Source organism: Rugamonas brunnea, assembly GCF_014042345.1.
In the GTDB taxonomy this organism is placed as follows: domain Bacteria; phylum Pseudomonadota; class Gammaproteobacteria; order Burkholderiales; family Burkholderiaceae_D; genus Rugamonas; species Rugamonas brunnea.
Map to the genome: position 1 here is coordinate 1 of NZ_JACEZT010000004.1, position 56,216 is coordinate 56,216.

A 56,216-nucleotide genomic window follows, 5' to 3' on the forward strand; every position below is an offset into this window, starting at 1 on the left:
TGAAGCAGCTCCACTTGGAACTTAAGGAGCTGGGCTATGAGGGGTCATACGACCGTGTGGCAGCGTTTGCCAGGCAGTGGAAGGTGGGTCAATCGGAGTGGGTCAATTCTGCGAGCAAACGAACATTGCGATGGCTGTCATGCAAGCGATTGCATATTTTAGGCTGTGCATGCTACATCTTCCGATGATGACCCAATCGTAGTCATTCTAGAGTGAATCTTTCAGCTAAAGATCGATGGTATCTTGTCAGAGCTCGAATCTGGACCTGGTCATTTGAATGGCAGCGGTTCTTTGAAGGGCGCTCATCGCGACACCGTTCCCTTATCCTGCTGGTTAATTGAGACGCAGCGCTTGAAAGCGATCATAGAATTGACTGGTCAGCGCGCTTTGGTCTTCCACAAAGGACTTGGTAGTGGTGTTCGTGCCGTACTTCGCCAAGTATTCTGCCGCGTCGCGCGGAGCATGAAATTTCGCTGGGTGGCATCTTACGTTCAATATGGCGGATTGCCTACACGGACCTTGGTGTGTCGAAGCGTGTGTCGGCCACAACATGTCTCGACGCTATCCGTGTGCACTTTCAGTCCAAAATCTCTCCAATTGTAATTTCCTGTTGGGAATTTCCTCCCAATTCGTGCTAACCTAAATTATTCCTTTGCGGAAATAAAGTTGCAAATTGTTGAATGAAAAATCAACAACGCCACTTGCCAGCCGCCCGGAAACGTTAGCCGACAGGTGTCTCGCCATGACCGTCCCGTGCTGATCCAGGACGCATAGCGCAAGTTCAACCATTTCGAAGACACCGATGGCATTGAGGCGACCGCCGCCCACCATTGCCTACCAATCTGGAGTCAAAATGAAACTGATAAATTTGAAAATCGGAACCCGCCTGACAGTCTGCTTCACGATACTGGTGGGATTGTTGATCCTGAACGTCATCATCGGCCTGTCCAATTTGTCGGCGACCAACCAGAGCCTGGTCAACATCGTGGACAGCAATAACGTCAAAGTGGCGGCGGCGAATGACATGTCGCTGGCGCAGCGGCGTAGCGGCGGGCGCCTGCGCAATATTCTGATCTACCAGGACCCGACGCAGATGGCGGAGGAACAAAAGAAGATGCAGGCGGCCGACGACGACTATGCGGTGGCGTCGAAGAAATTGCACGAGCTCGTGACGCTCTCTGCGGGCAAGGACATTCTGGCGCGCATCGACAGCGCGCGCGACGCGGCACTGCCGCTCATCGCGAAAGTGGTCAAGCTGGGCCTGGAGAACAAGAACGATGAAGTGCCCAGCGTGCTCGCCAACGAGCTGTCGCCGGCGGTGGACAAATGGCAAGCCGCGCTCAAGGACATGGCCACCTTCCAGGCCAACCTGAGCACGGAGGCGAGGCAGCAGGCGGAGCGCAATTACGACCGCGCGCGCCTGACTTTGTCGCTGATCGCGGTGATCGCAACGGCCGCCGCCATCGCATTGGCCTGGATGGTGACGCGCTCGATCACGCGGCCGCTCAACGCAGCCGTCCGCGTCGCCAGGACGGTGGGCGAGGGCGATCTGACCGGCGAGATCAAGGTCATGTCTACCGATGAGACGGGGCAGTTACTGCTCGCCTTGAAAGCGATGAACGACAAGCTGGTCAGTATCGTCGGGCAAGTGCGCGAAGGCACCGACGCCATTGCCACCGGGACCAGCCAGATCGCATCGGGCAATCTTGATTTGTCCACCCGCACCGAGCAACAGGCCAGCGCGCTGGAGGAGACGGCATCGTCGATGGAGCAAATGACCTCGACCGTCCGGCAGAATGCGGACAACGCCCGCCAGGCCAATGCGCTGGCCGGGTCGGCCTCCGAAATCGCCGTCAAGGGCGGGCAGGTCGTGTCGCAGGTGGTCGAGACGATGGGATCGATCGACGCCTCGGCGCGCAAGATCGTGGAGATCATCAGCGTCATCGACGGTATCGCGTTCCAGACCAACATCCTGGCCCTGAACGCGGCGGTCGAGGCGGCGCGTGCCGGCGAACAAGGCCGGGGCTTCGCGGTGGTCGCCTCCGAGGTGCGCAACCTGGCGCAGCGTTCGGCCGCTGCCGCGAAGGAGATCAAATCGCTGATCGACGATTCCGTGCAAAAAGTCAGCACGGGCAACCAACTGGTCAACCAGGCCGGGGCGACCATGGAGGATGTGGTCGCCAGCGTCAAGCGGGTGACGGACATCATGGCCGAGATCGCATCTGCCAGCCAGGAGCAGGAATCGGGCATCGGGCAAATCAACCAGGCCGTCACGGAGATGGATAACGTCACCCAGCAGAATGCGGCGCTGGTGGAGGAGGCGGCCAGCGCCTCGGCGTCCCTGCAGGAGCAGGCAAATCAGCTGGCCGCCGTGGTGAGCATATTCAAGCTCGACCGGGTACAGCGAACGATTGTCGCGCCGACGGCAATCAGGCAGGCGCCCCAGGCAGCGCAACTGGCCAGCGCGAAGCCGGTCCGCAACAAGGCCGAAGTCGTCAGAATCGCCGCAGATCAAGGCGTGCGCCGCAAGGCTGTTGCGAACGCGGATGCGGATTGGGAGGAATTCTAAGGCGCCAATGGTGGGCGCGAAAAGTCGCTCGACACTAGCGGCATGCAAAGGTTCAAAAATGTCCGATAGTCAGACCTGACACCGAATCGAGCGTTCGTGGTGTAATCTTCATAAACCCCATTTGATCAAGCGGGAGGTGGCTATGAAGCACGCAAATATTCGATTGCAAGTCATGGCAGGTGCGGCGATGGTGGCGTCGGCCGCCGCGCTGGCCGACGACAAGATCACGCTCAGCTTCAACGAACGCCCGCCTTACCTGATCGCCGATGCCAGCGGGGCCGCGACCGGCCTGACCGGCACGCCGGCAGCGGAAGCGTTCAAGAAGGCGGGAATCGATATCGCCTGGAGCAAGGTGCCGCCTAACCATCAGCTGGACGTCATCAAGGCGGGCGGCCCCAACTGCGCCATTGGCTGGTACAAGACGGCCGAGCGCGAGCAGTTTGCCAAATTCACCAAACCGCTCTATCGTGACAAGCCCACCATCCTGCTGGCCAATCTCAACTTCAACGGCAAGGACGGAGAAAAGCTCGGTGATATCCTGGCCAGCAAAGGTGTGCGCGTGCTCATCAAAGAACATTTTTCCTACGGTCCTTTTATCGACAGCGCGCTCGAAAAATACAAGCCGGCCACCACCATATCGAACGGCACCTCCACTCAGATGCTGCAACTGGTCGGCGCCAACTCGGTCGACTTCATGTTCGTCTCGGAAGAGGAAGCCCAATACCTGGTGGAGCAGTCCGGCCTGGGCGCCCAGAAGTTCAAGCTGTTGCACATGAGCGACATGCCCAAGGGCGACTACCGCTACATCATGTGCAGCAAACAGGTACCCGATGACGTGATCGCCAAATTGAACAAGGCCATCGCGGAGAAAAGGATCAAGTAGCGCGGCCACCTGTCCGCACGGTTGCAGCCACAAGGGGACGTTATGCAAGGCATTGCGCACGCACGACGGGCGCTTTGGTTGGGACTGGCCATCGCCGGCCCCGCCGCCGCGACGGCAAACATCACGTTGTTCTACAACGAGCGCCCACCCTACCTGATCGCGGCGCATGATGGTTCGGTGTCGGGCTTGACCGGCACACCGGCCGGGCGCGCATTCGCAACGGCGGGCATTCCCTTCATGTGGGCCAGGACGCCGGCCAATCGCCAACTCGCGGCCATCAAACAGAACAAGGCGATGGACTGCGCGGTGGGCTGGTTCAAGAATCCCGAGCGCGAACAGTTTGCGCAATTCACCAAAGCGATCTATCGCGACAAACCGGCCGTTGCGCTGGCCAACAAAGGATTCCAGGTCAACCAATACGATACGCTGGAGCGCGTGCTTGCCACGAGCGGCATACGCGTGCTGCTCAAGGAGAATTACTCCTACGGCCCCTTCATCGACAACAGCATCGCCAGGTATTCGCCGCACCTCACGCATACGACAGCGGAGAATGCGCTCATGCTCGAGATGATACGGAAGGGCCGCGCCGACTTGATGTTCATGGCCGAGGAGGAGGCGGACTATCTGTTGGCGAATGCGGGCGCAGGCGGCGGGGATTTTTATCTGCTCAAATTCAGCGATATGCCGGCCGGTGAGAAACGCTACATCATGTGCAGCAAGCAGGTGCCGGAAGACATCATCGAGCGTCTGAACAGGGCGATTACATTCGAGTAAGGCCTGTCGCAGGCTTGGCCAACTGGTTACCTCGCGTGCCGTGAGCGGCGATTCAAGTGTGGAACATGAGCAAATACAAACCGAACTGGAAGCGCCCGCTGTTCTACCTGTTGCTGCCCGTCTTGCTGGTGATGGTGTTCGTCGGCTTCCCACTGCCGGTCGCGCCGCCACCGGCGCTCAGGGCGGGGCAGGAGCAGTCCACCACGGTGAAGCGCCGCAAGCGGCGGCTGCCGTGGTGGATGCGTTATGCGCGCACGGACGATGACGAGGTGGCGCGCTGAGACAGGCCGCACCGGCCAGGTGTGGCTTACGGTGCGACCGGTGCCGGCGGCAAAGATGCGAGCGCCGCCGCGACGTAGACCAGCGGCGCGTTCCAGTTGATCGCAATTTCATTGCTCGCATAACTACAGACCTGATCCAGATAGGATTGCGCTGCCAGATGCGAGGGGTAGGCCTGGGCGCATTCCCGCTGGTCCTGTTGCCCTGGTTGCGGGCCGCCGACCAGGAAGCCCGGCACCGGCGCGGCCACGTGGTCCGCTTGCGAGGGCCGGTGGTGCGGGTGCAGCGGCGATCGACTGCCGAAACCGGTGACGAAGGCATAGCCAGTCGCATTGCGACCGAGCACATAGTCGAACGCCGACTGCGCCGCGTTCAGGTAGGCGCGCTGGCCACCGAGGCGATAGGCCTGCAGCAGCATGATGGCTTGATTGAGCGCCACCGCGTTGCTGCCCCAGACAAAATCGGCTGGCTGCATCGCGACCGCGTAGGCCGAGTGCTTGCTGGCCGCCAGCAATGCATCGGCCAGCGTCATGATGCGATTGGTGATCAGGGCCCGGTCGGCGATGGGGCTCAGCGCGTCGCGGTGATGCGCCAGCGAGATCCAGGCGAGGCTGCCCACATCGTCCCATGCCGGCACCGTGGCCGGGCCTGCGGCCGGCGGCATGGCGCGGTAGTAGCTGTCGTCGGCGGTGCTGATATAGAGTTCCGCCGCCGCCCACATGAACTCGTCATCAAGTTTGGCATCGCCGTATTCGCCGGTGACGATATCGGCCGGCTGGCGGTAAACCTGGTCCGGATGGGCCTGCGCCCAGGCCCAGGCCGCCTTGGCGGCCGCCAGCATTTTCGCCGGCAAGCCAGGCAGCTTGTCCTGGTAGGGGCGCAGCACGCGGCTGGCGCTGGCCATCACGGCGGCAAAGTCGAGCGTTGCCGCCGTCGTTTTCTGGACCACGTAGCGTGGGCTGGTGGCCTGTTCCGGCATCACCATGGGATCGAAGGTTTTGTTCGTCAGCTTGTGATACACGCCACCGTCGTCCGGATCTTGCATCGACAGCATCCACTCCAGATTCCAGAGGGCTTCGTTCAATATGTCCGGAATGCCGTTGCCCGATTCGGGGAGATTGACGTGCTGCGCCTGGAAGTACGCCGGGAAATGCTCATACGCGGCCAGCAGCGTATAGGTCGCGATGCCGGAGTTGACCATGTATTTGTTGTAGTCGCCGGCGTCATACCAACCTTTGGGGCTGGCGATGACCGTGCCCTCGGGCCGCGCGGCGGAGGCTGCGGAGCGGTGCACCAGTACCTGCGTATCCGGATGGCCGGCCGCGCGCGCGTAGGCGCCGGCGTACTGCGCCGGCAGGGCGGTGCTGGCACGGTTGAAGTAAAAGGCCTTGAGCGCGGCCTCGCTGAGCGCGCGGTAGACATCCGTGCCGATGGTAAAGCGCGTGGAACCGGTCAGCCCGTCGACCTTGATCTGGTAGTCGCCCGGCGCGGTCAGGCCTGAAAAATCCGCCAGGCTGACAATTTCGCCGGACGGTGCCCAGCGTGCGGGCGTTCCCAGCATGCCGTGCCAGGCCACCGCGCCGGTCGCGGTGTTCGTGACCGAGAAAACGGTCGCCGGGCTCGCGGGGACCACGGCCAGTTTGGCCGAAGCCGGCAGGAAGCCCAGTTGATTGAGCTTGATGCTGGCTGCGGCGGTGGCGGTGGGCGCGGCGCACGCCCCGGCAGTGGCGGTCATCGCCGACAACAGGAGCGCGCCGGCGGCCGGGCGCCAGCCGGTTTTCCGCCATGGCGCGTCATTCATGCGCAGCCCCCGCCAGGGGCGTCGGTGCCGGCTGCTGCTGCGCCGGGCCTTCCTCCTGGTAAAAGGGCGCGAACCAACATGCCAGGAACGACGGGATGGTGGCGACCATCACGAAGACGAAGTAGCTGACGTAGCCGAGCCGCTGCTGCAGGTGGCCGCTGATCACGCCGGTGACCAGGCCGCACAGGCCCATCAGGCCGGTGCCGAACGCGTAGTGGGTGGTGGCGTATTTGCCGGGAGCCAGTTGCTGCATCAGGTAGATCATGAAGCCCACCGCGCCGAAGCCGAAGAAGAATTTTTCCACCACCACGCCGATGCTGATCGCCAGCAGACTGCTGGGCTGATAGATGCTCATGATCAGGAAAGTGACGTTCGGAATATTCACCGCGCAGCAGAGCAGGAACAGCGTCGCCCGCAGGCCGCGCCGGGCAACGAACAATCCGCCGAGCAAGGAGCCGAGCAGGACGGCGGCCAGGCCGTAGGTGCCGTAGATTATGCCGAGCAATTCGTTCGACAGCCCGAGTCCGCCGCTGGCGGGCGGGTCGACCATGAAAAATGGCCCTATCTTTTCCAGAAAGCCTATGCTGAGCCGGAACAGAAACGCGAACGCGATCATGCGCCACACACCGCGTTTCTGGAAGAAGGTGGTCAGCGCGTCGCCCAGGATGCCTGCCGCGTCCCCGATACTGGCCGGCGTGTTGGCGGCGCGGGCGCCGTCGGGCATGAAGCGGGCATGCCACACTGCCATCAGGATCGTGATGGCGGCGACGATGAAGAAAACGATGCGCCAGGCGTCCATCCATGCGGGGCCCGGCGTGCCGGGGTCATGATGGAACCATTCCGTATGGAGTTTGCCGCTCAGGTAGACCAGGCCGCCGGAAGCGACGATCGGCCCGATATTCCAGCTCAGGCTCTGGATGCCGCAATACAGGGATTGGCTGCGCTGGTCGAGCGAGGTGACATAGACGCCATCGCAGGCGATATCCTGGGTGGCCCCGACCAGGGACAGCAAGCCGAACATGGGCAGCAGCACGACCATGTAACCGGGCAGCGCCATGGCCAGGGCGATGCCGGCAAAGCCAAGGCCGATGATAGCTTGCGCGCACAGCACAAAGAATTTCTTGGTGCGGTACATTTCCACGAACGGCGCGAACAGTGGCTTGATGGTGTAGGCAAGAATGAGCATGCTCGAATATTGCGCGGCCTGGCCATTGCCCATGCCCAGGTTCTTGAACATGATCGCCGTCACGCTGGTGAGCATCACATAGCACAGCGCCATGGTGAAGTAGCCGCTGGGTACCCATAGCAGCGGAGAAACTGCCCGGTTAGCTGCGCGCATGGTGGTGCTCCGTTTCGTTGGTCATAAGGTGTGATCCTACATTGGTGTCGGCCATCTCGGCCATGTTGGCCAGCAAGGGTGGCCCTCCGGCGCAGAAATCCTGCTGCATAGCGTTCTCCCGATTGCGGTGTTGTGTCGTGAGCCAGGTTCAGGCCGGAACTTGCCGCTGGCCGGCGATGAAGTCGCGGTACCAGATGGCGCTGTCCTTGAGCGTGCGCTGTTGCGTCGCGTAGTCGACATGGACGATGCCGAAACGCTTGGCATACCCGGAATTCCACTCAAAATTGTCCAGCAGGCTCCACAGGAAATAGCCGCGCACATCGACCCCTTGCTCCATCGCTGCGGCCAGCGCGGCGAGGTGCTGGCTGATATAGGCGATGCGGGCACTGTCCGGCACCCGGCCATCGATCAGGCTGTCCGCGTTGGCCATGCCATTTTCGGTGATGTAGATAGGGGGCAAGGCATACTCGCGCTTGAGCGCCAGCAGCAGCTCGGTCAATCCCTGCGGGTAGATTTCCCAGCCCATGTCGGTGTAGCCTTGTCCACCCTGCGGCGTGCGCGGCGGCGTTTCGGCGCTGCAGTAGGCGCGGAAGTAATAATTCACGCCGAGGAAATCGAGCGGCTGGCCGATGATCCCGAAGTCGCCCGCCAGCACTTCCGGTCCATGCTCGCCATGCGCGCGCAAGGCCAGTTCCGGATAGCGCCCTTTGAAGATCGGGTCCATGAACCACTGGACCGAGCGTGCATATTCGAGCTCGGCCATGGCGCGGTCGGCTTCCGACGTGGTGGCGGGGTCGGCGGTCCACTGGTTCAGAACGATGCCCAGTTTGGCCGTGGTGCCCGTTGCGCGCATCGCCTGCATGGCCAGCCCGTGGGACAGCAGCAGGTGATGGGATACCTGGATCGCCGATTTCTTATCGGCGATGCCGGGCGCGAATTGGGCATTGCCATAGCCCAGGTTGGCGCTGCACCACGGTTCGTTATGGGTGGCGATGGCATCGATCCGGTCGCCGAAGCGGCGCGCCACTTCCGCCGCGTAATCAGCGAAACGATAGGCGGTATCGCGATTGAGCCAGCCGCCGTGGTCCTGCAATGCCTGGGGCAAATCCCAATGGTAGAGCGTCAGGTGCGCGCCCAGCCCTTTTTCCTGCAAGGCGTCGAGCAGGCGGTCATAGAAGTCAAAGCCGGCTTCATTCCAGGCGCCTCTGCCCTCGGGCTGCACGCGTGACCACGCCATGGAAAAACGGTAGGCGTCGACGTTGAGCGAGGAGATCAGGTCAACGTCCTCGCGATAGCGGTGATAGTGATCGCACGCCACGTCGCCGGTGCTGCCATCGATGATCTTGCCGCCCTGGTGGCAGAAGGCGTCCCAGATCGACGGCCCTTTGCCGTCTTCCGCCCACGCCCCTTCGATCTGGAAGGCGCTGGTGGCGACGCCCCAGGTGAAATCGGTGCTGAATGGATGTGGTTCTCTCATGGTGTGTATCGGTGTAAGGTGATGTAAATGAGGGCGCGCAGATCCGCTGCACGCGTGCTGGCCGCGCGCAGCGTCCTTCGGCTGCACCGCTGCCGCCACAGGCGGAGCGGTGCCCTGTGGCTTAGAAGTCGAAGCCGGTGTTGATGCCAAACGTGCGTGGCGGCAGGTATTGCGCGAGCCAGACGTTGCCGCCGTTGGAGGCGCTGGTCTTGACGTTGCCGTTGCCCGCATTGCGCACAAAGGCGTCGATCCACCAGTTCTTTTTGCTGTAGCGCAGCCCCAGATCGGTGCGGGTGTACGCTGCTTGCTTATCGCCGTCGCCCAGATTGAAGACGCTGAGCCAGGACGAGGTTTCGTAGTGGGTGCTGATGCGCGGCGTTAACGTGGCCTCGTCGTTCAGATGGACCGTGTGCTGGTACATCAGTTGCAGCGAAAATTTGGGCGAATGCGGCATCGTGTTGCCCGTCACGTCGAGGCAGGTGCTGATGCCCGGGATCGCGCACGCCGGCAAGGAATAGTCGTTCGAGCCGGCGCCGCGCAGCGTACCGAGCACCGCGTGGGTCCAGGCCAGCGACGCCTGCAGCTTGTCGTCTTTGCTGAGTTTGGCGGCAATTTCCGACTCGAAACCATATACCGTCGCGCCTTCGGCATTGCTGGTGGCCAGCGAATGGGAGCCGTCGGGGTTGGTCACCGGCGAGCTGAACTGGAAGTCCTTGAATTTCGAGTAGTACAGCGCGTTGTTGATCTTCAGCGCCCCGCCCATCAGCGTGCTCTTGGAACCGATTTCATAGTTGGTCAGGGTTTCCGCGCCATAGGGGCGGCCGCCGTCCTGCAGCCCGCCCGATTTGTAGCCGGTCGAGAGGCTCGCGTAGACCATGTTATTGCGGTCGATGTCGTAGCCGATGCGGGCCAGGCCGGTCGTCTTGTGGCCGGTGAACTCGCCGTCGTTCGATGGCACGCTCGGGTTGTAGCCCTGGCCCGGTTTGGTCGGGTCGATATTCGGGCTGAGCGGCACCTGCGGCACCGACGCGTCGTAATTCCAGGTGTAGCCGTTGCCGCCGACGTTGGTGCGCTTGTCGGACGTGTAGCGCAGGCCGCCGGTCAGGTGCAGGCTGTCGCTGACGTTCCAGGTCGACTGGCCGAACAGGGCGGTCGAGGCCACGGTTTCCTTGGGCTGGATGAAGGAACCTTGCCAGACCACCGTGCCTTGCTGGGTGCCGTTAAAGATGGGAATGTCGAAGCGCATGCTGTTCTTTTCGGCGCCGTAGTACAGGCCGAGCTGCCAGTCCACTGCCCGCTTGCCCACCGATTGCAGCTCCAGTTCATGGCTGTAGTTGACGTAGTGGGACGACACCGTGTTGTTGGCCTGGTAGGTGGCGCCGGTGGCGAAGCTGGTCGGGACGTTGGCGCCGCCGTCGGCGTCGAACGTGGACGCGCCGCTAAAGCGCGAATAGCCGGCGATGTAGGTCAGCATGGCCGCGTCGTTGAGGCTGTATTCGAGGCGGCTGCGGAAGGAGTTGGTGTCGCGCGTGAGCGATGGGGCGGTGTCGATCAGGGCCGACCACTTGTCCTGGCCGGGGCGCTGGTTTTGCAGCAGGTTCATGCTGAGCGTGCCGCGGTCGGCGAAGTTCTCGTAGGCCAGATTCCATTTCAGTTGCGCCGTCGGCTGCCACAGCAAACTCAGGCGCAAAGCGCTCTGGTTTTGCGCGCCGTACTTGGGGCCGTCCGTGACGAACAGGTTCGGGTTGATCGGCTGGAAACTGGCCAGCGTGCCGCCGCTGGCCAGATAGGCGGCCTGCTGGCTGGCCACGGAGGGGACGGGCAGCTTCTGGAAATCGACATACCCGTCGTGCTGCTCGTGGACGAAGGCGATGCGCATCGCCGCCGTGTCGCTGAGCGGCACGTTCACCGCGCCGCGCGCGCCCAGGCGGCTGTAGCTGCCGGCGCCCATTTCGACGTTGCCGCTGCTGTCGCCCAGGACCGGCTTCGCCGTTTGCATATTGACCGCGCCGACCGACGAGTTGCGGCCCCACAGCGTGCCTTGCGGGCCGCGCAGCACTTCAATGGCGTCGAGGTCGAACAGCAGCGAGGTCGCGCCTTCCGGGCGCGGCGAGTAGATGCCATCGACGAAGGAGGCCACTTCCGGGTCCGCGTATTCGGTTTTGGCACTGTCGTTGCCGATACCGCGCAGGGTCATGGTGATGACGCCATGATCGCCTTCGGAGGTAGCCTGGAAGCCGGGGACGAGATTCACCACATCCTGGATGGTCTGGACATGGTTGTCCGCCAGGGCGTTGGCGTTCAGGGCGGTGATGGCCACCGGGGTGCGCTGCAATGGCGTGGCGCGTTTGGTGGCCGTGACGATGATTTCCTGAATGGCGTTGGCGTCTTTCGCAGCCGGCGCGGGGGCAGGGGCGGCGGCTGGCGCCGGCTCCTGGACCTGTGCCTGTGCCGTCGTCATGCCGGCCAGCAGCGTCAGGATGGCAAATTGAATCGGGGATGCCGCCAGGGGGCGGCGCGGCGGTGCGGAATGGGTCATCTTGTCTCCAGATGGAATTATTGGACTTATTGGTTTTTGGTCTTGCCGTTGGTTTCACCGTGAATGGATCTCGTTGAGCTGAAATCGGTTTCATATTTCGTGAAATCGATTTCATAATACATTTGAAAAAACGCGGATGTCAAACGGAAAAATCGTGGTCCGGATAAATTTGACCGTCAAAGCCAACGCATCACGCCGCGTGGCCGCAGGCGCGCAGGGGCGGGCGGGCGCGCCCGCGGCGCCGCATTTCCCAGGGCGATGCATGCTGTCCGCCATGTGTCGGCCTCGCGCCGGAGGCTTTGACGGACTGATTTCAGAAACCGGTTTCATGTTATGCTGTCGAAGGGCGTGGTCTTGCCGCGCCAGCTTTCGTGCACATAAGGACCCATGAAGACAGATACGAACAATGCGACAACGACGACCGTCTATGAGGTTGCGCGCGTGGCCGGGGTGTCGCCGGCCACGGTTTCCCGGTACTTGAACGGCACGGCCAAGATCTCGGACGAAAAGCGCGCGAGCATCGAAAAGGTGATCGAGCAGCTCAATTACAAGCCGAATGTCCTGGCCCAGAGTCTGAAGATGGGTAGCTCGCGCACCATCGGGGTGCTGACGCAGTCCCTGGTCAGCGGCTACTTCAATGAGGCGATGACCGGGATAGACGAAGCGATGAAGGATGCGGGCTATGTCCCGCTCATCATGTCCGGCCACTGGCATGCCAGTGAAGAAGCCGAGCGCGTTGAATTGTTGATCGCGCGCCGCGTCGACGGACTGGTCATTTTGACTGGCAATTTGAGTGATGCGCAAATTCTGCAATATGCGCGTCGGGTACCCATCGTGGCGTTCGGCCGCAAACTGGAAGGCAAGCAGGCATTCGGATTTTGCCTGGACAATTACCAGGCCGCCTGCGACGCCATGGACTACCTGATCGAGCAGGGGCACCGGCGCATCGCCTTCATCGAGGGGCCGCCAGAGCAGGAGGATGCGCGGGCCCGTCTGGCAGGCTATCGCGATACGCTGGCGCGCCACAACATCAAGGTGCATCCGAAACTGATCGTGCCGGGTGATTTCCAGGAATCGGGGGGGCTGTTGGCGGTCAACCAGTTGCTCGAAACGGGGCAACGCTTCAGCGCCATTTTTGCCGGCAATGACCTGACCGCCTATGGCGCCCGGCTCGCGCTCTACCGGCGTAACATCCGCGTGCCGGAAGACGTTTCGATCATCGGCTTTGACGATCTGCACAGCTCCATGTGCACGACCCCGCCGCTGACGACGGTACGCCAGCCATTGTTTGATGTCGGCATCTGTATCGGCCAGATCATGCTGAAGATGATCAACCATGAAAAATTCACGGTCGATATTCCGGCGCTCAGTCTGGTCGTGCGCGAATCCGTCAGGCGCATAGGCTAGCAGCCAGTCTCAGTCCTGTTTCAGCACCGGCACGCCGGGCGTATCGCTCGCTTCCAGGCGCGCCAGTTCCTCCTGGTCGAAACGTTCGGCGCGCAGTTGCGCCAGTGTCGCCGCGCGCTGTCCGGGCGTGTCGTCGCCGCGCCCGGCCACGCGGGCACGCTCGGCGCGATACGCCTGCACACGCTGCTGCCATGCCGTCTCCGCCAGTTCGCGCTCGGCCAGTTGCGCCGCCAGTTGCGCGTTGACGCGTTGCGCGCGCAAGCGGTACACGGCCTGTTCGTCCGCTCCCTGTTGACGCAGCGTGCGCACCTCCGCTTCCATTTGCGCCAGCGCGGTGGGGGAGGGCGGCGCGTCCACCGCAGCGGGAACGGCGGCATCGCGCCGCGCACCGGCGACAGCGGCCGGCGCGGGTGGCGCGGCTTGTGCGGACGGCGTGGCCTTGACGAAGGCGAAGTAGTTATCGTGACCCACAACGACCGTGCGTTCGGGCGCCGCCGCCGGCCATGCCGCGTACAGCAGCACAGCCAGGACGGCCGCCCCAGCGCAGGCGTGGGGTAAGCCTGGGCCGGGGCGCATGGTTACAGCCCGAAGATGATGCCGGCGATGTTGTCGTAGATCGGATAGACGCCCGATGCCGGTTGCAGCCAGCCGATCACGTCGAAGTGGTCGTAGGTGCTGTAGTAACCCAGGTAGTTCCAGGTGCCGCGCACCGAGCTGCCGTTGTAGTTGCGCACCGGCTGTCCGGCCGGCGCCTTCATGCTCACCGTGTTGACCACGCCATCGTTGGGGAACCAGCTGCTGTCGATCAGCACGCGGCTCGGGTCCGTTTGCGTGTACGAACCCATGCCGCGCTGGAGGATGGACGGCACTACCCATTCGCCGGCCGTATTCTTGGTGAAGAAGATCATGTCATCGCGCGCGTACTGATAGCTGCTGCTCTGGAACGGGGCGATGATGCGGTCGGTGCCATTGCAGCACCAGCTGCCTTGTTCCGTGGCGTCGCTGCCGATCGAGTAGTAGTAGACGTTGGGCGAAGTCTGCACCCAGCTATTGAGTTCGCGCGCGCCATCGGGACCCAGGTCCCACTGGGCCGAATCGTGATTGGCCAGTTGCCAGAACGGTGCGCCCTGGGTGCGCGAGATAAAGTCGCTGATCGACTCGGCCGGCCCCTGCGCCAGGCCAAACTGTTCGAGGCGGAATTTGTAGACCGGATTGGTGCTGCCGCCCAGTCCCGCCACCTGCACGATCTGGCCCGCCAGTTCCGACACCTTGGGCACGTAGTCCACGATCACGTCGCGCAGCGTGGTGCCGTTGTGCGGCGTAGAGATGGTGGTGGCGCTCTTGACCCAGCCCACCTTGCCGCCGGTGTACAGGTCGCCGCTGCCTTCGTTACCGTTGGGCGAGCCGTTCTCCATCAACTGGATCAGCGTGCGCACCGTCTGGCCGCCCTGGCTGTGCGAAATCAGGTGGACAGGGTGGTTGGCGTCCCACGCCGGATACAGGGCCAGCGGATAGTGGTTGGGATTGTTGTTCGGATCAGCGGCCCAGCATTTGCCGGCCGGCGTCTGGATCGCGCCGAATGCGGCGTAGGCGGCCGTGTGTTTGGCGCCGTAGTCGGCGCAGCCGCCCTTGATCTGGTAGTACAGCTCCACCGCGCGGTCCCAGTTGGAGCTGACCGGCCCCACGCCGGCCACGTAGACCTGGTGGTTGGCGCTGCTCAGGTGACCGGCGATGTCGTTGGTGCCGCCCCAGTACAGGAAGCCCGTGCCTTGCAGTTCATCCGTGCCGAAGCCGAGGAAGCCGTGCACCATCACCACGGGGAAGTTGTTGGCTGCCTGTGCCTGCGGCATGGCCAGGCAGGCCGCCGCTATCGTCAGTTGCGCTACATGGCCCGCCGCTTGTACTACGATCCTTCGCATCATGTTGGTCTCCGTATTTTGGTTTGTGTTTCGGGTGAGCTGATTTCAACACGAATGCACCAGACCTCCAGCGCGCACGGCCGTTCGCGGCAAGCCAACCGCATGGCCGCGCAAGCCACGCCGGGGCGCGCACACGAGGCGTGTGGCGCGGGCGTTGTGGACACGTTACAACAAATTCGAACAGACGAGAACAGATGCGAACATGCGCGCCGCATGCTAACCGACCAGCGGTAACAGGCGGTGCGCGAGGGTGTGTCATGCCACGCAGAATGCTGCGGCAGATCAAAGGCAGTGCGTGCGAGCGGCCTAGCATGTCTTCATGGTTGCCGCGACGGCACCCCGTCCGGGGTGGGCGGCACCGGCACTGTTGCGGGAGGGCTGGCCATGACCGTCTTTATCGATACCAGCGGGACACCTGACATCGCGTTCGGCGACCTGTTCACCGCCACCGGCAGCGACAGCGGCCTCGGTGAAGTCAACGTCCCCACCGACAGCACCGTGTTCCAGGTCACCTACATCGAAACGGCTGGCGCGCCGGCCACGGCGGACCGGATCAACCAGCTGGTCAACACGGACTTCGGCGTGCCGATCGTGATCAGCGCGCTCAACGACGGCACCGATCCCATCACCGGCATCGACCTCACGACGGTGGCAGGCGAAACGTACGTCGACAGCAGCAGCGGCACGTCCATCGTGCGCGTGGTGTACGACTCCAGCCAGTGCCTCGGCTCAGGCTTCTTCGCGTTCGACGTGAACGGCAAGCAGATCAGCTTTCCCGGCCCTGTGATCCTGTACCACGAACTGTCGCACGCGTTGCGCGCTGCCACCGGCACCACCCAGACCAACGACGAGATTCCGGCCGAGACGGACGAGAATGTGCTGCGCAGCCAGGAAGGCCTGTGCCTGCGCGACGTGAACAACCACGGCGGCGGTTGCGGCGCCGGCGACACCTGCGGCGGCACCGTCAACGGCTGCTTCATCGTCTCGGCCACCACCGGCTCGGCGGAGTCGGAGGAAGTGCAGCGTTTGCGGGCGCTGCGCGAGATGGTGGCCGGCGCCACGCGGCTGGGCGCCACGCTGATCGACCGCATCTACGACGAGTATTACCAGTTCAGCCCCGCCATCGCGGGCCGCCTGGGGCAGGACGCGCTGGCGCGCCAGGCCGTGCTGCTGGTGGCCGTGCGGCCTTTGCTGGCCTGGTACACGCTGGCCGGCATCCTCGCCTTCGATGGCGAAGGGTATGGCGCTACGCAGGCCATGCGTGACCTGGAGCGGGTCTGTCCGCGCTACCTGGGGCGCACGTCGGTGGCGGGTGTGCTGGCCGGCCTGCGCGCCGGGCAGCCGCTGCCGCCCAGGATGCCGCCGTTGCTGCAATCGTTCGCGGAAGATGTGCGCAAGGCCGCCACGCTGCCGCACGCCGGCTGGGCCATACTCGATCCGCTGGCGCGGGCCTGGGGCGCGGCCGGCGGCCGGCGCGACATCCGGGCCGAGGTGGCCCAATGGCTGGCCGATGCGCCGCTCGACAAGCTGGCCGCGCCCGCCGACGCCATGCTCGACGGCGAGCTGTCCGCGCTGGCCGGCCTGTTCGATTTCCATCCCGAGTCGCGGCGCGTGCTGGGCGCGCGCTTGACCCGGGCCTGGCCGCAAGCCATCAGCGCGCTGGCGCGGCATGGCTTTATCTGAACCGAGGTGCATGATGACGATCCAACCGTTGAACATATTGGGCGCTGAGCTGCGGCGCCGCAGCGCCGAGGCGCTGAGCGCGGCCGCGCCATGCGACCGCGAGCCGCGCCAGCTGCTGGTGGAGGTGGACAATCCCGGCGGCGTGCCGCTGCACGTGTGGACCAGCCGCCGCGCCTACGAGTACGACACCGCCAGCGGCGTGCTCACGCTGTACCTGACCGAGCGCACGCCGGCGCTGCCCGACACCATCAAGATGATTTCCGACCATCCGCGCACGCCCGGCCAGGTCGAGGTGCCCGCGCACAGCCGCGCCACGCTGGAGCTGGGCGTGCCGGCCGTGATACGGCGCCGGGTGCCGGCCAAGGGCCTGGGCCTGGCGTTCGTGGAGGAGCCCATCACGCGGATCGACAAGGTCGAGCTGCACATCCAGTTCGCGGACGCGCCGTTCGACAAGCCGGCCGGCGCCACGCCCGAGGAACACCGCCAGCGCCTGCGCACGCAGGGCGAGCTTGCGCGGGCCACCATCAGTCCCACCGGAACGAAGGAGTAAGCATCATGGCATCGATCGACGACGTATTCCACCAACTCCAGGCGGTCAACACCAACCTTGCCACGCTGCACGCGGACGGCATCGCCGAGACCAACGCCACCAACCAGGTCAAGAGCAGCGTCGACACGGTCGATGCCGACGTCAAGGCCGGCTTCAATGCGACCGTCCACGGCCTGACCACGATTGCCCTGATCGATATCGAGGCCGTCAAGCTGCTGTTCCATCTCACGCAGCAGACCGACACGGTGATCTGCACGCTGGAGAACATCTCGCGCAATACTTGCGCCATGCTGACCCAGATGACCATGCAAACCGAACTGCAAAAGCGCATGGCCGACGACCTGGACGCGATCCGCGCCATGGAGGAAGCGGAGCAGCCGGCGGCGGCGCTGGAGCGCGCGCGACTGGCCGCGCTGCAGGCCGAGATCGAGCGCTGCTGCCCGCCGGAGCAAACGCCGCCGGCCTGCACCTATCAACCGTGCCCGAAAGTGGACCCGGCCCGCATGCCCGACTTGCCCAAGGTGGGCGGCGACGGCAATCGTCCGCCCGGCATCAACTAGATTCGTCGTTCCCGCTCATGCGGGAACCCATGCTGCGCGACCGATCATGCGACGTATGGATTCCCGCCTGCGCGGGAATGACGGTTTTAGGTATCGTAGAGATTGCGACCGCCAGCCTTCGGGAGTCCGCGCATGACCATCTTTCTCGATCTGGCGGGCCAGACGGCCACCGCCTTCAATAATTTCGACGTGGTGTCGGGCCAGAGCGGCGGCGTGGGCCTGCTGGATGTGGTGGGCGACGCCACCATGAAGCAGCTCACCTACGACGACGTCAGCGGCCAGTTGCCCACGGCGGACCGGTTGAGTGCACTGGCCAATACGGACTTCGGCGTGCCCATCATCGTCACGGCGCTCAACGGCGGCAACGACCCGTACAAGGGCAACGACATCACCGGCAACGCGCAGGCCTACACGGACCACAGCCCCGGCCACCTGGTGATCCGCATCGTCTATGACGTGAGCCAGTGCTGCGGCAAGGGCATCGTCGCGCGCAACAACAATGGCGACAACATCACCGTGCCCAATCCCGTGCTGCTGTACCACGAGATGGCGCACGTGTTCCTGGAAGTGAATCACCAGCCCGATGTGGAATCGACGGTGATCGGTGACGAAAACGTGCTGCGCGCGCAGCTGGGCCTGTGCCTGCGCAATGTGAACGATCACGAAGGTGGCTGCGGCGATGGCAGCGATTGCGGCGGCAGCGACGGCGGCGCCGATAGCGGCCCACCGCCCGGTGGCTGCGCGGCCGGCACCACGACCGTGTGCTTTGTCGTATCGGCCGCCACCGGATCGCCGCAGTCCGACGAAGTGCATGTACTGCGCCGGTTGCGCGCGCGCGTGGCGGCCCGCTCCGTGCTGGCGGCCCGGCTGATCGACGCCGTGTATGCGGAATATGCACAGTTCAGTCCCGCCATCGCGCACCGGATCGAAGGCGACGTGCTGGCGCGGCGGGCCGTGCTGCTGGCCGTGGTGCGGCCGCTGCTGGCGTGGTACGCGCTGGCCGGCACGCTGGCCTTCGATGGACGCGGCGAGACGGCCACGCGCGCCGCGCGCGCGCTGGCGGCCGCCTGTCCCCGTTACGTGGGCAGCGCGCTGCTGGTGGACGTGCTGGACAGCCTGAATTCCGGTGGCGCCTTGCCGGCCGCCGCGTCGCCGCTGCTGCGGGGACTGGGGCCGGAATTGCGCGCCGCGTCCGGGCTGCGCTGTGCGCGCTGGGCCGTGTTCGATCCGCTGGTGCGGGCGTGGCGCGCGGCGGCCGGCGTGGCTGTTGGGACGCATGCGGCACATGCAGCACGTATGGCACATGCGGCTAATACGGCGCGTGCAGCCGGTGCTACGGCGACGGTCGATCTGGTGGAGGAAGTGGCGCAGTGGCTGGCGCAGGCGCCGTTCGAGCTGGTGGCTGGCGTGGCGCCGCCGGCCGATGGCGCGTCGTCACCGTGCGGCATTGTGGAGGAGGACTGGCTGGCGCTGGCCAGTCTGTATGGCTTCCAGCCTGCCGCGCTGCGCGTGCTGGGCACGCGGCTGGCGGCGGCCTGGCCGCAGGCGGGCGCCATGCTGGCGCGCTGCGGCTATCTGTGAGGTTTGGGCAGGTCAGGCGTCCACTTCGGCGCTGGCCAGGAAGCCGGCGATCAGGTCATTGACGATGGCCGCATGGGTGATGGGCGCCATGTGGCCGCCCTTGGTCTGTTCGGCTGCGCCGTTGGGCAGGGCGGCGGCCAGTTCTGCCGCCACGCGGCGAGTAGACGCGGGGCTGGCGGCACCGGACAGCACCAGCGCCGGCATCGTCAGCGCCGCCATGTCGGCCAGCGTGGCGGGTTCGCCCAGCAAGGCTTCGAAATCCAGCTTGACCTTGGCGATCTGCGACGCGAAGCGCTGCTGTTGCGCGGCCGGCAGCGTATCGAACACGCCTTCCCGGTTCCAGTAGTCGATGAACACGCGGGTCGCATCATGTGCACTGGCGGCGCGCTCGATGGCGTCCACCACCGCCACAATCTCGCGCCGCGCGGGATCGGCCGGCGGCAGCAGGTGGAAGGCCACCGGCTCGAACACGGTCAGCGACAACACCCGTTGCGGCATCTGGCGCGCCAGGCGCAGGGCCGTGGCGCCGCCATACGAATGGCCCACCAGGTGGAACGGTTCGCCGGGCGCCAGCCGCGATGCAATGGCGGCGTTGATGGCATCCACTTCGTGGCCCAGCGTGTATGGTCCGTCCACGGCCGGGAACGGCGATTTGCCGTAGCCGAGCAGGTCGACTGCGATGCAGCGGAAGTTGGCTTCCTGGCTGGCCATCAGGTCGGCCCACTGGGCGCGGGCACTCATGGAGCTGTGGAGCAGGACGAGGGCGGGCCGCGTGTCCGGCGGCAGGTTGGCGGTGATCATAAAGGGGCGGCTGCGAAAACAAAGCGGGCATTATACGCGCCCGTTCGCCATACCGAAATCGATATCAATTTTGAAATAAATGTCATTAGTACGATATTTACCTTTCTCCTACCATCTCTGAACAGTAACGGCCGATACAGGCCGGGGGGCGTGCCCGACGATCCCGTTGGCGGCGCCCGGAATGGTAATAAAAACCTCAAGGAGACTGGTATGAAAATCGCCCGCACAAGCATCACCCGCAGAACCATCCTGGCCGCAGCCGTCCTCGCCGTCTGCACCGCTTCCCCGTTGACCGCCTTCGCCGCCAAGCCGCTGGTGATCGGTTTTTCGCAAGTGGGTGCGGAGAGCGAATGGCGCACCGCCAATACCGTCTCGATCAAGGACGCGGCCAAGAAGGCCGGCGTGACGCTCAAGTTCGCGGACGCGCAGCAGAAGCAGGAAAACCAGGTCAAGGCGATCCGCTCCTTCATCGCGCAAAAGGTCGATGTGATCGCGTTCTCGCCGGTGGTGGAATCGGGCTGGGACACGGTGCTGCGCGAAGCCAAGGCGGCCAAGATTCCCGTCATCCTGACCGACCGCGCCGTGAGCGTGACGGACGATTCCCTGTACGTCACCTTCATCGGTTCCGACTTCGTGGAGGAAGGCCGGCGCGCCGGCAAGTGGCTGCTGGAGCATGCGAAGAACGCGGCGCCGGACGGCAGCGTCAACATCGTCGAGCTGCAAGGCACGGTCGGTTCCGCGCCGGCCATCGACCGCAAGAAGGGCTTCGAGGAGGTCATCGCCGCCAATCCGAAGTTCAAGATCATCCGCTCGCAGACCGGCGATTTCACCCGCGCCAAAGGCAAGGAAGTGATGGAAGCGTTCCTGAAAGCGGAGGGCAAGAAGATCAACGTGCTGTATGCGCATAACGACGACATGGCCATCGGCGCCATCCAGGCGATCGAGGAAGCGGGCCTGAAGCCGGGCAAGGACATCACCATCGTTTCGATCGACGGCGTCAAGGGTGCGTTCGAGGCCATGATCGCCGGGAAGCTCAACGTCACCGTGGAATGCAGCCCGCTGCTTGGCCCGCAGTTGATGCAGATCGCCGCCGACGTGGTGGCGGCCAAGCCGGTCCCCAAACGCATCACCACCCAGGAGGGCGTGTTCCCGGCTGAAATCGCGGCGCGGGAATTCCCGAACCGTAAATACTGACGCGCCATGAGCATGTCCCTCAGTGGCGCCGGTGCAGCGCCGGTGCTGGAGCTGCGCGGCATCTGCCAGTCCTTCCCCGGTGTGAAGGCCCTGAACAACGTCGCGCTGCGCCTGTACCCGGGCGAAGTGCATACGCTGATGGGCCAGAACGGGGCCGGCAAGTCAACGCTGATCAAGGTGCTGACCGGCGTGTACACGCCCGACCAGGGCCAGATCCTGCTCGACGGCCGGGCGATACGTCCGGCCTCCACGCTGGATGCCCAGCACTTGGGCATCAGCACCGTGTACCAGGAAGTGAACCTGTGCCCCAACCTGTCGGTGGCGGAGAACATCTTCATCGGCCGCTATCCGCGCAAGTGGGGCGCGGTCGACTGGGGGAGCATGCGGCGGCAGGCTGCGGATCTGCTCAAGCGATTGCAGATCGAGGTGGACGTGACGGCGCCGCTGGCGCGCTATCCGCTGGCGATCCAGCAGATGGTGGCGATCTCGCGCGCGATCAGCGTCTCGGCGCGCGTGCTGATCCTGGACGAGCCCACGTCCAGCCTGGACGAATGCGAGGTCGAGCTGTTGTTTGCCGTGCTGCGCAAGTTGCGCGCGCAGGGCATGGCGATCCTGTTCGTCACCCACTTCCTGGACCAGACCTACGCCATCTCGGACCGCATCACCGTCATGCGCAACGGTGAACGGGAAGGGGAGTACACCTGCGCCGAGCTGTCCCGGCTGGCGCTGGTGAACAAAATGATAGGCGCGCCTGCAGATGCCGGCGCCGATACGGCGGCCGTTGCCAATGCGAGGGAAGGGGGGCATGCGAGTGACGGTGCCAATGCAAGCGACGGTGCCAATGCCGCCGATCCTGCCAACGCTGCTAAGGCAGCTAATGCAGCCAATGCTGCCAATGCAGCCAATGCTGCCAATGCGGCCAATGCGGCCACGCCCGCCCAGGCTGGCGGCGGGCCCTTCCTGCGTGCGGTGGGGCTGGGCCGCAAGGGGGCGCTGGCGCCACTCGACATCGCGCTGCACCAGGGCGAGATGCTGGGCCTGTGCGGGCTGCTCGGTTCCGGTCGCACGGAGACGGCGCGGCTGCTGTTTGGCGCCGACCGGGCCGACAGCGGCGCTATCGCCATCGATGGCAAGGCGCGCCCTATCCATTCGCCACGCGACGCCATCGCAGCCGGGGTGGGCTTCTGCTCCGAAGACCGCAAGCATGAAGGCGCGATTCTCGACCTGAGCGTGCGCGAGAACATCGCGCTGGCGTTGCAGGCGCGCGCCGGACTGCTGCGCCCCATCCCGCTGCAACGCCAGCAGGCGTTGGCCAGGGAATACGTGCAGGCGCTGGGCGTGAAGACAGCCAGCATCGAAACGCCGATAGGCTTGCTTTCGGGCGGCAACCAGCAAAAGGTGTTGCTGGCGCGCTGGCTGGCCACGGCGCCGAAGATGCTGATCCTGGACGAGCCCACGCGCGGCATCGATGTGCGCGCCAAGCAGGAGATCATGGACTACGTGGCCGCACTGTGCCGCAAGGGCATGGCCATCCTGTTCATCTCCTCCGAACTGCCGGAAGTGCTGCGCTACAGCGACCGCGTGCTGGTTATGCGCGACCGCAAGGCGTGCGGAGAATACCAGCGCGGCGCGCTGGACGAAACCTCGGTGCTGCAAGTGATCGCGGCGGGAGAGCATTGTGCATGAAACCTTGAATCCGCCAGCGGCCAATGCGCGCCTGCTGGCATCACGTGGTCCGCTCGCGGCCACATCGGCAGGATCAGCAGGATCGCCAGGGGGCGCAACTTCGGCAAAGTCGGCCTGGCTATCGTTGGTGGCGCTGTTTCTTCGCCACCCCTTGGCCCGTCCCGCCGCCGCGCTGGCGCTGCTGTTGCTGTTCGACCTGCTGCTGGTGCCGGACTTCTTCCGGCTCACGCTGCGCGACGGCCACCTGTACGGCAGCGTGATCGACATCATCAACCGCGCCGCGCCGCTGATGCTGGCGGCGCTCGGCATGACGCTGGTGATCGCCACGCGCGGCATCGACATCTCGGTGGGCGCCGTGGTGGCCATCAGCGGCACGGTGGCCGCCATGCTGATTGGCGGCACGTTGACGATAGACCATGGCGTGCCCCGTTACGTGAGCAATATGCCGATGGCGTGGGCGCTGTGCCTGGCCATGGGCGCGGCCTTGCTGTGCGGCGCCTGGAACGGCTTGCTGGTCGCGGGGCTGGGCCTGCAACCGATCGTGGCCACGCTGATCCTGATGGTGGCCGGGCGCGGCCTGGCCCAGTTGCTGACGGACGGGCAGATCGTCACCGTCTATTACCAGCCGTTCTTCTTCATCGGAGGTGGCTACCTGTTTGGCTTGCCGTTCGCGCTGTACCTGGTGGCGGTGGTGTTCATCGTCACGGCCCTGTTGATGCGCAAGACGGCGCTGGGCCTGTTCATCGAGGCCGTCGGTATCAACCCGGTGGCGGCGCGGCTGGCCGGCGTGCGCACGGCCATGCTGGTGTTCTTCGTCTACCTGTTCTGCGCCGCCTGCGCCGGGCTGGCCGGCCTGATGATCTGCTCCAACATCAAGAGCGCGGACGCCAATAACGCCGGCATGCTGCTGGAGCTGGACGCCATCCTGGCCGTTACGCTGGGCGGCACCTCGCTGGCTGGTGGCAAATTCAGCCTGCTGGGCGGGGTGCTCGGTGCGCTCATCATCCAGACCCTGACCTACACCATCTACTCGCTGGGCTGGCCGCCGGAAGTGAACATGGTGCTCAAGTCGGTGGTCGTGTTCCTGGTGTGCCTGTCGCAATCGCCGGAGGCGGGCAATATGTGGCGGCGCGTGTTCCCTCGCGGCGCGAACGGAGGTGCGGCATGAACCAGTTGACCATGCGCGGGCGGGCCTTGCTGGCGTCGCCGTACTTCACTTCCGTGGCTACCTTGCTGTTGCTGGTGCTGTTGCTGGGCGCCGGTGGCGCGGCGTATCCCGGCCTGCTGGCGCCGCAGGTGCTGCTCAACCTGTTGATCGACAACGCCTTCCTGTTGGTGATCGCGGTCGGCATGAGCTTCGTGATCCTGTCCGGCGGGATCGACCTGTCGGTCGGCTCCGTGCTGGCGCTGAGCACCATGGTGGCGGCCACGCTGCTGCACCGCTGGCATGTGCATCCGCTGCTGGTGATCGCGCTGGTGCTGGCGCTGGGGGCGGGTTTGGGCGCGGCCATGGGCGCGTTGATCCACTATTTCCGGCTGCAGCCGTTCATCGTCACGCTGGCGGGCATGTTCCTGGCGCGCGGCCTGTGTTATCTGATCAGCATTAATTCGATCACCATCGACGATCCGCTGTTCGTGCTGATGTCGCGCACCCAGCTTGGCGTGCCTGGCGGCTACCTGTCGCCGGGCGCGGTGGTGGCCTTGCTGGTGCTGGCGCTGGCCATCTGGCTCGCCCATTTCACGGCGTTTGGCCGCACCGTGTACGCGATCGGCGGCAACGAGCAGTCGGCCCGGATGATGGGTTTGCCCGTGGCACGCACCAAGGTGCTGATCTATGCCTGCAGCGGCGCCTGCGCGGCGCTGGCCGGGGTGCTGTTCGCGTTCTACATGCTGTCCGGTTATGGCTTGCACGCGCAGGGCACGGAGCTGGACGCGATCGCGGCCGTCGTCATCGGCGGCGCCTTGCTGAGCGGTGGCTACGGCTATGTGGCGGGCGCGCTGTCGGGCGTGCTGGTGCTGGGCACCATCCAGACCCTGATCGCCTTCGACGGCACCCTCAGTTCCTGGTGGACCCGGATCGTGATCGGCGGGCTGCTGTTCCTGTTTTGCCTGGTGCAGCGGGTGCTGGCCATGGGCGCGGCGGGCCGGGCCGGGCGGCTGTCCTGACCAAATCGACGGCCCCGTGGCCACTTGTCTCGGGCACGCAACGGCGGGCGCGGCCCGCGCCCCGGCCGTCCGCCGGAAAAAACTTGGCGTTTGACAACCTCCGCTGCCTTGTTGATACTCTCAGGATATAACGAGACTGGCGAGGCGAGCGATGGGACGATGGCGGCTGTTGATGGCATGGATGCTGGTCGCCGCGTGCGCCGCTTGCCGTGCCGACAACGGTGTGGAACCGGGCGTGATCCGGATCGGCATGGCCAATGCCCTCAGCGGCCCGGCCGCCGGCCTGGGACTGCAACTGCGGGCCGGCGCCCATGCCTATCTCGACAAGATCAACGCGGCCGGCGGCGTCAATGGCCGCCGCATTAACCTCGTCAGCATGGACGATGCCTACGATCCCCAGCAGACCGTGGCCGCCACCCGCACCCTGCTGGACGTGCACAAGGTGTTCGCCCTGTTCGGCTACGTCGGCACACCCACCTCCACCGCCGCCGTGCCGTTGGCCGTGCAGCGCGGCGTGCCCTATCTGTTCCCGTTCTCCGGCGCCGAGTTCCTGCGTCATCCCGTGCAGCCGGTGGTGTTCAACCTGCGCGCCTCTTATTACGATGAAGCGGAAGCGCTGGTGGCCCAGGCCACGGCCGGCCATGCGGAAGCGCGCATCGCCTTGTTCCTGCAGGATGATGAATTCGGCGAGGCGGGCAAGGCCGGCGTGCTGCGCGCGCTGCAAAAGCGTAATCTCAAACTGGCGCAGGAAGTGCGCTTCCAGCGCAATACCATCGACGTGAGCGCGGGCCTGGACAAGCTGCTGCGCCAGCCGCCGGACACGGTGATCTTCATCGGCACCTACCGTCCGCTGGCCATGCTGCTGCGGCGCGCCCGCTCGGCCGGGCTCAAGTCGCGTTTCATGGCCGTGTCGTTCACCGGCACCAGCGAATTGATCAAGCACGCGGGCGTGGATGGCGAGGGCGTGATCCTGAGCCAGGTGATGCCGTCGCCGTCCGACGCCAGCGACCCGCTGGTGCGCCAGTACCAGGCCGACGTGGTGCCGGCCGCGCGCAACTACGGTTCGCTGGAAGGCTATGCGGATGCGATGCTGCTGGTCGAGGCGCTGCGCCGTTGCGGCAACGCGCCCACGCGCGAACACTTGTTGAAGGCGCTGGAACAGTTGAGGATGACGCTGGGCGAGAACCAGGTCTCCTTCAGCGCGCATGAGCACCAGGGCTGGAACCGGGTCTACCTGACCCAGGTGCAGGACGGCACCGCCGTCCCGCTGCGCCCGCACTAAGCGAACGAAGCGCTCAGGCGGGCGGAGGAGGGGAGCGCGCTCAGTGGCGCGCCGTGTGCAGTTGCTTGTGCAGCTTGCGCAGGAACAGCCAGACCCCGGCCATCACCAGCGGCACCATCAGGCCAGTCAGCAGCTCCGGGTTGACGGGCAGGTTGGCCGCCTTCAGCGCCTTGCCCGCGTAGCCCACCAGTCCCAGCGAATAGTAGGAAATGGCCATCACCGACAAGCCTTCCACGGCTTGCTGCAGGCGCAGTTGCTGGGCCGAGCGGGTGTCCAGCGATTGCAGGATCTGGCGGTTCTGGCGTTCCTGTTCGATGCCGACCCGGGTGCGCAGCAGGTCGTTGCTGCGCGCGATACGGGTGGCCAGCGCTTCCTGCCGGCGCGCCACCGAGGTGCAGGTGTGCATGGCCGGGGCCAGCCGCCGGCCCATGAATTCCTCCAGCGTGGGCATGCCTTCGATGCGCACTTCGCGCAGCTCCTGGATGCGGGCCTGCACCAGGCTGAAATACGCCTGCGCCGCGCCGAAGCGGTAGCTGTTGTTGACTGACAGTTCTTCCACCCGCGCGGCCAGGCTGGTGATGCGGTGCAGCAGCTGCTGCTCCTCCTTGCTGTCGCGCGTCACCGCGGTGGTGGACACGTCATGGTCGCTTTGCACCAGCGTGGCCGTCAGGCCGGCCAGTTCATTTTCCACCGCGTTCAGGGCTGGCTGGGTCGCTTCCGCCTGGGGCAGGGCCAGCAGCGCCATCATGCGGTAGGTTTCGATTTCCAGCAGCTTGCCCACCAGGCGCCCGGCCTGCGATTCGCGCAGCGTCCGGTCGCGCACCACGAAGCGCGAGAAGCCGTCCGGCTGGATCAGGAAGTCGGTCCAGATCTCGCCGCCGTGCTCCACGCTGCTGCCCACCAGGTTGCCCTGGAAAAGTTCGCGCATGGCCGCCACGTCGGCCGGCTGGTCGCCGTCGCCGTTGGTCAGCGCCACGTGGGCCGCCACGATGATCTTGCCGTGCAGGCTGGCCAGCCATTCCTGCGGCACGTGGCGCAGCGGCGGCTGGCGGAACGCATGGCGCCAGTCGGCGCCGGCCTGCGCCTGTTCGACGAAGGTGTAGGTGGCGAACTCCGTGTGGCATTCCCACTTGAGGCGGAAGCGGCCGAAGTCGTGGTAGAAGTAGCGCGCCTGCGGATGCGGCACGGCCACGCCGAAGTGGCGGCACAGCTCCTGCAGGATCACGTGCTGGGCCGCACGGTGGTTGGCGCCGGCCGTGGCCTCCTGCGGCGCATACAGGGCGAAGTGGGTCAGCGTCTCCGGCGCGTCCAGTTTGAGGAATGGACGGGAGTGGATTTCGGCCGCGAGCGGCACCCGCAGGGCGTGGTTAAGTTTGGCGAAGTCGGTGTGGTCGCGGTAAGCGTCGGACATGGGCGCACCAGGGCGGTTGGATGGATGGTTGCGAAGCAGTATATCGGCCCGCCCAAACGGGCACAACCGTGTGATGGCACGACTGTCTATACAACGTTGCGCGGCACGTTGCCGGGTAGCGCGGGACGGTCGCGGCCAGCTGTTGCGAGGCGTCCCGGACGCCGTTTTTTGTGTCGGGACGGAACACTGTGAACAGCACCTGTCCCACAATGTCGCCATGGCTGTCCCGGTCCATTTCGGCGTCGGCGCCGATGGTGTTGGCCGGCGACAACGCGGGTGCCCCTCAACAGCTGATGCGGTTGGCGCACGGCGCGCCGCGCAGGTAGCAGTCCAGGTTGTGCCAGGTGGTGGCGGCGATCTCGCGCATGGCTTCCACCGTGAAGAAGCCCTGGTGGCCCGTCACCAGCACATTGGGGAAGGTGAGCAGCAACTGGAACACGTCGTCGTCGAGGATGTCGCCCGAGCGGTCGCGGAAAAACAGCGCGCTTTCCTGCTCGTACACGTCGATGGCCAGCGCGCCCAGGTGGCGCGACTTGAGCGCGTCGATCACGGCGGCCGTCTCGATCAGGCCACCGCGCGAGGTGTTGACCAGCATGGCGCCCGGCTTCATGCGCGCCAGGTTGGCATGGTTGATCATGTGGCGCGTGCTGTCGAGCAGCGGGCAATGCAGGGTGACGATGTCGGACGCGGCCAGCAGGGCCGGCAGCGCCACCAGCTTGCCCAGCGCGGCGAAATGGGGATCGGGCGCCGGGTCGTGGCCCAGCACGCGGCAACCGAGGCCGTGGAAGATGCGGGCCGTGGCCAGTCCGATCTGCCCCAGGCCGACGATGCCCACCGTCTTGCCATGCAGGGTCACGCCCAGCAGGCCGTCGAGCGCGAAGTTACCTTCGCGGACGCGGTTGTAGGCGCGGTGGGTGTGGCGGTTCAGCGTCTGCACCAGCGCCAGCGTGTGTTCGGCCACGGCCTCCGGTGCGTAGGCCGGCACGCGGGCCGCGAACATGCCCAGGCGTTCGGCCGCGTGCACGTCGAGATTATTGAAGCCCGCGCAGCGCAGCAACACGGCCCGCACGCCCAGCCCGTGCAAGGCTTCCAGCACGTGCGCATCGAGGACGTCGTTGACGAACACGCAGACGGCCTGGCAGCCCTGGGCCAGCGGCACAGTGTCGGCCGCCAGCGCCGCATCGAAATAACGCAGCGTGATGTCGCCGTGCGGCGCGTGATGGGCCAGCGCTTCGTCGAGGAAGCGACGGTCGTAGGGCTGGGTGCTGTAGACGGCGATCTGCATGGTGGAGCGGTTCTGCGCTTACTCGTCGGGGATGCCGGCCAGCAGGTCGGTCACGCCGAATGCGATGCCGGCTTGCGACAGCATGGTCGTGACCTGGCCCCGGTGGTGAGTCTGGTGGTTGAAGAAGTGCAGCACCAGGCTGGACATGCGCTTGCGCGCCACCACGCCCTTGGTGTTGGTGTATTCAAGCACGTGGGCCAGGTGCTCTTCACGCACTTCGCGCACCCAGGCGTTGATGATGGCATCGAGCTCCATGCGGTGCGGGTGCCAGTGGCCCAGCTCATAGAACTGCATCTGCGACAGGGCCGTCGGCGCGGGCATGTCGCGCATCGGCGCCAGCGCCGCGAAGTTGGCGGGGTGGTGGGAGAAGCGCTGCAGCCACAGCGTGTCGCCCACCACGAGGTGGTTCAGGGTGCCGAGGATGGAACCGAAGAACGCGCGCCGGTCGGCCAGCAATTCTTCTTCCGGCAACTGGGCCGCCGCTTCGTACATGCGTTGGTTCATGGCCGCGTTGTAGTCGGCCAGCAGGGTCAGGTTTTCGCTCAAGCTCATGCAGTGCTCCAGGATATCGGTGTCGATAGGGAATTGTCCCGCCTTCAGCGCCAAATTGCAAATTCGGCTACAGTAAAGCCTGCGGCGCGTCATCTGCGGCGGCCGCGCACACAACGGGAGAGTTTGAGTTCAGGGGAGCGCCATGAGCGAAATACTGGCAGTGGTAGGGATAGTGGGATTGGGCGCCAGCATCGTCGTGAACCTGGTGCTGATTGCCTGCATGCGCAAGGCGGACGAAGCGCGCGACTAGGCCAGGCCCAGTCGCGCGGAAGCAGATCAGTACAGTTTGACCGGCGGCACCAGCTTGGCGCGCAGCCAGTCCACCAGCGTGTGGACAGCCATGCGCGCCATGCCGTGCAGGGCCAGCAGGTGCTTCTGGTACATCAGGCGGTACAGCAGCCGCGCCGTGGCGCCGCTGACCTGGATGCGGCGTCCCGTCACGGCGCCCGACAGCACGCCGACGGCGGCCAGCGGGCCGAGCGACACCAGCGAGCCGTAGTCGCGGTAGCGGAAGTCCAAGCCGCCCGGCGCGTCGCGCCGCGCCAGCAGGTCGGCCAGGAACATGGCCTGCTGGTGCGCCACCTGCGCCCGCGGCGGCACCGCGCCCTTGACGGGGCAGGTGTAGCTGGCGCAGTCGCCCAGCGCGTAGATGGCCGTGTCGCCGGGCGCGCGCAAGGTGGCGTCCACCACGATCTGGTTGATGCGGTTCACGGGCAGGCCCAGCGTGCCGCACAGGGCCGGGCCTTCCACGCCGGCCGCCCACAAGGTCAGGTCGGCGCGGTGCGCATGGCCGGCCGCGTCATGCACGGCATGGGGCGAGACGCTGGACACGGCCGTTTCCGTCAGCACGTCGATTCCCAGCGAAGTGAGATGGCGCGCGGCCCGCACCGACTGGCGCGGATGCAGGTGCGGCAGCAGGAACTTGCCGCGTTCGATCACGCTGATGCGCACGTCCCGCAGTGGGTCCAGCGCGTGCACCTTGTACTGGGCCAGTGCGCGGGCGCTGTGGCTCAGTTCCGCCGCCAGCTCGACGCCGGTGGCGCCGCCGCCAACAATCACCACATGGACCTGGCCCTGCGCCGCGTCGCCACGGGCCTTGCGTTCGCCGGCCTGGATGCAGGCGGCCACGAAGCGCTTGCGGAAGGCTTCAGCCTGATTGACGTTTTCCAGTGTGAGCACATGCTCGGCCGCGCCGGGCACGTTGAAGAAATTGGTGACGGAGCCGAGGGCCAGCACCAGCTTGTCGTAGGGCAGGCGGCGGCGTGGCTGCACTTCCAGCCCGTCGCTGCAACGGGGCGCCAGCTCGATGCTGCGGCCCGCGCGGTCCACGGCCATCACCTCACCTTGCACGAAGTCGAAATGGTGGGCCGCCGCCTGGGCCGCAAATTCCACCTGCGTCACTTGCGGGTCGCATTTGCCCGAAGCGACCGTGTGCAGCAGCGGTTTCCAGAAGTGCCCCGGTGCGCGATCGATCAGCAGCACGCGTGCGCGTGCGCTCTTGCCCAGGGTGTCGCCCAGGCGGGTGGCCAGTTCCAGTCCGCCGGCGCCGCCTCCTACGATAACGATGGTCTCCATGCTGTCGTCTCCCAAAAAGGTTGATGAAAAGGTGTGACCGCGTCGCTGGTGCTGCGCCTGCCGGCGGCAGGCGTCCGGCGCCCGCCGTCCGTGCTACGTTGCTCTATGCTGCCAGGCTGTCCGCTTGCTGCGGATTGACTGTGAACGGGCTGGTTCGCAGTTCACGCAGCGCATCGAAGGTGATGAATTGCTGCGGGCGTACTACATCGGCTCCATACGGCGCCACCGATACGGTCCACAGGCCGCTTTGTTGCGCCGCCTTCAGGGCCGGCGCCACCGTGTCGATGGCAATGGCGGCCGCCGCTTCGATGCCCATCGCATGCAGCGCGTGGCCGAAGGGGCCGGGGCCGGCCTGGTCGTCGAAGCCGACGCCGCCGGCCACCACCGAGAACAGGCTGGTGACGTCGGCGCCGAAGCAGTGTTCGAGCAGGGCGGCGGTCACCGGGGCCGGCAGGTCCGACAGCACGGCCAGCTTGCAGCCGGCGGCCAGCGCGTCGTCGATCAGGGCCAGCGCGGCCGGCGAGGCCTTGGGCGGGTTGGCCGCCACAGCCAACTGGAATTGACGGTGCTTCCCGGCGTGCAGCGCGGCCACGGCGGCCTTGTCGCGCAGGCCGGCGCCGGCCACGGCGGCCGTGATGGCGTTGGCGTAGCCGTGGGTGGCGGCGGCCGCGCGCAGGGCCGGCAAGGTCCAGCGCAGCGACAATTCCGCTTCCGCGAAGGCGGCGTTGCAGGCTGCAAGGTGCAGGGCTTCGGTGTCGAACAGCACACCGTCCAGGCCGAGGAAGATGACGTCGATGCTCATATCGCGCTTTCTGTTTAGGTCGCAGTGGGAAGATAACGTTAGATGAGTGTCAATATAGGGGTAGAATGAACAAAAGAAAAATTAAAGATTTTTGATAATTGATAAGGAAAAGCTTATGCATCACGCCAGTTTCCGCCAATTGGAGGCGCTTACCCTCGTGGCGCGGCATGAAAGCGTGTCCCGCGCGGCGGATGCGCTGCATGTGACCCAGCCCGCCATTTCGTTGCAAATTCGCACGTTGGAGGAGATCACGGGCATCGCGCTGACCCGCAAGGTGGGCCGCAACATCCAGTTGACGGCGGCCGGCGAGGTGATGCTGGAGTTCTCCGAGCGCATCCTGAGGCTGTGGGAGCAGGCCGCCGACGAGCTGGCGGCGCTGCGCGGCGTGACCAGCGGTACGCTGCGCATCGGCGCCGTGACGACGGCCGAGCACCTGCTGCCGCCGCTGCTGGTGCCGTTCACGATGGAGCGCCCCGACGTGCGCCTGAAACTGCAGGTGGGTAACCGGGCCGAGATCGTCAACATGCTGGCGCGGCACGAGATCGACCTGGCCATCATGGGTACGCCGCCACGCGAGCTGCGCACCAACGCGGCCCGCTTCGCGCGCCACCCGATGGCGTTCGTGGCCAGTCCGTCGCACAAGCTGATGAAGAAAAAGAAGCTGACGCTGGACGATGTGATGGCGGCCAACCTGCTGGTGCGCGAGCGCGGTTCGGGCACGCGCACGGCCATCGAGCGCCTGTTCCGCGAGGCCGGGCATCCGCTCAATTTCGGTTCCGAAGTGTCGAGCAATGAGGCAATCAAGCGCATGGTGTCGGCCGGGCTGGGCATTGGCTTTTTGTCGGTGCACGCGTGCGGGCTGGAGTTCGAGGCGGGCCTGCTGGCCATCCTGCCGATGCAGGAGCATCCGGTGGAGGCGGACTGGCATGTGATGCACTTGACCGATCAGCCGATTCCGAAGGTGGCGGCGGCGTTCCAGGACTTCGTGATCGAGCACGGACAGGAACTGGTGCGGCGCGAACTGGAAGGCCTGTACAAGCAGCTGGGCCGGCAGCGCAAGCCGCGCGCGGGCGGCGTGGCGGCGGACGAATAAGGGACTCGGAGTGGTAAAAGGTTGCTCAGGAAGGCCAGCGATGGCTCAGGACTGCCGGGCCAGTCCGGGCAGCGTGGTGTGGCGCACGGCGCCACAGGCCGCGTGCAGGGCCGCCGCATCCTGCGCGTGCAGGGCGCGCAGGTAGCCGCGCACGTAGGGCAGCGCAGCGTGCGCGCTGCGGTCCGGTGCGGCCGCGTCCTGCTGGCATTGCAGCAGCAGCCGGTCGGCCACCACCAGGTCGTTGTCGCGTCCCAGTTCGTCCTGCATGGCGGACAGGTGGTCGAGGTAGCGCCGGGTGGCCCCGGCCCGCAGCAGCGACGCGAAGAATTCCACGCCGTAGCGGCACCGCTTGCCGGCAATGCGCAGCCGGTGCACGGCACGCGCGGCTGCGTCACGCGCACTGGCACCGGCATCGCCGCTCGCACCCAGCGCCTTGCGCGCGATCGCGGCGCGGCGCAGCAGCTTGCGGTGCAGCCGCCCCAAGGTGTGCTGCGCGAACGCGGCGGCGGGACGCGCCAGCGGATTGTGCTTCGACGGTGCGCAGGCGGCGGCCAGCTGCAACTGCTGCAGCCACAGGTTCAGTCCCAGCATCAGGCGCGCGTAGCGGGGCGATTGCAGGGCGTGCGCGGCGGCGCGGCGGTGGTGGTGCGCTGTCGCGATGACTTGCTCTTGCAGCGGCGCCAGGTCCACCGTGTCGTCCTGCACGCGCGGCAGGGTGGTGGTGGCCAGCACGTCCCAGTCGCGGGCCGCGCCCAGTTCCGTGCCCAGCCACGCGAGGTCGGCCAGCAGCGCGGCCGGGCAGGGCGCGCACGTGGCGAACAGGCGCAGCGCGGAACGCAGGCGGCGCGCACCCACCCGCAACTGGTGCAGGCTTTCGCTGTCGTGGCCGTGGATCACGGCCGCTTCGTTGTCCTGCATGTGGCGCAGGCAGTTGGCCAGCACGGCTTGCAACGCCTGGCCTGTGGTGGCGTCGCGTTCCAGCGTGAGCGGGGCGGCCTTGACGGCGGCCAGTGGCTTGTCGAGGCACAGCGCGTAGCCGCGTTCGGCCTTGTTGACGTTGCTGACCTGTAGCGGCAGGCTGTCCAGCAAGGCCAGCGCGCACGCGAACAGGCTGGCCGGATGGCCGGCCTTCAGTTCCAGTTCGATTTCGTTGACGGGAAGGTGGCGGCCCTGGCGGCTGATGCGGCCTTCGTCGAGCACCAGTTCGATGGTGCTGCCGTCGTAGTCCAGCTCCCATGTGCTGCGCGCCACCTCGACCGAGAACAGCGGCGCCAGTTGCTGCCTGAGATCGGGCGCGTCCAGCACGGCCAGCCAGTGCCGATCGTCGCCGATCAGTTTGCGCAGCTTGCCCAGCCGGGGCACGTCGTCCGGCACCGGGCCTTCCCATTCAAGCCGCGCGTGCAGGCCGCCCTGCACGCTGCCGCCGGCCTTCATGGTCTGTATCCATTGCCCTTCGACCTGGCGCACGCGCAGGCCCGCGCCTTGGCGCAGCAGGTGCAGGCCTGGCGTGTCGAAATAGCGGGCTGTGAGCGGCGCCTTGCGCCCGCGCGCGCGCGCGTGGGCGGCCAGCAGCGGATGGTGGACCAGCTTGCCGTTATCGGCCGGATCAAGCAGCAGTTTCAGTTCGACTTCCATGGGGATGCGGATGCGGGTGATCTTCCAGTGTAGTTGAATTCGTCCGGGCCGGTCGCTCGCCCCGCGTCACGCCGGATGGCGCAACTGCTGCCATGCCGGCACGGCGGCGCGCCAGAACGCATCCAGCGTGTCGGCCCGCAGGTCGAGGCCGAGGAAGCGGGCTGCCGGCAGTATCGCCTCGCGCAGCAGCAGTTCCGGCGCGGCGCCCGTGTCGAACGCTTGCGCGCCTGTCTGCTTGGACAGCTTTTCACCCCGCTCATTGACGACCACCGGCACGTGCAGGTAACGCGGCTGCGGCAGGCCCAGCAACCGTTGCAGGTAGATCTGGCGCGGCGTGGAGTCGAGCAGGTCGGCGCCGCGCACGATATCGGTGATGTGCTGCGCGCCGTCGTCCACCACCACGGCCAGTTGGTAGGCCCAGTAGCCGTCGGCACGCTTGATGACGAAATCGCCCACGTCATCCGTCAAATCCTGGCTCACGTAACCGGCCCAACGGTCCTCGAAGCCGATCACGCAGTGCGGCGACTGCGGCACCTTGAGCCGCAGCGCGCGCGCCGTCTTGCCGGGCGCGAGGCCGTGGCGGCAGGTGCCGGGATAGATGTTGGCCTGCGCCTGCCGGGCGCTCAGGGTCAGCTGGGAGTCGGCGATCTCCCTGCGCGAACAGCCGCAGGGATAGACGGCGCCGGCCGCTTCGAGCTGGCGCAGCGCCGCCTCGTACAGGGCGGTGCGCTGGCTCTGCCAGGTCACGTCGCCATCCCACTGCATGCCGCAGCGCTGCAGCGAGGCGAGGATGTGGCGGTCGGCGCCATCGACGTTGCGGTCGCCGTCCACGTCTTCGATGCGGACCAGCCACTGGCCGCCGTGGGCGCGCGCGTCCAGGTAGCTGGCCATGGCGGCCACCAGCGAACCGAGGTGCAGCGGGCCGGTGGGGGAGGGGGCGAAGCGGCCGATGTAGGGGGATGCGGAAACTGTCATACCGCAATTTTAGCGCCTGCCGCGCCGGCTGCGGTGGCGCGGCGCGGTCGTGGCTGGCGCTTCGGTGCAATCTGTGGTGCTACCGGTGGCGCTATTTTTTCCGTGCCGGTTCGGCCAGCGGCCGCACATAGCGCAGCAGGCTGACCAGCACCTTGCCCGGCTCCTCCCACGGGATCATGTGGGCCGCGTGCTCGAACCACACGCCCTGCTTGTAGGGCGCCTTGACCTGCGCCAGCCAGCGCGCGGTCGGCTCTGACGGCGTGGTGTAGTCGTGGCGGCCCATGAACATGATGACCGGGATGGGGAAGCTGCGCACGGGGGAATAGTCGACCTGCACGAACTCGGGCAGCAGCCGGCCCAGCGTCAGCAGGTTGCCCCGGTCGATGTTGTGCACGTCGGCGGCCGTGTATTCGGGCGACAGCAGGGGACCATCGAAATAGTAGTCGGACTCGTTGCGGTAGGCCGTCATGCCGCCGTAGTACTGCGGCCATTTGCGGGCCAGGATGATGCGCTCGCGTGTGATGGGCTGGTTGCCGGGGTAGGGCGCGATCGACTGCAATTCCTTGAGCGCCTCGGTGTTGTTGTGGGCCTTGGCCTGTTGCAGCGCGTAGTCGAAGCTGACCCCCTCATTTTCGCGCACGCTGATCACCTGGCCCATGCCCACGTAGGCGTAGAACAGGTCGGGCCGCTTGAGCGCGGCGCCCATGGCTACCACGGTGCCCCAACTGTGTCCCATCAGGATCAGCTTGTCCTTGTGGTACTTCTTGCGCAGGAATTCGGCCACTTCGATGGCGTCGTCGATGTAGCGCGGGATATGGATGGTGTCGCCGACAACGTTCGGGTCGGTCTCGGCGTAGCTCTTGCCGGCGCCGCGCTGGTCCCAGTTGACGACCGTGAAGTATTCCTCGATCGGACGCTGGTACTGCCAGATGGTGGGCATGGCCGGCGCTGCGGGGCCGCCGTGCACGAACAGGATCATGGGCTGGTCGCGGTCCTGGCCGCGCACGTTGAGCCACTGCTCGACCCCGCCGATCATGGTCTTGTAGGTTTCCTGGATGCCCGACGGGGCGCTGATCTTCTCCAGGTCGGCCACGGCCTGCCTGGCCTTGCGGTAGTTGGCGGCGTCCTTCGCCACTTGCGCGGCATCGGCCTGCGCCGGTGGCGCGGTCGGCGCGGATGGCGTTTCTGCCTGCGCCATGTTCATGCACATCAATAACAAACCCAGCCATGCCAGCTTCATACGCGCTCCTTGAACGGGTGGAAAATGCGAGTTGAGAAATAATAAACTTCTTTGCCCGGGCCGGAAAGCGTGTCAGCGGTTAAGATAGCGGCCATGGAACTGCTCACCGACATCATCTTGCGGGCCGGCAAATCGGCCGTGGAACTGGCTTTCTTCATCCTGCTGCCCGTGATGGTGGTGATGCTGTCGCTGATGCGCCTGCTGGAGGCGAAAGGCATCCTGGACTGGCTGGTGGCGCGCCTGGCGCCGCTGCTGCGTCCGCTGGGGCTGACGGGCTTGTCCATTTTTGCGATGCTGCAGATCAGTTTTGTCAGCTTCGCCGCGCCCATCGCCACGCTGGCCATGATGGACCAGCGCGGCGCGTCCGACCGCCACCTGGCCGCCACGCTGGCGCTGGTGCTGGCCGCCGCCCAGGCCAATATCTCGATCCCGATGACGGCCATGGGCCTGCACTTCGGTTTCACCTTGCTGTGCGCGCTGGCCGGCGGGCTGGCCGCCTCGGCCTCGGCGTATTACGTGTACGGCCGGCACCTGAACGGCGCCGAACTGAGCGTGGACCAGTCCGTGCCCCATCCGGTGGCGGAGGACGCCAAGGGCGTGCTGGACGTGATCAACCGGGCCGGAGCCGAATCGTTCCGCATCGCCGTGGCCGCGCTGCCCATGCTGATCCTGTCGCTGGTGGCCGTCACCATGCTGCGCTCGGCCGGTGCCATCGACCTGCTCACGCGCGCGCTGGCCGCGCCCATGGCCTGGCTGCGGCTGGACCCGGCCATGATCCTGCCGGCCGTGACCAAGTTCCTCGGCGGCGCCACGGCCTGGATGGGCGTGATGGATGAAATGATACGGCGCGGCGCGGCCAACGCAGCCATGCTGAACCGCAGCGCAGGCTTCCTGCTCAATCCCTTCGATTTGCCCGGCGTGGCTATCCTGATCTCGTCCGGGCGGCGGGTGGCGGCCGTATGGCGGCCGGCCGCGTTCGGTGCGCTGACCGGCATCGCGCTGCGCACAGCGGCCCACCTGGCGTTCGCTTAATTGCTCACTTGATTGTTCGCTTAGCGGTTCGCTTCACTTTTCACCATTGTTGCAGCGCGCAATAACGGGCGCGGCCAGTTGCCTTACAATGTGCGCGCGGCATACCCGGACCGCGCCTATCCGTCGCATTCGTCCGTCGCACTTATCCTTCGCACTTATATCCTTACCTACCCCCACAGGATCCCATGCAGAAAATGACCCCTACGTTCGCCGCCACCGCCCTGGCCCTCGGCCTGGCGCTGGCTTTTCCCGCCCATGCAGGCAGCGCCACGAGCGCGCCGCAGGTGCAGGAAGCGCCGCTGCGCGCCCACCTGGCCTTCCTTTCCAACGACGTGCTGGAAGGCCGGGGAACCGGCCAGCGCGGCGCCGACCTCACCGTGGCCTACCTGGAAAACCAGGCCCTGGCGGTGGGCCTGAAGCCGGCCAACGGCAACAGCTATCGCCAGTCCGTCAAGATCGCCGGCGTGGTCGGCCTGCCCGAGCAGAGCTCGCTGCACCTGACGGCCGGCGGCCAGCCGCTGGCGCTGACCTATGGCCAGGACTGGGTGTGGGCGCCCGGCGACGCCCAGGCCACGCACACGTTCAACGCGCCGCTGGTGTTCGTCGGCTATGGCGCCACGGCGCCGGAAGAGGGCTGGGATGACTACAAGGGCCAGGACGTCACTGGCAAGCTGCTGGTGATGATGGTCAACGACCCGCAACCGACGGCTGAAGAACCGAACCGCTTCGCCGGCAAGGGCCTGACCTACTACGGCCGCTGGACCTACAAGTTCGAGGAAGCCAAGCGCCGCGGTGCGGCCGGCGTGTTGCTGATCCATACGGACGCCAGCGCCACCTACGCGTGGAGCGTGGTGCAGCACAGCTGGGCCGGCGTGGAGCGCTTCCAGCTGGCCGAACGCGCCACCGGCACCGGCCTGCAAGGCTGGATGACGGACGCCACCGCGCGCGCCCTGTTCAAGGCGGCCGGCCAGGACCTGGACCAGTTGCGCGCGGCCGCAGAGCGCAAGGACTTCCAGCCCGTGGCCCTGAACGCCACGCTGGATGGCGAAATGAAAGCGGCGGTGCGCAAGGTGGAACAATTCAACATCGCCGGCGTGGTGCCGGGCACCGATCCCAAGCTGAAAGACGAAGTGGTGATCTACAGCGCCCACTGGGACCACCTGGGCAAGCACGGCGACAGCGGCGACACCATCTACAACGGCGCCGTCGACAACGCCTCCGGCTCGGCCGCACTGCTGGCCATGGCCAAGGCGGCCATGCAGGCGCCGGCCAAGCGCAGCCAGATGTTCCTGTGGGTGGCGGCCGAGGAGCAGGGCTTGCTGGGCAGCGCGGCCTACGCGGCGGCGCCGCTGTGGCCGCTGGCCAAAACGGCCGCCAACCTGAACTTGGACAGCCTGAACTTCGTGGGCCAGACGCGCGACATCGGCACCGAGGGCAGCGAGCGCACCGAGCTGGGCAAGCTGGCCGCCGTGGCCGCCAAGGGCATGGGCATGCACATCGCTTCGTCGGAGCCGGATCTGATCGGCGGCTACTTCCGCAGCGACCACTTCAATTTCGCTAAGGCGGGCGTGCCGGCGTTCTCGATCGATGCGGGACGCGAGTTCATCCATGATCCAGCCGGTTCCAAGGCCAAGATGGATGCCTACCAGGCGCGCTACCACCAGGTGACGGACGAGTATGACCCGAGCTGGGATTTGTCGGGCATGACGCAGCAGGCCCAGTTCACGTTGAACCTGGGCCGGCTGGTGGCGAATGCGCCGAAGATGCCGGCGTGGCGCGCTGGCGACGCGTTCGGCAAGGCGCGCGTCGCCAACTGACCTATACCACCGACTAGGCCAACGGGGCCGGCCAGTCCGGGACGTCGCGCAATGTTCACATTGCGGTACGTCCCGGATTGGCCGGCCCCGGTCTTTTGGGGACTCAGTGGTGGAACGACAGCGAAATCACGGTGCCGGTCAGGTCGATGCCCTTGATGGCGATGCTGCCGAAGCTGGGGCCGTCCGAACCACGGATGCGGATGTTGTTGAAGTTCATCTCACCGATCGAGGTGGGCAGGCTCAGCGTGAGCGAGCCATCCTTGTTGATGGTGGCGGCCGCCTTGGTCGGATCGTACAGCACGTTCTTCATCGTCACGTCCGATTCCAGGAAACCGAGTACGGGGTTGACGATCTTGGCCATGTCGCCAATGATCTCCAGGCCGTTGCTCTTGACCGAGTTCTTCACCTGGGCCACCAGGTCTTCGCTCAAGCCTTGCGCGGCCGTGTCGCCGAGCTCGTCCTCGGTGAGCATCTGCATGCCCGACTGTTCCTTGCGCAGCGTGACGGGGGTGGTCACGGCCAGCGTGGGCAGCACCTCGGCCGCGTAGGTTTCCAGCGGCGCCAGCAACGACGTGGCGATGGCCGCCGCCATACGCAGGTTGCGCTGGGTGCGCAGAATGTCGTTGATGTGCTCATGGGTGATGATGTCCCACTCGGCAAAAATGTCACCGAGGCGCTGGCCCGTGTTGCGCTGGTGTTCGATAGCGCGGTCCAGCTGTTCCTGCGTAATCAGCTTCTTCTTGACGAGCAGCTGACCGAACATTGACTTGTGGTGATTGGTGGACAGCCATCCCATGGCGTACTCCCCTTCTTCGTGGTTAGAGTGGATCGTTGAGGTCGATAACAACTACGCTTGCGGCCTGTGTCTCCCTTCAGGCCGTTTCGCGCAGCGGCGGCAACATCGCGGGCACTTGCGGGCCCGGCTGGTGGGCCAGGTGCACGATGTCCGATGGCGCCATGCCGAACCAGCGTTTGCAGGCCCGGTAGAACGCGCTGGGCTCGGAGAAGCCCAGCTGGAAACTCAGCATCTTGAGCGACAGCTCGCCCGCGCTCAGCGACTGGCGCGCCAGCTCGCGCCGGGTGTCGTCCACCAGCGTGGTGAAGCTGGTGCCTTCTTCGGCCAGCCGGCGTTGCAGCGTGCGTTCGCTCATCATCAACTGGGCCGCCACGTCGTCGCGGTGCGGTGGGCCCTTGGGCAGCAGCGTGGCCAGCAAGCCTTGCACCTTGGCCGAGAACGTGGGCGGCTCGGCGCGCGCCAGGCTGGCCAGCACGCGCTGGCCGCCGCCATCCTGCAGCGGCGGGTTGGGCGGCAGCGCCATCACCAGGTCGGCGTCGGCGAACTCCATCACGTTGTGCGGCATGTCGAACTTGACCGGGCAGCCGAACGTTTCCTCGTACGCGTGGGCGTTGGCCGGCTTCGGGAACGCGTATTCGACCACCACCGGGGTGGCGTCGTCGCGTCCGGCAGCGCAGCGCAGGGTGCGCAGCAGCACGCACCAGACGAAGTCATAGCGCTGCTGCGGCACGGCGCGGCGGGCGCCGGGCAGCACCAGGCCGACCCGGGTGTGGCCATGGCAGCGTTCGATCGTGCTTTGCACGGTGGGCGAGACCAGCATGATGTGGCCCATCACGCCCAGCCAGCCGAGCCGGTGCGGGGTGGACACTTTCAATCCCAGCAGGGGATCGCCGGACTTCTCGACCAGTAATTCCCACAGGTGGCTGAGCTTGTCGGACAGGGTCAGCGCGTCGCAGGCGAGACCGTCGCCTTCATTCAGGCCGGCCTCGGTGAACAGGGCGTCGGCCTCGACGCCGGACTGGGCCAGGCGCGATTTGACGCCGCGCACCAGGTGCAGGGCGGATGAGTAGGTCATGGCGCCACCTCCAGCAAGGTGGACGGGGCGCGGGCCGGGGCGGGGGCAGTGTACGTGGACAAGTTGGACCTCCTGTGTGTCACCACTGAAAACATGGAACCGGGGATGCGGGGGCGCGGCATCACCGCTTCAGGGCGTGACGGCGGCGCGCAGGCGCAGGCCGATCTTTTCCGTCAAGCCCTTCATCTTGGCGTCGATCACGGGACGGCTGTCGGCCGCCACGCCTTCGCCCAGCTTGCGCTGCATTTCTGGTACCAGCGATTCGAATTTCTTCTTGACCGGCGATTCGAGGATGGTCACCAGCTGGCGCAATTCCTCTTCATTGAAGCGTTCGGCCAGGATGGGCGCCACCGTGGTGGGGATCAGCTTGTCGGCGCTGGCGCGCGTGATCGGCGTGGCTTCTTCCATGAACTTGCGGGCCTCGGCCACGATGTCGGTCATGGCGGCGTCGCGTTTTTCCACCGAGGCGCGGCCTTGCAGCATGGCGCGCGCCTGCTGCACGGCGTCGGCCACCGGCGCTTGCAGCATGGACTGGCCGATGCTGTCGATATTCCACAAGGCGAGGATCTTGTTGATCAATTCCTGCTTGGCCGGGCTGATGGGGGCCGGCGCGGCGGCCGGGGCAGGCGTCGCGGTGGCGGCCAGCGCGCTCAGGCTGGCGCCGCACAGGGCCAGCGCCACGATGGTGGTTTTGATGTTTGCTTTCATGGTCACTCCTCAAAAAATCCGTCGCGCCGTGCTCAGAAGCGCTTGGTCAGCTCGAAGCCGAAGTAGCGCACGTGGATGTCGGCATTGACGTCCAGGCCGGCATACGGGTTGTAAATAACGTTCAAAAACGTGTTGCAGTTCATGTTGCAGTCGGTGTTGGCGGGGGTGCTGAACTTGCCCGTCATGTAGGAACCGGTCACGCTCAGGTCCATCGTCTTGCTCAGCTTGAGGTTGAAGCCCGCGCTCAGCAGCTTGGTGTTGGGCAGCGGCGCGATCAGGTCCACCTTGTCCGACGGGATCGAGGTCTTGCGCGGTTCATAGCCGAAACGCAGGGTGACGCGCTCGTGCGGATACAGTTGCAGGCCATAGCCGAGGTTGACCAAGCTCTTGTAGCCGCGCGGGATGGTCAGCTTGCTCGAATCGGGGATGCCGTACAGGCGCGCCACTTCCAGCAGCTTGATGCTCTGGTCGAACTGGAACGTCAGCGCGTTCCATTCGTTCCAGTTGGCATAGCTGGCGTCCACGTTCAGCTGCACCATCTGCACCGGACGCAGCTTGATGCCCACCTGCACGTGGTAGGGGAAGGGGATGGTGGCGCTCATGTTGCCATGCTGGACGGCCGGAATCGACGATGGAAAGCCGAGTACGGCGCCGGCGATCGGGCCCAGCAGGCTGGAATTGAGGCCGCGCACGAAGTTGCGCAGCATCGGATCCGCGCTGAACTGGTAGTTGCCCGTGTAGTGGGTCTTGGAGCCGCCCTGGTAGACGGCGCCCAGCGCGAACCACGGCTTCGGTTCCCACAGCACGCCCAGGTTCAGCGTCGGGTCGACCGGGGCCGTCATTTCCAGCCGCATGTTGGCCGCCTTCTTGAACGGGCTGACCATGCCATCCTTGCCGCCGCCGCACACGCCGAAGCCGAAGGTGTCGATGATGTTGCCGCCGTTCTCGGGGCACCAGCCCTGCTGCAGCTTGCCGAACACGCCCAGCAGTTCGTTGGGGAAGCGCATATTGGTGTCGACCACGAACGCGGCGTGGGCGATCGGCACGGCGGCGCCGAAGCGCAGCGTGTCTGAATACTTGTAGCCGACCGACGGCGACAGGTAGACCAGGCGCTGGATCTGGATCTGGCGGCCTTGGTACTGGCCGGGGTCGTTCACGTCCGTGGTGCGGTCCACACTCATCGCCTGCGACATATAGCTGTCGGTGGCGAAGGTCCACGGCGAGCCCTTCTTGTTCCAGGCCATGCCCAGGCCAGGTACTGCCACGCCGGGCAGGCGCCAGCCCGGCATGCCGTAGCCGGGCACGTACATGATCTGGCGCACCGGTCCCGTGCTCTTGCCGTTCAGCGGGTCGTCGGTCCAGCCGCCCACGTCGAAGCCGGCTGGCTGGCGGAAGCTGGCGCTGGTGCGGATCGAGGCGGCCCAGTTGTGGATAGTTTCGCTGTCGCCTTCGAGCCGCGCCAGGCCGGCCGGGTTGAAGTGGACCGAGCCGATGCCGGGCGGGTCGGCCGTGACCGCGTTGCCCAGCGCCATGGCCGTGACGTTGGTGGTCAGGTTCTCCGTCAGCGCCGCGTGCGCGGCCGGCGCGCAGGCGGCGGCCACGGCCGCAGCCAGGACCAGCCGCCGCAGCGGCTGCATTGCAGTACGCGCCGCCATTTAGAACGACAGCGGCAAGTTCATGCCCACCGTGATGTTGGGCGAGTCGGCCGTCAGGCCGATGCCCACCGACAGGTTGACCGTGGTCTTGGGCGACACTTTATAGCCGAGGCCCATGTTCAGGATGGCCGAGGTCTGCATGGTGGTCTTGGCCACCAGGCCGTCGGCGAAGTGCAGCTTGGAGCCGGCCGAGATGGCTTCCTGGAACGACATCGTGGTGGAAATGTCGTACGACAAAGCGTACGCGAAGCCCATGCCGAAGCCGACCGAGGCGCCCGGCTGCACCTTGGTCAGGATGCGGGTGCCGTTGACCTGGTACAAATGGGCGGCCGGCAGGCTCAGGGTGGCGTTCATGGAGCCGAACAGCGCCACCGGATCCACGATGCGGTTCAGGTTCAGGCCGGCCGAGAAGGCCGTCACGCCGCTGCCCGTGGCCTGGCCGCTGCCGGCGATGATCTTGAACGGGCTGCGGCCGGTGGGCAGGCGCACGTTGCCCGTCAGTGTCACGCCGGGCGCGTCGCGCTTGGCTTCGAACGGCTGGAAGCGCGCGCCGACCGAGATGTCGCCCAGCGAGTTCGACACGCCGCTGGCCGAGCCGCTGTCGGAATAACGCGACAGCACCGGCAGGGTGACGTTGCCGGTCAGGTTGTCGCGCACGCCGTAGTCGGCCGAGAAGGTGTTGGTGATGGTGTGCGAGCTGGTGTTCTCGATGCTGAACAGCGACACGCCGCCGCCCGCGAGGTCGGTGATGATTTTTTCCTGGCCGATGTAGCTGTAGGTGAGGTCGTAGCTGAACTGGAACTGGTTGTGGCGGATCAGCGTGTATTGCTTGTCGACCGAGGTCAGGGTTTCCTTCAGCAGCGTGCTCTGGTCGCCTTCGCCTTCCTTCTTGGCCAGCGCTTCGCGCACGGCGGCCGCATCGGCCGGCTTGGCGGCATCGGCCGGCGGGGTTTGCTGGGCGTGCGCTGGCATGGCCAGCAGCAGGGCGGACGCGAGGGCGCCGGCGAGGGCGGGGCGGGCGTATGGCGTGGTGCGTGCAATCATGAACTATCCTCTGGCGAAAGTTGGGGCAGATAGACGGGGGGAGCTGCCTTGCCGTTATTGGCGGTGCATCCAGGTGCCGGCGGCGCCTGAATTGACGGCCCGTTCCAGCAGGTGGGCGGCGTTGTTGAGCGCGTCGAGGCGCCCGTGGTTGGTGACCTGGTCCATGTCGACCATGCCCAGTTCCTTGTCCGTCAGGGCCAGCTTGCCGGCGGCCGTCTTGCCTTTGCCGGGGCTGATGATGAACAGGGCGTTCTTGTCCCACAGCTTGGCGAACTCGTCGAGCGAGAACACCAGGTTGCCGCGCGACGGGTCGGCGATGTAGACCACATCCTTGCGGATGCCGCGCAGCACCACGAAGTGCTTGGTGCCGAAGTCGATCGGCACGATGCCCGGTTCGGTCAGGGTCAGGAGGTCGGCGATCTCGGCGCGGTAGCCGGCGCCCGAGGCGCCCAGCGAGGCCACGTAGCGTTTCATGTCGAGCAGCGAGAAGCCGCGCCGTTCGATGATCTTTTCCTTCTCGCCTTTTTCCAGCATGCCTTCCATGGCCTGCTGTTCCGTCACGTTCAGGCCCAGGTGGTAGGTCAGCAGCGTGACCAGCGCGGCCGAGCCGCAGCTGAAGTCATACGCCTGGTGCACGATGTTGTGGTATTTGAGCTCGGAGTAGGGCTCGACGTCGAGCGTCTGGTTGTAATGGCCGCCGCCCAGCAACGCTTGCGGCATTTCCAGCTGGCCCTTGGGGCGGTCCAGCGGTTCGTGGCGCGACATGGCACCGGCGCCACCGATCAGGGCGGCGACCACGCCCAGCAGAATCATCAGCATGGGACAGTCCCCCTAGTGGGTGACGAACCAGATCGGCCGCACGCGCGGCGTGGGGGCAGGCGCTTCCCCGAGTCCCATGACTGCTTCCATCGTATCTCCAAGTTATCTCGATTAGAACGATCGTGCTTTATTAAGGCAACAACTGTTCTTTGTATTTTTGTAACTTATTAACGCATTTTTGGAAGAGATCGGCATCTGTTTTTTTAGAAAGTAACTTCTAACATGCGCGCGAGAACTTATGCTATCGCAAGCAACAGCGCCACAACACCCACTTCCCTCTGGGTGGCTCGCAAGGTCAAGTGGTTGGCTTTGCGAGTCAGTGCGAGACAGTAGACCGGGGCCAAGACCGGCCAATATCATAAATTTAATTAATATTTAAATATTAAGAGTTCATGGCGATCCCGCCCGCTGCTTCGCAGTTGGAGATTGCGGTAGACAGGCGGCAATTTCCGCACAGTGGCCCTTTATCCGGGGTCATGGGCCTGGTGGTCATGACAAGAACACTAAATTTTTAAATAACTTAATCTTGGAGAACAACATGCAAGTGATCAAATCCGCAGTCGCAGCAGCTCTGGCAACCCTGGCCCTGTCCGCATCGGCCATGACCCCGATCCAGGATACCGAACTGAGCGCCGTTAGCGGCCAGGACGGCGTGTCGATCGCCGCCAACCTGAACATCAAGATGGATTCCTTCGTCTACACCGACACCGACGCGCTCGACGCCAACGGCATGGGTGGCGGTTCGATCAGCTTCAACGGCATCAAGGTCCAGGGCCTGATCGCCGCCAGCATCGACATCCTGTCGAAGAACTCGTTCCTGGCAGCTGCTGGCGCCGCAGGTGTGACCAACCCAGGCACGTTCTACAACCCAGCTACCGGCGGCGACGTGGTGCAGATCGCCATCCCAGCCGACGTGCAAGTGGCCGCTGGCAAGCTGATGAACATCTCGGTTGACTCGATCAAGATGGGCAACAACGCCGCTTCCTACGGTTCGGTCGCCATGAACCAGGTTGACCTGCGTGGCACCCAAGTGTGGATCTGGGCACACTAATCCGCGCCACTCTGCGCTGGCTTCCCAGGCCGTTTTGTTGGCCTGCAAAGTCAGCGCAGCAAGCTGGACGGACCCGGCGGCAGTGCCTAACATGGTCCTGCAACCTTAGAAAAATAGAAATACCTCTTAATTAAAACCAAACTTTCGGAGACTACCAAATGCAAATCATCAAAACCGCAGTCGCAGCCGCTCTGGCAACCCTGGCCCTGTCCGCATCGGCCATGACCCCGATTCAAGATACCGAACTGAGCGCTGTTAGCGGTCAAGACGGCGTGTCGATCGCCGCCAACCTGAACATCAAGATGGATTCCTTCGTCTACACCGACACCGACGCGCTGGACGCCAACGGCATGGGCGGCGGTTCGATCAGCTTCAACGGCATCAAGGTGCAAGGCCTGATCGCCGCCAGCATCGACATCCTGTCGAAAAACTCCTTCCTGGCAGCTGCTGGCGCCGCTGGTGTGACCAACCCAGGCACCTTCTACAACCCAGCTACCGGCGGCGACGTGGTGCAGATCGCTATCCCTGCTGACGTGCAAGTTGCCGCTGGCAAGCTGATGAACATCTCGGTTGACTCGATCAAGATGGGCAACAACGCCGCTTCGTTCGGTTCGGTCGCCATGAACCAGGTTGACCTGCGCGGCACCCAAGTGTGGATCTGGGCACACTAATCCGTTCGTGACCGCACCGGCTCCGGCCGGCACGGTCTGACGGCAACGCAACACGGCGGCGCCGGCCCGGCGCCGCCCGCAACACACAACTATAAGCAAAAAACCAAAACTACTTTTCGGAGACCATCAAATGCAAATCGTCAAAACCGCAGTCGCAGCCGCTCTGGCAACCCTGGCCCTGTCCGCATCGGCCATGACCCCGATTCAAGATACCGAACTGAGCGCTGTTAGCGGCCAGGACGGCGTGTCGATCGCCGCCAACCTGAACATCAAGATGGATTCCTTCGTCTACACCGACACCGACGCGCTCGACGCCAACGGCATGGGTGGTGGTTCGATCAGCTTCAACGGCATCAAAGTGAAGGGCCTGATCGCTGCCAGCATCGACATCCTGTCGAAGAACTCGTTCCTGGCCGCTGCCGGCGCCGCTGGCGTGACCAACCCAGGCACCTTCTACAACCCAGCCACCGGCGGCGACGTGGTGCAGATCGCCATCCCTGCCGACGTGCAAGTTGCCGCTGGCAAGCTGATGAACATCTCGGTTGACTCGATCAAGATGGGCAACAACGCTGCTTCGTTCGGCTCGGTCGCCATGAACCAGGTCGACCTGCGCGGCACCCAAGTGTGGATCTGGGCGCACTAATCCGGCTTTGACCGCACCGGCTCCGGCCGGGACGGTCTGACGGAGTCCCAGGACGGCGGCGCCGGTCCGGCGCCGCCCGCAACACCGGCAACACCCGTAACACCGGCAGCACCTACAACTACAAACATAAATTACAAATACAATCGGAGACCACACCATGCAAATCGTCAAAACCGCAGTCGCAGCCGCTCTGGCAACCCTGGCCCTGTCCGCATCGGCCATGACCCCGATCCAGGATACCGAACTGAGCGCTGTTAGCGGTCAGGATGGCGTGTCGATCGCCGCCAACCTGAACATCAAGATGGATTCCTTCGTCTACACCGACACCGACGCGCTCGACGCCAACGGCATGGGTGGTGGTTCGATCAGCTTCAACGGCATCAAAGTGAAGGGCCTGATCGCTGCCAGCATCGACATCCTGTCGAAGAACTCCTTCCTGGCCGCTGCCGGCGCCGCTGGCGTGACCAACCCAGGCACCTTCTACAACCCAGCTACCGGCGGCGACGTGGTGCAGATCGCCATCCCTGCCGACGTGCAAGTTGCAGCTGGCAAGCTGATGAACATCTCGGTTGACTCGATCAAGATGGGCAACAACGCTGCTTCGTTCGGCTCGGTCGCCATGAACCAGGTCGACCTGCGCGGCACCCAAGTGTGGATCTGGGCGCACTAATCGCTCCTGTCTGCTGACCCAACGGCCGCGTGCGCGGCCGTCACATTGCAAGATGCGGGCGCCGCGGCGCCGGCATCCTGTTCATCCAGTCCGGACGCGCGGCGCCCGGCCACTGCCAGGTTGAACCGATGATGAAGTCCTTCCCCTACCAGCCGAGTCTGCGTGCTCGCCTGTGCCGCGCGGCTGTGCTGCTGACGGCCGGCCTGACGGCGCAACTGGCGACGGCCCAGATGCGCCCGCTCAATGACGAGGAGCTGTCGGCCACGCACGGCCAGGGCTTGATGGCCATGACCAACAGCAGCTATGGCGGCTTCGATTTCACCAAGGTGGCGCTGGACGCCGACATCACCCTGAGCGCCAATTTCAGCAACCTGCGCCTGGGTGAATACAACTACGCGCCGCGCAACGGCACCGGCGCCGATATCGACATGTCGCTGCTGCAGTTCGGCCGCAGCGACGGCACCGAGGCCCAGCGCCTGGTGCACATCAGTAATCCCTATTTCGAATTCGTCTATCGCAACGCGGGCGACAACGCCGCGCGCGAAGTGATCGGCATGCGCTTCGGTTTCGACGCCATCAGCGGCGACGTGGGCCTGAAGCTGAGCACCCTGTCCGGCTCCATGCTGGTGCAGGGCCAGGCGGCCGACGGCAGCGCCATCACGCTCGACAGCCACACCGACACCACGGGCGGCGGCAAGCGCTGGGATGGCAGCTGCACGGCGCCTTGCCTGTCGCTGGCCAACCTCGGTGGCGTGACGGCCGGCGACGCGAACGGCCCCAGCCGCGACTTCTGGATTTCCGTGCTGAAGACGGGCGTGCAATTCCAGGCGCCGTCCGGCACCACGCAGCTGCCCGACGCCGCCCAGGCCGGCATCTGGCTGAACTGGCGCGACAAGCTGCAAGCGATCAGCACCAACGGCGTGACGCCACCCAACCTGCCCAAGGTGCGCTGACATGACGGCCTCCCGCTGCCTGTTCCTCGTGCTGGGCCTGCTGTGCTGGCAAAGCGCCGGCGCCATGCAGCCGTTGACGGACAACGCCATGTCGTCCGTGCGCGGCGGCGATGGCGTGAGCTTCGACCTCAACGGTTTCTCGATGGGCGGCGACGCCCGCCTGACCTACACCTCGCCCGATGGCCGCAGCCTGTGGGTGGAAAAATTCAGCGCCTCGCGCAGCGACAATCCGCAGCCGTATTCCGACCCCTACCGGCTCGACATCGAGCCCGGCGCGAGCGGCCTGGCCGACGTGATCGACCTGCGCTTCCCCGTCAACACCAACGCCGACCAGCGCTGGCAGTTCGCCTGGGACTGGGGCGTGAGCGGCGACGGCATCGATCGCAACGCCGGCAGCGTGGTGGTCAAGGACCTGGTGATGTATGGAGGTGGTCTGCAGTTCACCACGCCGCAAGTGAACGATGGCATCGCCTTCGGCGCCGCGCTGCGCATGGACGTGGGCCAGCTGGCCTTGCGTCCGCGCGGGCGCGACGACGCCACCGAGCAGATGACGCTGAGCGGCATCCATATCGGCGGGGTGGACGCCAACGGCGCCTTCAACAACACGCCCTGGGCCATCGCCTCGGTGGCGTCCCAGCCCGGCGTGATCAACGCGCTGACGGACGAGACGGGACCGCGCCTGCACATCGGCATCGACTGGCCCGACAGCCGCTACGGCAACGGCACGGTGCCGGCCGGCGGCCTGGTGATCGACAACATTTCGTTCAACAGCCCCAACCAGCCCACCGTGGACCTGGGCTCCTCGCGCATCGGCTCGATGCAGATCCAGTATCTCGACATCAAATTCAGGCGCTGACAGATGAAACGTTTATGGTTCACCTTGCTGGCGCTGGCCGGCTGTACCCAAGCCCTGGCCGGCGGCCTGCGTCCGCTGGAAGACGCGGAAATGTCGAACGTGACCGGCGGCGACGGCATCAGCTTCGCGGCCCACATCGTGCTCAACGATCCCACGCTGGTGGGCGCCGTGGCCGACAGTCGCTTGTCGCTGGGCTTCAATGGCGACGGCCAGAACCGCTATCTCGTGATCAAGAACCTGCGCGGCAGCATCGACATGTGGGCCGTCAGCCTCGGCGTGCAGCAGCGCAGCGATGGCGGCGGCGACACCATCACCATCGGCTTGCCCGGCTATGTCAAGTACGGGAATTTCGGCTTCGAGTCGCTTAGCGTGCAGACCGACCCGACGGCGCCCGTCACCGGCAACCTGGGCAGCCTGAACATCAACGGCAACGTCTCGTTGCAAGGCCAGGTGCGGCTATGGTCGCATTGATCATGCGGATCGTCTAACCGTCAGGCCGGCTGGCGTTGTGCGGAAGGCGCCAGGTATTCGGTCACGAACACGCACAGCGCCAGGCCGGGAAAGGCCAGGCCCGTCAGCAGCACGCCATGCCAGCCATGGTGGGCGTACATCCATCCGCCCAGCGACGAGCCGGCCGCGCCACCCATGAAGAACAGCGCCATGTACAGGCCGTTCAGGCGGCTGCGGATTTCCGCGCCCAGCGCGAAAATGGCGCGCTGGCCCACCACCAGGCTGGCTGAGACACCCATGTCGAGCACGATGGAGGCAGCCACCAGCAAGGCCAGGTCGGCCACGCGGCCCAGTTGCAGCAGCAGCGGTGCGGCGAACGCCAGCGCGCCCAGGCTCAGCGCCAGCGCCGTGGTGGGGCGGCTGTGGCCACGGTCGGCCAGGCGCCCGGCGATGGGCGAGGCGATGGCGCCGGCCACGCCGGCCAGTGCGAACAGGGCCACGCCGGTCTGGTCCTGCCGGAAATACGGCCCCATCAGCGCCAGCGGCACCGTGGTCCAGAACAGGCTGAAGGCGCCGAACATGCACGCCTGGTAGGCGGCGCGGCGGCGCAGGATGGGCGTCGTTTTCAACAACTGCCACATCGAACCCAGCAGCGCCGGATAGCGCAGCGTGGCCACCGGCTGGCGCCATGGCAGGCGGCGGTGCAGCAGCAGCGCCAGCGCCGCCGTGCCCACGGCCGAGATGATGAAGATGGCGTGCCAGCCCAGCGCGCCGGCCACCAGGCTGGCCACGGGCCGGGCCAGCATGATGCCCAGCAGCAGTCCGCTCATGACCTTGCCCACGGTCTGGCCGCGCGTTTCCGGCAGCGACAGGTGGGCCGCGAACGGCACCAGCACCTGGGCCGCGACGGAACCGAGGCCGATGCACAGCGCGGCGGCCAGGAACACGGGCGCGCTGCCGGCCACGGACGCGGCCAGCAGGGCCGCCGCGCTGGTGAGCAGGGCGGTGACGATCAGGCGCCGGTTTTCCAGCAGGTCGCCCAGCGGGACGATGAACAGCAGGCCCAGGCAGTAGCCGATCTGGGTCAGCGTGACGATCAGGCCGGCCGCGCCGGGCGCCATGCCGGTGTCGTGGCTGATGGGGCCGACGAGGGTTTGCGCGTAGTACAGGTTGGCCACGATCAGGCCGTTGGCGATGGCCAGCAGCCACACCATGGCCGGGGCGATGTCTTGTTGCTGGGCGTGCGTCGTGGTCACGGCGGACTCCGGTAGTCGTTAGCCGGCCATTCTAACTGCGGCTGCCAATTGTTGCTGAGCGTGCCTCAGTTTGATCGGGGATGGAAATTCCGGAGCGCAACAACGCATATAATTCCCTCATGGCTGGACATCACAACACAGGGGACTTGGGCAACGGTGGCGTGGACGGGGGCGTGGCCCGTCGGCCGGCCCATGCGCGGCTGGCGGACCGCGTGCTGGCCCCGGTCCTGGGTGCGGCGCGGGGTTCGGCATGGGGCGCGGCACTGGGCCTGGCCCTGACGCTGGTTGCGGCCGGCGCGGCGGCGGCGCCGACGCAGGCATCGCTGGTGGTGCTGGTGGACACGGGGACGGAAATGCCGATGGCCGCGTTTCGCGACAACCAGCTGGTCGATGGCATGCACCGCGACCTGGGCTTGGCGCTGGCGGCCAGCCTGGGCCGGCAGGCCGTGTTCCTGGGCTTGCCCCGCAAGCGCATCGGGCTGGCGCTGGAGCAGGGCAAGGGCGACCTGATCTGCATGTACATTCCCGCTTGGTTGCCGGGCAATTTTCTCTGGAGCCAGCCATTCTTTCCGCTGCGCGAGGTGGTGGTCACCGACACGTCCGTGCCCCGGCCCGCCGGGCTGGCCGACCTGAAGGGGCAAGCGATCGCCACCGTCCTTGGTTACTTCCACCCGGAACTGGAGCGGCTGCTGGGCCCCGGTTTCGTGCGCGAAGATGGCCCGTCCAGCTCCGCCAATCTGCGCAAGATGGCCGTGGGCCGGCTGCACCATGTGGTCACCCAGCAAAGCACGCTCGACTATCACCAGAAGACCGGGCAACGGCTGTCCGTCTACCCACCGTTGCTGGTCAAGTCCTACCAGGGGCAATGCGCGGTGTCGCCGCGCGGGCAGGTCGGCGTGGCGGCCATCAACAAGGCCATCGCGCATATCGTCAACGACGGGGAAGTGGCGCGCATCGTGGCGCGTTATCAATAGCGGGTGGTGCCCTGCAAGGCGGGCGCGCCCATGCTAGACTCGTTGCCCGATTATCACCATTGCGAAAAGCTCATGTTGAAAAAACTCGTGCTGTTGCCACTGCTACTGGCGCCGTGGCTGGGCGCCGCGTCGGCCGCGCCGCTCAGCAAGACCGCCACCGGCACGGCGGCCTACGCGCTGGCCACCTACCGTGGCGCGCTGATCGATACGCTGGGCCAGCTGGTGCGTTACAACACGGTGGCCGATCCGGCCGTGCCGTTCGAACAGAATCCGCAGCAGCAGGCGTTCAAGCGCTATCTGCGGGGCGAAGCGCAACGGCTGGGGCTGGACTATCACGACTATGGCCATGTGATGGTGATCGGCCTGGGCAGTGGCAAGGAGCGGGTCGGCATCATCACGCACGGCGACGTGCAGCCGGTCGATCCGTCCAAGTGGGCCCGCTCGCCGTTCGATCTGGACCGCACCAGCGAGCCGGGCCGCCTGCTGGGCCGCGGCACCGAGGATGACAAGGGGCCGATCGCCACCGCGCTGTATGCGATGAAGGCCATCAAGGACCGCCAGGTTCACTTGAGCAAGCGGCTGGAGCTGTACGTGTACATGGCCGAGGAATCGGACTGGGCGCCGTTGCAGGCGTTCCTGAAGGACCACCCGCCGCCGCAGATGAACATCACGCTCGACTCCGAGTATCCGGCCGTGACGGCCGAAAAAGGGTGGGGTGCGCTCAAGATCAGCATGCCGGCCCAGCCCGCGCCGGCCGTGGATGGCCCCGTGCTGCAATCGTTCAAGGGCGGCTTTTTCGGCAGCCAGATACCGGAGGATGCCAGCGCCGTGATCGCCCACGCGACGCCGGCGCTGGAAGCGCAGATCCGCGCGCGCGGTGCCGCCCAGTCCGGCATGCACTACCAGTTCCAATGGCAGGATGATGCGCTGACGGTCACCGCGCGCGGCCTGTCGGCCCATTCGTCCAAGCCCGAGGCGGGCGTCAACGCCATTAGCATGCTGGCCGACGCGTTGCAGGTGCGTCCGTGGCAGGGCACGGCGCCGGCGGCCATGGTCAGCTTGCTCAACGAGCTGGTGGGCACCGGCCTGTACGGCGAACGCTTCGGCGCCATCGCCTACCGCGACCCGTTCATGGGGCCGATGACGGTGGCGCCCACCGTGCTCAAGCAGGACGAGGCGGGGCTGGAGCTGAACATCAACTTGCGCCGTCCGCGCGGCAAGAGCAAGGAAGAACTGGAAGCCCAGGTACGGCAAGCGTTCGATGGCTGGAAAGCGGCCCATCTGCCGCAAGCGACGTTGACGGCCGAGATCGGCGACCCGTGGCTGCAGGACAGCGCGCCCCAGCTCGATACGCTGCTGACCGTGTTCGGCCATTACACGGGCCAGCGCGATGCCCATCCGGTGGCCATCGGCGGCAGCACCAATTCGCGGCTGTTCCCGCACGCCGTCAGCTTCGGCCCGGCCATGCCGCACACGGTCTACACGGGCCACTCCGAGCACGAGTTCATCACGGAAAAGCAGCTGTTGCTGAACTTGCAGATGTACACGACGGCCATGGTGGAAATGGCGCGCTGAGCCACGCATCCGGCCTGCTGCGCGACGCGCGCGCCCGCACTGGGGCGCGCGTCGCCACGACTGTTTCCCCGTCATGGACAGCGCCATTTTTTTGCTTCCCCGCGCCAAATAAATGCTGCCAGCAGGCACGCCCTGATTTACCATAGGCAACGGTGATGCCCGTCCTGGGCGCACTTTCTTCCTCGTTAATGTTGATCAATCCGCCCGCCGCACCGTCCCCGGTCCGGCAAGGGGAACGTATGCGTCTGCCTGTCCTCCGTTTGCTTGCGTTGCGGCCTGTGTTGCCGCGTGTTTTGGCGCCTGTGTTGCCGCGTGCGTTGCAGCCTGTGTTGCGGCCTGTGCTGCTGTATATGCTGCCAGCCGTACTGAGCCTGTTCTGTGCGGGCACCGCGCGCGCCGTCGACAGTTTGCCCACGGATGGCGCCGCCATCGCGGGCGCGGCGGCATCGGTGCGCCATGGCGCGCTCTACCGCATCAGTCACGACGGCCATACGGGCTACCTGTACGGCACCATCCACGTCGGCCAGGGCGACGATACGCTGATGACGCCGGAAGCGGCGCATGCGCTGGCCACGGCCAGCAGCGTCGTGGTCGAACTCGACATTCGTTCCAACGATGCCTTCCAGGCGGCGCTGCGCCAGCATGGCATGTACGCGGACGGCGACAGCATCGTCCACCACATCTCGCCGGCCACCTTGCGCCAGCTGGTGCAGGCACTGGCACGCGCCGGCATGGCGCTGCATGAGGTGGAACGCTACAAGCCCTGGCTGATCGGCAACCTGCTGCAAGGCCTGGAACTGGACCGCAACGGCTACCGGCGCAGCGGCGCCGCCGAGTACGTGTTGCTGGCGGCGGCCAAGCAACAGGACAAGAGGGTGCGCGAACTGGAGAGCGCCGATTACCAGTTGGCCATCTTCGACACGCTCGACGCCGCGCAGCAGGAGCAGTATTTGCGCGAGAACCTGGCCGACCTCGAAGACGGCAAGGCGCTGCAACGCTCGCGCGACCTGATCGATGCCTGGCGCGCGGCCGACACGCCGCGCATCGACGCGGCGCTGCATGCGTTCACCGCCGGTTGCTCCGTCAACGCGACCTTCATGCAAACGACCTTGC

General features: G+C 65.6%; 49 protein-coding genes (1 of these 49 running past the window's edge). 27 read left to right on the plus strand and 22 right to left on the minus strand.

What is annotated here, in order from left to right:
• Positions 1 to 853: 853 nt before the first annotated feature.
• From H3H37_RS26095 to H3H37_RS07445, 4 genes are all read left to right on the plus strand, one after another.
• Positions 854 to 2,569 (plus strand): methyl-accepting chemotaxis protein, encoded by a 1,716-nt coding sequence (locus tag H3H37_RS26095; protein WP_182161028.1) that lies wholly within the window; start codon positions 854 to 856, stop codon positions 2,567 to 2,569.
• Positions 2,570 to 2,711: 142 nt separating this feature from the next.
• Positions 2,712 to 3,452: a substrate-binding periplasmic protein gene (locus H3H37_RS07435; RefSeq protein WP_220456367.1), complete on the plus strand. Its 741-nt coding sequence runs from the start codon at positions 2,712 to 2,714 to the stop codon at positions 3,450 to 3,452.
• Positions 3,453 to 3,494: 42 nt separating this feature from the next.
• A complete protein-coding gene (locus H3H37_RS07440; RefSeq protein WP_182161031.1) occupies positions 3,495 to 4,226 on the plus strand; it encodes a substrate-binding periplasmic protein in 732 nt (243 codons plus the stop codon).
• A gap of 65 nt (positions 4,227 to 4,291) precedes the next feature.
• Positions 4,292 to 4,507, plus strand: a complete 216-nt coding sequence (locus H3H37_RS07445) for a hypothetical protein (protein WP_182161033.1) — start codon at positions 4,292 to 4,294, stop codon at positions 4,505 to 4,507.
• 26 nt (positions 4,508 to 4,533) lie between these two features.
• Here H3H37_RS07445 and H3H37_RS07450 read toward each other — a convergent pair whose 3' ends face one another.
• The 4 genes from H3H37_RS07450 to H3H37_RS07465 all read right to left on the minus strand — a co-directional run bounded on the left by H3H37_RS07450 (position 4,534) and on the right by H3H37_RS07465 (position 11,661).
• Positions 4,534 to 6,306, minus strand: a complete 1,773-nt coding sequence (locus H3H37_RS07450) for a glycoside hydrolase family 9 protein (protein WP_229218717.1) — start codon at positions 6,304 to 6,306, stop codon at positions 4,534 to 4,536.
• Entirely contained in the window at positions 6,299 to 7,645 is a 1,347-nt protein-coding gene (locus H3H37_RS07455) for an MFS transporter (protein ID WP_182161035.1), read from the minus strand. Before H3H37_RS07455 ends, H3H37_RS07450 begins: the two co-directional genes overlap by 8 nt.
• 148 nt (positions 7,646 to 7,793) lie before the next feature.
• The gene (locus H3H37_RS07460; RefSeq protein ID WP_182161037.1) at positions 7,794 to 9,122 is read right to left on the minus strand and encodes a GH1 family beta-glucosidase; all 1,329 of its coding nucleotides are present in this window, start codon (positions 9,120 to 9,122) and stop codon (positions 7,794 to 7,796) included.
• A 121-nt stretch (positions 9,123 to 9,243) separates the two neighbouring features.
• A complete protein-coding gene (locus H3H37_RS07465) occupies positions 9,244 to 11,661 on the minus strand; it encodes a TonB-dependent receptor (RefSeq protein ID WP_182161039.1) in 2,418 nt (805 codons plus the stop codon).
• 387 nt (positions 11,662 to 12,048) lie between these two features.
• On the opposite strand from H3H37_RS07465, the gene H3H37_RS07470 reads away from it, so the two are divergent.
• On the plus strand, positions 12,049 to 13,068 hold the full coding sequence (locus H3H37_RS07470) for a LacI family DNA-binding transcriptional regulator (RefSeq protein WP_182161041.1): 1,020 nt from the start codon (positions 12,049 to 12,051) through the stop codon (positions 13,066 to 13,068).
• Between the two features lie 9 nt (positions 13,069 to 13,077).
• Here H3H37_RS07470 and H3H37_RS07475 read toward each other — a convergent pair whose 3' ends face one another.
• Together H3H37_RS07475 and H3H37_RS07480 are read right to left on the minus strand one after the other, a co-directional pair.
• Complete coding sequence (locus tag H3H37_RS07475; protein ID WP_182161043.1) at positions 13,078 to 13,644, minus strand: lipase secretion chaperone; 567 nt, start codon at positions 13,642 to 13,644, stop codon at positions 13,078 to 13,080.
• A 2-nt stretch (positions 13,645 to 13,646) separates the two neighbouring features.
• Positions 13,647 to 14,990 (minus strand): esterase/lipase family protein, encoded by a 1,344-nt coding sequence (locus H3H37_RS07480; protein WP_182161045.1) that lies wholly within the window; start codon positions 14,988 to 14,990, stop codon positions 13,647 to 13,649.
• Between the two features lie 381 nt (positions 14,991 to 15,371).
• Here H3H37_RS07480 and H3H37_RS07485 point away from each other — a divergent pair, with 381 nt between their 5' ends.
• The 4 genes from H3H37_RS07485 (at position 15,372) to H3H37_RS07500 (ending at position 19,361) form a co-directional block, all read left to right on the plus strand.
• Positions 15,372 to 16,670, plus strand: coding sequence for a hypothetical protein (locus H3H37_RS07485; RefSeq protein WP_182161047.1), 1,299 nt, complete (start codon positions 15,372 to 15,374; stop codon positions 16,668 to 16,670).
• A 10-nt stretch (positions 16,671 to 16,680) separates the two neighbouring features.
• Positions 16,681 to 17,220 carry a hypothetical protein gene (locus H3H37_RS07490; RefSeq protein ID WP_182161049.1) on the plus strand — a complete coding sequence of 180 codons (540 nt, stop codon included), beginning with the start codon at positions 16,681 to 16,683 and terminating at the stop codon, positions 17,218 to 17,220.
• A 5-nt stretch (positions 17,221 to 17,225) separates the two neighbouring features.
• Positions 17,226 to 17,780 (plus strand): hypothetical protein, encoded by a 555-nt coding sequence (locus H3H37_RS07495; protein ID WP_182161051.1) that lies wholly within the window; start codon positions 17,226 to 17,228, stop codon positions 17,778 to 17,780.
• A 132-nt stretch (positions 17,781 to 17,912) separates the two neighbouring features.
• Positions 17,913 to 19,361 (plus strand): hypothetical protein, encoded by a 1,449-nt coding sequence (locus tag H3H37_RS07500; protein WP_182161053.1) that lies wholly within the window; start codon positions 17,913 to 17,915, stop codon positions 19,359 to 19,361.
• A 12-nt stretch (positions 19,362 to 19,373) separates the two neighbouring features.
• Here the strand turns inward: H3H37_RS07500 and H3H37_RS07505 are convergent, their stop codons facing one another.
• Complete coding sequence (locus tag H3H37_RS07505; protein WP_182161055.1) at positions 19,374 to 20,162, minus strand: alpha/beta fold hydrolase; 789 nt, start codon at positions 20,160 to 20,162, stop codon at positions 19,374 to 19,376.
• Between the two features lie 210 nt (positions 20,163 to 20,372).
• Here H3H37_RS07505 and H3H37_RS07510 point away from each other — a divergent pair, with 210 nt between their 5' ends.
• From H3H37_RS07510 to H3H37_RS07535, 5 genes are all read left to right on the plus strand, one after another.
• A complete protein-coding gene (locus H3H37_RS07510; protein WP_182161057.1) occupies positions 20,373 to 21,356 on the plus strand; it encodes an ABC transporter substrate-binding protein in 984 nt (327 codons plus the stop codon).
• Positions 21,357 to 21,362: 6 nt separating this feature from the next.
• Positions 21,363 to 23,042: a sugar ABC transporter ATP-binding protein gene (locus H3H37_RS25745; protein WP_229218718.1), complete on the plus strand. Its 1,680-nt coding sequence runs from the start codon at positions 21,363 to 21,365 to the stop codon at positions 23,040 to 23,042.
• A 127-nt stretch (positions 23,043 to 23,169) separates the two neighbouring features.
• The gene (locus tag H3H37_RS07525) at positions 23,170 to 24,210 is read left to right on the plus strand and encodes an ABC transporter permease (protein WP_375539992.1); all 1,041 of its coding nucleotides are present in this window, start codon (positions 23,170 to 23,172) and stop codon (positions 24,208 to 24,210) included.
• Positions 24,207 to 25,208 carry a galactofuranose ABC transporter, permease protein YjfF gene (gene yjfF, locus H3H37_RS07530; protein WP_182161059.1) on the plus strand — a complete coding sequence of 334 codons (1,002 nt, stop codon included), beginning with the start codon at positions 24,207 to 24,209 and terminating at the stop codon, positions 25,206 to 25,208. Before H3H37_RS07525 ends, yjfF begins: the two co-directional genes overlap by 4 nt.
• A 172-nt stretch (positions 25,209 to 25,380) precedes the next feature.
• The gene (locus H3H37_RS07535; protein WP_182161061.1) at positions 25,381 to 26,490 is read left to right on the plus strand and encodes an ABC transporter substrate-binding protein; all 1,110 of its coding nucleotides are present in this window, start codon (positions 25,381 to 25,383) and stop codon (positions 26,488 to 26,490) included.
• 40 nt (positions 26,491 to 26,530) lie between these two features.
• On the opposite strand, the gene H3H37_RS07540 is transcribed toward H3H37_RS07535, so the two are convergent.
• From H3H37_RS07540 to H3H37_RS07560, 5 genes are all read right to left on the minus strand, one after another.
• The gene (locus H3H37_RS07540; RefSeq protein WP_182161063.1) at positions 26,531 to 27,901 is read right to left on the minus strand and encodes a DUF3422 family protein; all 1,371 of its coding nucleotides are present in this window, start codon (positions 27,899 to 27,901) and stop codon (positions 26,531 to 26,533) included.
• Positions 27,902 to 28,184: 283 nt separating this feature from the next.
• Complete coding sequence (locus H3H37_RS07545) at positions 28,185 to 29,186, minus strand: 2-hydroxyacid dehydrogenase (RefSeq protein WP_182161065.1); 1,002 nt, start codon at positions 29,184 to 29,186, stop codon at positions 28,185 to 28,187.
• A gap of 18 nt (positions 29,187 to 29,204) precedes the next feature.
• A complete protein-coding gene (locus H3H37_RS07550) occupies positions 29,205 to 29,738 on the minus strand; it encodes a DinB family protein (RefSeq protein ID WP_182161067.1) in 534 nt (177 codons plus the stop codon).
• A gap of 276 nt (positions 29,739 to 30,014) precedes the next feature.
• Positions 30,015 to 31,313, minus strand: coding sequence for an NAD(P)/FAD-dependent oxidoreductase (locus H3H37_RS07555; RefSeq protein WP_182161069.1), 1,299 nt, complete (start codon positions 31,311 to 31,313; stop codon positions 30,015 to 30,017).
• A 103-nt stretch (positions 31,314 to 31,416) separates the two neighbouring features.
• On the minus strand, positions 31,417 to 32,115 hold the full coding sequence (locus H3H37_RS07560) for an HAD family hydrolase (RefSeq protein WP_182161071.1): 699 nt from the start codon (positions 32,113 to 32,115) through the stop codon (positions 31,417 to 31,419).
• 115 nt (positions 32,116 to 32,230) lie between these two features.
• Between H3H37_RS07560 and H3H37_RS07565 the strand changes: the two genes are divergently transcribed.
• Positions 32,231 to 33,208, plus strand: a complete 978-nt coding sequence (locus H3H37_RS07565; RefSeq protein WP_182161073.1) for a LysR substrate-binding domain-containing protein — start codon at positions 32,231 to 32,233, stop codon at positions 33,206 to 33,208.
• A 45-nt stretch (positions 33,209 to 33,253) separates the two neighbouring features.
• On the opposite strand, the gene H3H37_RS07570 is transcribed toward H3H37_RS07565, so the two are convergent.
• From H3H37_RS07570 to H3H37_RS07580, 3 genes are all read right to left on the minus strand, one after another.
• Positions 33,254 to 34,843 carry a CYTH and CHAD domain-containing protein gene (locus H3H37_RS07570; RefSeq protein ID WP_182161075.1) on the minus strand — a complete coding sequence of 530 codons (1,590 nt, stop codon included), beginning with the start codon at positions 34,841 to 34,843 and terminating at the stop codon, positions 33,254 to 33,256.
• A 66-nt stretch (positions 34,844 to 34,909) separates the two neighbouring features.
• Positions 34,910 to 35,818, minus strand: a complete 909-nt coding sequence (gene gluQRS / locus H3H37_RS07575) for a tRNA glutamyl-Q(34) synthetase GluQRS (RefSeq protein ID WP_182161077.1) — start codon at positions 35,816 to 35,818, stop codon at positions 34,910 to 34,912.
• A gap of 91 nt (positions 35,819 to 35,909) precedes the next feature.
• Complete coding sequence (locus tag H3H37_RS07580) at positions 35,910 to 37,058, minus strand: alpha/beta fold hydrolase (RefSeq protein WP_182161079.1); 1,149 nt, start codon at positions 37,056 to 37,058, stop codon at positions 35,910 to 35,912.
• Between the two features lie 93 nt (positions 37,059 to 37,151).
• Between H3H37_RS07580 and H3H37_RS25750 the strand changes: the two genes are divergently transcribed.
• The gene (locus H3H37_RS25750; protein WP_182161081.1) at positions 37,152 to 38,090 is read left to right on the plus strand and encodes a nucleoside recognition domain-containing protein; all 939 of its coding nucleotides are present in this window, start codon (positions 37,152 to 37,154) and stop codon (positions 38,088 to 38,090) included.
• Between the two features lie 185 nt (positions 38,091 to 38,275).
• Positions 38,276 to 39,907, plus strand: coding sequence for a M28 family peptidase (locus H3H37_RS07590; protein ID WP_182161083.1), 1,632 nt, complete (start codon positions 38,276 to 38,278; stop codon positions 39,905 to 39,907).
• Between the two features lie 103 nt (positions 39,908 to 40,010).
• On the opposite strand, the gene H3H37_RS07595 is transcribed toward H3H37_RS07590, so the two are convergent.
• The 6 genes from H3H37_RS07595 to H3H37_RS07620 form a co-directional block, all read right to left on the minus strand.
• Positions 40,011 to 40,703: a cyclic di-GMP-binding domain-containing protein, MshE-related gene (locus tag H3H37_RS07595; protein ID WP_182161085.1), complete on the minus strand. Its 693-nt coding sequence runs from the start codon at positions 40,701 to 40,703 to the stop codon at positions 40,011 to 40,013.
• A gap of 76 nt (positions 40,704 to 40,779) precedes the next feature.
• Positions 40,780 to 41,778 carry an AraC family transcriptional regulator gene (locus H3H37_RS07600; protein WP_182161087.1) on the minus strand — a complete coding sequence of 333 codons (999 nt, stop codon included), beginning with the start codon at positions 41,776 to 41,778 and terminating at the stop codon, positions 40,780 to 40,782.
• Positions 41,779 to 41,907: 129 nt separating this feature from the next.
• Positions 41,908 to 42,486 (minus strand): DUF2059 domain-containing protein, encoded by a 579-nt coding sequence (locus tag H3H37_RS07605; protein ID WP_229218719.1) that lies wholly within the window; start codon positions 42,484 to 42,486, stop codon positions 41,908 to 41,910.
• A 32-nt stretch (positions 42,487 to 42,518) separates the two neighbouring features.
• Complete coding sequence (locus H3H37_RS07610) at positions 42,519 to 44,123, minus strand: OmpP1/FadL family transporter (protein WP_182161089.1); 1,605 nt, start codon at positions 44,121 to 44,123, stop codon at positions 42,519 to 42,521.
• A gap of 18 nt (positions 44,124 to 44,141) precedes the next feature.
• A complete protein-coding gene (locus H3H37_RS07615; protein WP_182161091.1) occupies positions 44,142 to 45,185 on the minus strand; it encodes a transporter in 1,044 nt (347 codons plus the stop codon).
• A gap of 54 nt (positions 45,186 to 45,239) precedes the next feature.
• Positions 45,240 to 46,004 carry a C39 family peptidase gene (locus H3H37_RS07620; protein ID WP_182161093.1) on the minus strand — a complete coding sequence of 255 codons (765 nt, stop codon included), beginning with the start codon at positions 46,002 to 46,004 and terminating at the stop codon, positions 45,240 to 45,242.
• 538 nt (positions 46,005 to 46,542) lie between these two features.
• Here H3H37_RS07620 and H3H37_RS07625 point away from each other — a divergent pair.
• The 7 genes from H3H37_RS07625 (at position 46,543) to H3H37_RS07655 (ending at position 51,319) form a co-directional block, all read left to right on the plus strand.
• Positions 46,543 to 47,055 (plus strand): DUF6160 family protein, encoded by a 513-nt coding sequence (locus tag H3H37_RS07625; RefSeq protein WP_182161095.1) that lies wholly within the window; start codon positions 46,543 to 46,545, stop codon positions 47,053 to 47,055.
• Between the two features lie 158 nt (positions 47,056 to 47,213).
• On the plus strand, positions 47,214 to 47,726 hold the full coding sequence (locus tag H3H37_RS07630) for a DUF6160 family protein (RefSeq protein WP_182161097.1): 513 nt from the start codon (positions 47,214 to 47,216) through the stop codon (positions 47,724 to 47,726).
• A gap of 130 nt (positions 47,727 to 47,856) precedes the next feature.
• On the plus strand, positions 47,857 to 48,369 hold the full coding sequence (locus tag H3H37_RS07635) for a DUF6160 family protein (RefSeq protein WP_182161099.1): 513 nt from the start codon (positions 47,857 to 47,859) through the stop codon (positions 48,367 to 48,369).
• 157 nt (positions 48,370 to 48,526) lie between these two features.
• The gene (locus tag H3H37_RS07640) at positions 48,527 to 49,039 is read left to right on the plus strand and encodes a DUF6160 family protein (protein ID WP_182161099.1); all 513 of its coding nucleotides are present in this window, start codon (positions 48,527 to 48,529) and stop codon (positions 49,037 to 49,039) included.
• Between the two features lie 128 nt (positions 49,040 to 49,167).
• On the plus strand, positions 49,168 to 49,992 hold the full coding sequence (locus H3H37_RS07645; RefSeq protein ID WP_229218722.1) for a hypothetical protein: 825 nt from the start codon (positions 49,168 to 49,170) through the stop codon (positions 49,990 to 49,992).
• Position 49,993: 1 nt separating this feature from the next.
• Entirely contained in the window at positions 49,994 to 50,848 is an 855-nt protein-coding gene (locus H3H37_RS07650) for a hypothetical protein (protein WP_182161101.1), read from the plus strand.
• 3 nt (positions 50,849 to 50,851) lie between these two features.
• Positions 50,852 to 51,319, plus strand: a complete 468-nt coding sequence (locus tag H3H37_RS07655) for a hypothetical protein (RefSeq protein WP_229218723.1) — start codon at positions 50,852 to 50,854, stop codon at positions 51,317 to 51,319.
• A gap of 20 nt (positions 51,320 to 51,339) precedes the next feature.
• Here H3H37_RS07655 and H3H37_RS07660 read toward each other — a convergent pair whose 3' ends face one another.
• Complete coding sequence (locus tag H3H37_RS07660; RefSeq protein ID WP_182161584.1) at positions 51,340 to 52,512, minus strand: MFS transporter; 1,173 nt, start codon at positions 52,510 to 52,512, stop codon at positions 51,340 to 51,342.
• 161 nt (positions 52,513 to 52,673) lie between these two features.
• On the opposite strand from H3H37_RS07660, the gene H3H37_RS07665 reads away from it, so the two are divergent.
• The 3 genes from H3H37_RS07665 to H3H37_RS07675 form a co-directional block, all read left to right on the plus strand.
• The gene (locus H3H37_RS07665) at positions 52,674 to 53,528 is read left to right on the plus strand and encodes a substrate-binding periplasmic protein (protein WP_182161103.1); all 855 of its coding nucleotides are present in this window, start codon (positions 52,674 to 52,676) and stop codon (positions 53,526 to 53,528) included.
• 72 nt (positions 53,529 to 53,600) lie between these two features.
• Positions 53,601 to 55,103, plus strand: a complete 1,503-nt coding sequence (locus H3H37_RS07670) for a dipeptidase (RefSeq protein WP_182161105.1) — start codon at positions 53,601 to 53,603, stop codon at positions 55,101 to 55,103.
• Positions 55,104 to 55,453: 350 nt separating this feature from the next.
• Positions 55,454 to 56,216: the 5' portion of a TraB/GumN family protein gene (locus H3H37_RS07675; RefSeq protein WP_182161107.1), read on the plus strand. Its footprint extends 158 nt past the window's final position; the window shows 763 of its 921 coding nt (coding positions 1-763); the start codon lies at positions 55,454 to 55,456; the stop codon falls past the right edge of the window.

What these genes read in the sequence shown, in the direction of transcription:
- H3H37_RS07485 (WP_182161047.1), top strand. Translation starts at nt 15,372, where the DNA reads ATGACCGTCTTTATCGATACCAGCGGGACACCTGACATCGCGTTCGGC.
- H3H37_RS07600 (WP_182161087.1), bottom strand. Translation starts at nt 41,778, where the DNA reads ATGACCTACTCATCCGCCCTGCACCTGGTGCGCGGCGTCAAATCGCGC.
- H3H37_RS07645 (WP_229218722.1), top strand. Translation starts at nt 49,168, where the DNA reads ATGATGAAGTCCTTCCCCTACCAGCCGAGTCTGCGTGCTCGCCTGTGC.
- H3H37_RS07605 (WP_229218719.1), bottom strand. Translation starts at nt 42,486, where the DNA reads ATGAAAGCAAACATCAAAACCACCATCGTGGCGCTGGCCCTGTGCGGC.
- H3H37_RS07620 (WP_182161093.1), bottom strand. Translation starts at nt 46,004, where the DNA reads ATGCTGATGATTCTGCTGGGCGTGGTCGCCGCCCTGATCGGTGGCGCC.
- H3H37_RS07640 (WP_182161099.1), top strand. Translation starts at nt 48,527, where the DNA reads ATGCAAATCGTCAAAACCGCAGTCGCAGCCGCTCTGGCAACCCTGGCC.
- H3H37_RS07635 (WP_182161099.1), top strand. Translation starts at nt 47,857, where the DNA reads ATGCAAATCGTCAAAACCGCAGTCGCAGCCGCTCTGGCAACCCTGGCC.
- H3H37_RS07545 (WP_182161065.1), bottom strand. Translation starts at nt 29,186, where the DNA reads ATGCAGATCGCCGTCTACAGCACCCAGCCCTACGACCGTCGCTTCCTC.
- H3H37_RS07445 (WP_182161033.1), top strand. Translation starts at nt 4,292, where the DNA reads ATGAGCAAATACAAACCGAACTGGAAGCGCCCGCTGTTCTACCTGTTG.
- H3H37_RS07570 (WP_182161075.1), bottom strand. Translation starts at nt 34,843, where the DNA reads ATGGAAGTCGAACTGAAACTGCTGCTTGATCCGGCCGATAACGGCAAG.
- H3H37_RS07490 (WP_182161049.1), top strand. Translation starts at nt 16,681, where the DNA reads ATGATGACGATCCAACCGTTGAACATATTGGGCGCTGAGCTGCGGCGC.
- H3H37_RS07450 (WP_229218717.1), bottom strand. Translation starts at nt 6,306, where the DNA reads ATGAATGACGCGCCATGGCGGAAAACCGGCTGGCGCCCGGCCGCCGGC.
- H3H37_RS07540 (WP_182161063.1), bottom strand. Translation starts at nt 27,901, where the DNA reads ATGTCCGACGCTTACCGCGACCACACCGACTTCGCCAAACTTAACCAC.
- H3H37_RS07555 (WP_182161069.1), bottom strand. Translation starts at nt 31,313, where the DNA reads ATGGAGACCATCGTTATCGTAGGAGGCGGCGCCGGCGGACTGGAACTG.
- H3H37_RS07625 (WP_182161095.1), top strand. Translation starts at nt 46,543, where the DNA reads ATGCAAGTGATCAAATCCGCAGTCGCAGCAGCTCTGGCAACCCTGGCC.
- H3H37_RS07500 (WP_182161053.1), top strand. Translation starts at nt 17,913, where the DNA reads ATGACCATCTTTCTCGATCTGGCGGGCCAGACGGCCACCGCCTTCAAT.
- H3H37_RS07440 (WP_182161031.1), top strand. Translation starts at nt 3,495, where the DNA reads ATGCAAGGCATTGCGCACGCACGACGGGCGCTTTGGTTGGGACTGGCC.
- H3H37_RS07610 (WP_182161089.1), bottom strand. Translation starts at nt 44,123, where the DNA reads ATGCAGCCGCTGCGGCGGCTGGTCCTGGCTGCGGCCGTGGCCGCCGCC.
- H3H37_RS07435 (WP_220456367.1), top strand. Translation starts at nt 2,712, where the DNA reads ATGAAGCACGCAAATATTCGATTGCAAGTCATGGCAGGTGCGGCGATG.
- H3H37_RS07460 (WP_182161037.1), bottom strand. Translation starts at nt 9,122, where the DNA reads ATGAGAGAACCACATCCATTCAGCACCGATTTCACCTGGGGCGTCGCC.
- H3H37_RS07565 (WP_182161073.1), top strand. Translation starts at nt 32,231, where the DNA reads ATGCATCACGCCAGTTTCCGCCAATTGGAGGCGCTTACCCTCGTGGCG.
- H3H37_RS07550 (WP_182161067.1), bottom strand. Translation starts at nt 29,738, where the DNA reads ATGAGCTTGAGCGAAAACCTGACCCTGCTGGCCGACTACAACGCGGCC.
- H3H37_RS07535 (WP_182161061.1), top strand. Translation starts at nt 25,381, where the DNA reads ATGGCATGGATGCTGGTCGCCGCGTGCGCCGCTTGCCGTGCCGACAAC.
- H3H37_RS07580 (WP_182161079.1), bottom strand. Translation starts at nt 37,058, where the DNA reads ATGAAGCTGGCATGGCTGGGTTTGTTATTGATGTGCATGAACATGGCG.
- H3H37_RS07590 (WP_182161083.1), top strand. Translation starts at nt 38,276, where the DNA reads ATGCAGAAAATGACCCCTACGTTCGCCGCCACCGCCCTGGCCCTCGGC.
- H3H37_RS07665 (WP_182161103.1), top strand. Translation starts at nt 52,674, where the DNA reads ATGGCTGGACATCACAACACAGGGGACTTGGGCAACGGTGGCGTGGAC.
- H3H37_RS07495 (WP_182161051.1), top strand. Translation starts at nt 17,226, where the DNA reads ATGGCATCGATCGACGACGTATTCCACCAACTCCAGGCGGTCAACACC.
- H3H37_RS07510 (WP_182161057.1), top strand. Translation starts at nt 20,373, where the DNA reads ATGAAAATCGCCCGCACAAGCATCACCCGCAGAACCATCCTGGCCGCA.
- H3H37_RS07465 (WP_182161039.1), bottom strand. Translation starts at nt 11,661, where the DNA reads ATGACCCATTCCGCACCGCCGCGCCGCCCCCTGGCGGCATCCCCGATT.
- H3H37_RS07560 (WP_182161071.1), bottom strand. Translation starts at nt 32,115, where the DNA reads ATGAGCATCGACGTCATCTTCCTCGGCCTGGACGGTGTGCTGTTCGAC.
- H3H37_RS07615 (WP_182161091.1), bottom strand. Translation starts at nt 45,185, where the DNA reads ATGATTGCACGCACCACGCCATACGCCCGCCCCGCCCTCGCCGGCGCC.
- H3H37_RS07595 (WP_182161085.1), bottom strand. Translation starts at nt 40,703, where the DNA reads ATGGGATGGCTGTCCACCAATCACCACAAGTCAATGTTCGGTCAGCTG.
- H3H37_RS07475 (WP_182161043.1), bottom strand. Translation starts at nt 13,644, where the DNA reads ATGCGCCCCGGCCCAGGCTTACCCCACGCCTGCGCTGGGGCGGCCGTC.
- yjfF (WP_182161059.1), top strand. Translation starts at nt 24,207, where the DNA reads ATGAACCAGTTGACCATGCGCGGGCGGGCCTTGCTGGCGTCGCCGTAC.
- H3H37_RS25750 (WP_182161081.1), top strand. Translation starts at nt 37,152, where the DNA reads ATGGAACTGCTCACCGACATCATCTTGCGGGCCGGCAAATCGGCCGTG.
- H3H37_RS07455 (WP_182161035.1), bottom strand. Translation starts at nt 7,645, where the DNA reads ATGCGCGCAGCTAACCGGGCAGTTTCTCCGCTGCTATGGGTACCCAGC.
- H3H37_RS26095 (WP_182161028.1), top strand. Translation starts at nt 854, where the DNA reads ATGAAACTGATAAATTTGAAAATCGGAACCCGCCTGACAGTCTGCTTC.
- H3H37_RS07630 (WP_182161097.1), top strand. Translation starts at nt 47,214, where the DNA reads ATGCAAATCATCAAAACCGCAGTCGCAGCCGCTCTGGCAACCCTGGCC.
- H3H37_RS07505 (WP_182161055.1), bottom strand. Translation starts at nt 20,162, where the DNA reads ATGATCACCGCCAACCTGCCGCCGGACACGCGGCCCGCCCTCGTCCTG.
- H3H37_RS07470 (WP_182161041.1), top strand. Translation starts at nt 12,049, where the DNA reads ATGAAGACAGATACGAACAATGCGACAACGACGACCGTCTATGAGGTT.
- H3H37_RS25745 (WP_229218718.1), top strand. Translation starts at nt 21,363, where the DNA reads ATGAGCATGTCCCTCAGTGGCGCCGGTGCAGCGCCGGTGCTGGAGCTG.
- H3H37_RS07650 (WP_182161101.1), top strand. Translation starts at nt 49,994, where the DNA reads ATGACGGCCTCCCGCTGCCTGTTCCTCGTGCTGGGCCTGCTGTGCTGG.
- H3H37_RS07670 (WP_182161105.1), top strand. Translation starts at nt 53,601, where the DNA reads ATGTTGAAAAAACTCGTGCTGTTGCCACTGCTACTGGCGCCGTGGCTG.
- gluQRS (WP_182161077.1), bottom strand. Translation starts at nt 35,818, where the DNA reads ATGACAGTTTCCGCATCCCCCTACATCGGCCGCTTCGCCCCCTCCCCC.
- H3H37_RS07655 (WP_229218723.1), top strand. Translation starts at nt 50,852, where the DNA reads ATGAAACGTTTATGGTTCACCTTGCTGGCGCTGGCCGGCTGTACCCAA.
- H3H37_RS07480 (WP_182161045.1), bottom strand. Translation starts at nt 14,990, where the DNA reads ATGATGCGAAGGATCGTAGTACAAGCGGCGGGCCATGTAGCGCAACTG.
- H3H37_RS07660 (WP_182161584.1), bottom strand. Translation starts at nt 52,512, where the DNA reads ATGGTGTGGCTGCTGGCCATCGCCAACGGCCTGATCGTGGCCAACCTG.